Origin of the sequence: Bacillus cereus group sp. BfR-BA-01408 (assembly GCF_022663305.1) — a bacterium.
Lineage (GTDB): Bacteria > Bacillota > Bacilli > Bacillales > Bacillaceae_G > Bacillus_A > Bacillus_A pacificus.
Window position 1 is genome coordinate 115,343 of the sequence record NZ_JAKUFF010000002.1, and the last position, 57,671, is coordinate 173,013.

Sequence of the window (57,671 nt, forward strand, 5' to 3'; positions counted from 1 at the left end):
TTCGTTTTTTTACAAGTGAAGTTGTATCTATCCCCCTTTCAAATATGTATTTTATTATCGTATTCCCCGAAAGAATTCTCCTTCCTCAAGCGTGTGAAGAGCGTAGCCCAACGATAGGTGGGAGATGAATTTCGGTTTAGCATAGCCAAAAACTTTTGATGAACTAGCTATATGAAGTTCTTTGATAACTTAATATAGAAGGTTGCAGGAAGAAAATAGAGTGCGAAAACCAAGCCGTTCGATTCCTGCGTAAAATATCAACCGTACCAAAAGAGCATCCATGCGTTGGACATCTAGGGGTGGAATACCCCGAAGTAACGCTCAGGGAGACGAAAGGTTACTTTCGTCGTGGAACTGAGAAGCTCCCACTTCAAGCTTTGCTAAGTGGCGAGTAGTTCACAGTAAGTAATGTTAGGACTACGAATTCTTCTAAATTAACTGGAGGAAACATAGACTTCATTTAAAAGATAATTTTTAGCTTTAATTGAATCAAAAGTTTAATTTAGAACGATTCACATTGAATGAAACCCTTACCATACTAAATTTTCTTCAACTTAACTAAGTGAATTTATTTTTTGAATAACTACGCTTAACAGCCTTTAAACCACTCTGACCGTTTCACTTCATTCATTTATCTATTTACTACAGTCACTTTTGTTTTATCAGATATTAAACCATAAATTCTAAATAGAAGAATAAAATAAATTGGAGGATTTCATTGTAACACGTATACATAAGTTTTAAATATTAAAATTAAGAAATATTTTTTTATTATTCTCATCTTCATGAATTACTAATAATAGATTGCGGACTTTTTTGCGCTAACGTCTACATCAGATTATTACAAAGATTGGAATGGATAACAGCACCAATCCATATGTATTTTGCGGAATAAACTGTTTTGAAATACCGCACTGCTTTATATCTTTTAATTCACTCTTGGATGAACCTTTATAGATTTTACAAATCTCTTCACTCCATCATGTTTATCTAACCTTCTTACTATCTTTACTTTTTCCTCTCGTGTAAATTTAACCATAAAAAAGTACACTCCAATTGTTGTTCGTGCCTAACATTTGGGGTGTACATCAATTAAGGACGACTTAAATGTCATTTATATGGACAATTAATTAGCACCTTTTTTTATTCCTCCACCATGTTTCAAAATGCACCAATTACTCTTCAGCAAAAAGAAACGAAAATTAAGCGAATATAAAGCGATTTATATCATAAAAGAATATTTTTCACTTCTTTATCAATCTTTACAAAAGAAACCCAAGAATTAACAAAGATATTGTTTCATCTGTTTAATCTCTTACAGAAAAACGGACGAAAATCCGATAGGTATAAGAAGAAAACAGTCATTGATATCTTAGGCATCGTATATAATTTTTCTATGTCCCACAATCAGGTAGCGTAATCAAAAAAATTGAAGCCCGATAGGATTTATTTAGTATGCAAATTTTTAAAGAACTTACACTGGATCTTTAGAAAAAAGAAAAAATCTTACATGAAATTAAACTTGTATAATGTTAGCTTGATAGGCATAGAGCACCACCCACATTTTAATTATTTTATAGACCAAGCAATTCTCAAAAAATGATAGCACAATTTTAATTATGATTTTGATTTTAATAATACGTTCTGAGACACTACTCTTCTTCTAAAATGGCGTAATAATATTCATCCCACCATTCATTTCCATGGGGTATACACTTCTTGAAATAGCCTTCTCTCTTCATTCCAATTTTCTCCATCACTCGATATGATGGGGTATTTTCTGGCTGACATGTAGCTATAATTCTATGTAATTTCATTTCCTTAAACCCATATTTCAATGTAGCTTGTGCTGCTTCAGAAGCATATCCTTTATTGAAATATTTAGGATTGAATACCCACCCAATCTCATAAGTATGTTCACCAAAATATTTATGAAAAACAATATGACCAATCAGGATATTTTCACCTATTAGTATCACAGGAAAGCTCTTAGCATTTTCCCCCATATTTTTATTTACAAAATTTCTTGTATCTTCTTCAGTAAAAACCCCTTCAGGTATGTATTTCATAACATCGCTATCTGATGTATACTCATGAACAGCTTCCCAATCCTTGAATTCAAATTTTCGTATTAGTAATCTTTCTGCTTTTATAAACATTTACTTTTCTCCCCTCAAAAACTCGTTACTTTATTTCAGATTCACATTTAATCCTTAAAAAAAGAACTTGCAGGAATCTCTACAAGTTTTTTTATATCACGTGAATATATGGGACAAACAAACTATCTTACCAATTCATCATAGAAACTACAGGGGTAGTACTTTGACAACTATATTATATAACAAATCTTAACATCCGCAGATTTTATTTTTGAAAATTATGTTAATTGAGAACAAAATTATCCTTTTCCTTAACTATTCTAACTTTTATTCACTTAAATAAGCGTGTAGTTCAAAACAAATCTAATAATGAGAATATGGATACTAAATTTACTCTCAAAAACAGAAACTTAACTGCATACCTTCTGAAAGTAAACATAAGAAAAACGTTCTACTCCATATGAGTAGAACGTCTTCTCACTTTAATTCATATATTTTTTGGGACTTATATATTTTGTGTCGTATTTAAAAAATTAATAAATTCATCTTCATTTACAGGCTTACTGTAGTAATAACCTTGAATTAGATAACATGCATTTTGTTGTAACACTGTTAATTGCTCCTTCGTTTCTATCCCTTCTGCTATTACTTTCATATTTAAAGTATGGGCTAACGAAATAATTGTTTGAATAATTTCATCTCCATCATTTGAAGTTCCAATTCTATTCACAAATTCTCTTGGAATTTTCAAAGTATCAATTGGATACAAAGGTAGATACGCTAATGAAGAATATCCTGTACCAAAATCATCAATTGATAAATGTACACCATATGATTTTAAGGCTTTTAACTTCGATAAAGTTTCTTTCTCATCTACCATGGCAATTCGCTCTGTTAATTCCAAATCAATCAAGTTAGCTGGTACTCCTATTTCTTCTATAGTAGAAATAATCGTTTGAACAAAATCTTTCTGTTCAAACTCTATAGCTGATAAATTTATCCCCATCTTTAGATTTGAAAAGCCCATAGAATGCCATTCTTTCAGTTGTTGACACGCTTTCTGTAACGTCCACTTCCCAATTGAAATAATCTGCGACGTTTCTTCTGCTATAGGTATAAACTCAAAAGGAGAAATCAGCCCAAGCTCTGGATGTTGCCAACGTATTAAAGCCTCTGCACCAATAACCTTTCCTTCCTTACTATCAATTTGTGGTTGATACAATAAAAACAATTCATTATTTTCAATTGCATTTGGTAAATCCTGTTCTAATCGTAATCGACGAGTTACTTTTTGAGATAATGTCTCGTCATACATACAAACAGCATTATTACCTTTTTCCTTTGCACTATACATAGCGATATCAGCGTGTTGTAAAAGTGTATTAGTATTTATTCCTCCAAACGGATACACTGCTATTCCTATACTAAGAGATAAGTAAAAACTATGATAATTTACTACAAATGGTTCATCAGTTATACGAAATAGATTTTTACACAAATCCAATAGCTGCTGTTCCGTGTGGTTATGGACAATGATTGCAAACTCATCTCCACCTATTCTTGCTAGAGGAATAGGCGGTGACAGACATGTCCTAAAACGTTTAGCAACTTCTTTTAAAACCCTGTCACCAATCGAATGACCCAGTGTATCATTAATAGTCTTAAAACGATTTAAATCTATATACAAGAGGCCAAACTTATCCTTTGTTTTTTGTGCACGCTTAATGGATCTATCTAATTCTTGTTGAAAGAATATACGATTTCCAATCTCCGTCACCGTATCATGGAATGCAAGATAATTTATCTCTTCCTGTTGTTGTTTCATCCTCGTTATGTCTTTTACCATTACATAGCTCCCAAAGGGTTGTCCTTCTATCATAATAGGAACTATAGTGACATACCAAAAAAGTATATCCTTCTCATTGTTATTTTTCACACGTAACTGTAACGAAGATGAACTACATCGTTTCCCTTTCTTTATAGCCGATTCCAATTCAGATTTATCTTCATCAAAAAAAATAGAGAAGCACTCTTTTCCTATTAATGCAGCACTGTCTTTCCCTAATAATATACTTCCAGACTGGTTTATATTTAAAATGGTACCATTTGAATCAATCGTTAAAATAGGATCTGGGTGGTACTCATATAAGGACTTAAACCTCTCTTGATTTTTCACCAAATCATTAGATTTTTTTATTAAATCCGCTGTTCTTTGAGATACTTTTTGCTCTAATTGATTATTAAACACTTTTAATGTTTCGGTTAAATCTTTGTTTTGCATTCGTACAATTGTATGACGAATCAGTACAAATACAAAGGCAATACAATTGCCCGTAATCAGTGTAGCTGAAGAAGTTTGCTCTTTTAAAGTAAAACCAATTAAGATTGCAACTGCAAGATAAGGAAATATGACAAGAAGTTTCTTTCCAAATGTCGGATTAATAATAAAATAATTTCTTCTAGAAGATGCATTCCTTGGGATAGTAGCGGCAATGGCAATAAATAATAGAAAAACTCTATACAAACACCTTAATAATATGAGTGAACGATGTGATAAATCATCTTGTAAATAGAAATATAAATAGTCCGTAATAGACAATCCAGTTAATACTAAGATGAAAATAAATAATTTACTTTTCGCATTAAAAATTGCTGGTCGAAAGATAAGGCTAACTCCTAGTAAAAGAAGCAATAGATCTATAATCGGGAAAATAAATGAAAGAAAAACATCTCCAATTGATAAGAATAAAATATTTGCAGAAGGTTTATTAAATAGGTACCACTCTAAGGTGAAAATAGCAGTAACAACAATACATAAATCACAAATTAAATACGCTTTCTCCCATTTGTTACATTCCATCATGATTTTATAAAAGAACGCAAAGAGAAAGAAGAATAAGAAAAACAACAAAAATACATCAGAGATATTAAAATTTTGTATTGGTAATTCTACATTAAATACTTGAAAAGCAGATATAAAATTCCCTATCAAGAAACACCCTATTGCAATAGTAATACTAGCCCAAAACACTCCTAACTTAACTTTTCTGGATACTATAGAATAGAGTAATGAAATAAGTACAATAGTTTCAACAACTAAAGATGAGAATCGTATATTAAAATCTGATACAAAATACTGATTCGGAAAAACAAATAAAAATATAAAGCAAAAGCTTAAATAAGCTATTAGAGCCAATATCAATACATAAAAATGCACATGTGAATGTTTACGCAATATATTCACCTTCTTAAGTCTTTCATCATTTTTTATTAAATTTGTTTCTAATTATTATTTCTATTATGTCCATTTCAAAAGATTTCTTTCAAAATAACTTATTGTTAGTCGAACTATTCATCTTTTTTTGTCCATAACTTTTTATAGACTCATGAAGGACTCTAACTAAAACACCGACTTATTTATAATTCTTAATAAGTCGGCGCCAGTATACACTATAAAACTAAAAATCATTACAAATAACAAAACTATACTTTAGCAATTTATAAATTACTTATTACTAGAATTGCTAAATCTTCTTTTGCTTATCATAATCTATATTCAGATACATTATTTCCTTTCCATTCGTAATAATCTAAAACCCCTTCATAAATAGCTTCTGCTGCAATCTGTCTGCCGTTTGCTGTAGATAGTTTACTGTAATCGATACCATTATCTATAAAAGCCAATTCCGTTAACACAGCTGGCATATCGTTTTCTCTTATAACATGAAGATCTCCATGTTTAACGCCTCTATCACGCGTTTGAAGAGCCTCTACTAAACGTGTTTGAATTTTTTCCGCTAAAACACGGCTTTCTTCTACATGAGGATTTGTTTTTTCGGATTCAGAAGAATTATAGTAGTATGTTTCTGTCCCCTTTGCATTACCATTAAAAGCATTTGCATGAATGCTTATAAAGATATCACCCTCATTTTGCTTAGCAAATTTAACACGTTCCTGTAAAGAGCTTTTTTGGTCATGTCCAGGCCTAGTATCAGATTCACGTGTTAGTAAAACTGTAAATGGTGTATGCTTTTCAAGCAATTGTTGTAGGCGTAAAGAAGTATCTAATACGATTTTACTTTCTGACAATCCTTTTGTGGGCTTTCCAGGATCTGCACCACCATGTCCAGGATCAATAATGATTGTTTTACTTTCTAAAGGGTTTTTCGGACTGGATTGAAGGGTATCTGTTTTGGCAGTAAGTTGTGCAGCTTCTGCACGTGTTATGAATTTATTTGGTTGCCAACCATTATCAGTACCAACAGAAATCTTTAAATCAATTAAAATATTGGCGAATTTTTCACCCCAATGTCCTTTTAAATCATCAAATTTACTTTGCCCATTACTATTTGTTCTATCTTGTAGCTTATATGCATTTACTAACATTGTTGCCATTGCAGCACGAGTAACTTTTCCAGAAGGATTAAATAATCCATTCCCTTCACCTTTTATAATTCCTGCTTTTTCAGCAGCCGCAATATAAGGGCTTGCCCAATGATTTTGAGAATCTGTAAAAGAAGGTTTTGCACTTGTATCAACTTGTATACCTAGAACTTTTGTCATAATGGTTGCTGCAGAAGCTCTATCTAATGTAGCGCTAGAACCAAAAGTTCCATCTGGATAACCATTCAATACCTGTTTATCAACTAAATAATTAACGGATTTGTCAGCCCATGCAGGAACATCTGGGAATTTATGAGTATCTGCAAAAATACCAGAAGAATAGGATAGTAGACTTCCAGCAAGAATTCCTGTAGCAATTAATTTGTATTTCAAAATGTAACACTCCTAAAAATTATTACAGCTTGGTAAATCTATCATTTATAGTTAAACTCATAAGTAATATGACCTAGTTTAATAGATTGGGTTGATATTATCAATATATTACAGGTAAATAATATATTGTTGATTAAAACTATTATTTCGAAAAGAATTCACAGACATACACTTGTAGTAAGGGAATATTTAATATATTTACCAAGCTCGTGTAACCAGTATAGTTACTTATATGTACGAGTGTCAATCAAACAAATCTTACATTTTTGTAAGGTAACCATATTAATAATGTAGTGACTAATTATTACATAAGATGAATAATTAGCAACAAAAAAGTTTTTATATCTCTATAAAAAAAATTTACGAAATTAAGTGTATGTATAGACTTTCCAGTCAAAAGAATATAAACAGGAAAATCATTATATAAATATGTATCTCTGAGAAATTATATAAATGTAACATATACCCAATTGATGTAGCTATTATAGTTACTTATATGAATGGGTGTCCACGACAGAAATATAACATTTTTGCAAGCAGCTAATAAAAATGAACCAGAAGATAATGTTTTAAAGTAACTAATTCAAAAAAGCCTTGTAACATATTACAAGACTTTTTGAATTGGTATATACATTATAGATGGATAATTTTATTTTATTAAAATCAAGACCAAACCCATTGCTCTTCATTTGTATTCTGTTTAATTTTATCGTTAATTTTCTGGATATGGTCATACGTTGTTTTATCGATTCCATGGAAATTAGATCCATCATGAAAATCTACTCGAACCATATCACCTATATTAAAATGTTGACCTTGTGTTAAATCCACATAAACAACATCATTTTTCCCATTTTTAGAAGGGTACTTGACAGCTACATAATCAGTATAATCTTTGTCTAATTTTGTAATTTCTCCGATTACAAAATTAGGTTGACCATCTTCTTTTTCATACATTCCTGGTTTCAATGTTGTACCTTCTTTTTCTAAAGACTTAGTACTAGTACTATAATCATTAATTTGCGTTTTAACTTTTTCTACTTTTGCATTTACAGCTATAGGTGGTATGGATCTCGCCCAAAAATCACTTTCTACTTTCACTAAGTTATTAACTTTAAAGTTATGAGTTTTTTTTAGAGGTACACAAAGATCCTCTGAATTTCCGTTATTATCTATATATGTAACTAATAACTCATTAGAAGAAACTTCACTTACATGCCCTACTGTATATTTCTCATAGTTTCCAGGAGCTAATTCAAAATGCTCAACAGAATTAGCCGTTAAGCTTGTAGTAAATGCGTTTTGAAGTAATAGACCATTACTATTTACTTTTACATATTCACCTGGTTTTGCATTTGCTTGAAAATCAGTATAAATAGTTACATTTTCATTTAATTCTTTACTTTCAATGATAAAATAATTTGACTGTACTTCTATTACTTTCCCCTCAACTGTAGTGTTGAACTCTTGTACAGCTGCACTTGCTGTTAGTGAATCTAATCCTGGTATATTGCTTCCTGTAAATGCTGCAATTCCTAATGCACCAGCTAAAATGACTTTTTTCATATACTAAAAACATCTCCAATCACATCTATTCACCAACTGATTCTCATTATCAATTAGCGTGTAATCATTATAGTTACAGATTTTAAAGAACGTCAACAAAAAGATCATTACACTTTTGTAAGGTAATAAGGTTAATAATATAGCAAGTAACTTTTTCACGAAGTAAATTTTTTTATCTAGAGAGCCCTCTCATTACATAGGATTAAAAACAAGTTTATTATCTTCAATAATTAATTTATAACGACCAACATAGATATAATTAAACCTGTTGCACCATTTGGTAAGAGGCCACCGTGACTGTTTAAATTTAAAAACCCCGCAGTATGATGACCAAATAATACAAATAATAATAGAAGTCCAACGAAAATAAAAACCACAATAAATAACTGGTAAATAACGCTAAACATCCCTCTTTATTTAATCTATCCTTATAGTTATTATAATGAGTAATTATTCACCTTATATAATAATTACTTACTATATTATTAACATGGTTATCTTACAAAAATGTAATTCTTTTTTAATTGACACTCGTATATATAAGTAACTATACTGGTTACACAAGCTTGGTAAATATATTAAATATTCCCTTACTACAAGTGTATGTCTGTGAATTCTTTTCGAAATAATAGTTTTAATCAACAATATATTATTTACCTGTAATATATTGATAATATCAACCCAATCTATTAAACTAGGTCATATTACTTATGAGTTTAACTATAAATGATAGATTTACCAAGCTGTAATAATTTTTAGGAGTGTTACATTTTGAAATACAAATTAATTGCTACAGGAATTCTTGCTGGAAGTCTACTATCCTACTCATCTAGTGCATTTGCAAATACTCATAAATTTCCAGATGTCCCAAATTGGGCAAGCCCTTCTGTAAATTACCTAGTTGAAAAAGGCGCATTACATGGAAAACCCGATGGTACTTTTGCTCCTGCTGAAACAATTGACCGCGGTTCAGCTGCCAAAATAATGGCTATAATGCTTGGATTAGAAATTAATAAGAATGCTAAACCATCTTTCCGAGATGCTCAAAACCATTGGGCAGCACCTTACATTGCAGCTGTTGAAAAAGCAGGTGTTATTAAAGGAGATGGAAATGGTAACTTCCTTCCAACAGGTTTGATTAATCGTGCATCCATGGCTTCAATGGTGGCAAATGCTTATAAATTAGAAAATAAAGTTACTAAAAATAGTATAACTACATTTGAGGATTTAAAAGGGCATTGGGGAGAAAGATATGCCAATATTTTAATACAAACAGAAATTTCTAAGGGCACTGAAGATGGAGAAAACTGGTCCCCTAATAGACCAATTACCCGTGCAGAGGCTGCACAATTTATTGCAAAGTCTGATCAAATCGACCACCAAACAAAGAAAGAAGAAAATGCTGTAGTTGGTGTAATAAATGATGCAGATTCTTATTATGTGACTGTTGCATATAAAAATGCTAATGGAAATAATCAAGAAGTTACTATAGACTTCCCGAATGGTAGTAACTCTAATTTTAAAAACGGAGACAAAGTTAAAGTTGCTAACAAAGATCAATGGAAACATCAAAAAATCTATGGACAAACTGTATTTTACACTGATGTAAGTTCTATTTCTAAAATAAACGAAGAATCTAACAAACAACAAGAAAACCATGTAATGAGTAAAGATAAAGAACAAAAACTCTTAGCACAACTAAAAAAACGTTCTGGTACAGTGACAAAAAAATCCGAAGATAGCTTAGAAATTTCAAGTGAAAATCAAACCATTCTTGCCCATGTTAATCCAAAAGTATTACCAAACATTCAGATAGGCGATACAGTAAATGTTTATGCTCAAGCATTTGAAATGGCCCCTATTCTTCTAATGGACTTACCTTTCGATGCAAGAAACGCGATTATTCAAAAAGGAAATGAACAAAATATTTTAGAGAATCAATACAAAAAAATCAAAGGAAATGTTACAGGGAAATCTGATAATTCAATCTTAGTTTCAAGTAACAACATAACTTATGAAGTTGAAACTTCAACCGAAGTATTACAAGATATTATAATCGGTGATACGGTGAACGTTTATGCTGCATCTTTTGAGTTTAGCCCTATTTTACTTGCTGGTGTTCCTGCGAAGGCTATTTCTCCTATTGTTGAAAAAACAAACTAATGTTCAACATTCTATAAATTTGTTAACTTCATCCGAAAAGAACTCCTAAGTAACATAGGAGTTCTTTTTATGAAGTTATATATTTTCTATCGTACTCGTAATACCTAGTATATTAATCGTGATTTACTCCCTGTCCAATAGTAACATCCTAGTTTTATTTCTATAAATTTTTATCAATAGACAGAGCTTAATTTCCCCTTCTTTCTTTTAACTACCCCACTCTCACTTCTAAATAAAGTGAACGCGTGTAATTCATCTGTTTTAAAAAAATCAAATTTTATTGCTCAAGGCACCTTCGAACTTTAGACGGAACAAAAAAGAAGAGGGATTTCCTCCCTCTTCACCAATAAAATCAAACATATTTACAATTAAGGAAGGGTATACATTCATCAGGGGATGAATGTAATAATAATATTTCACCTAGTGAATTATAACACAAATTCACTTCCATAAATAGATATATTTAACATTTATGGAATATTTGTGACAGATCGGTTAAATATCTTAATATTAAAAGGCTTTATATGCATAGAACTTGAAAATGGCTAGTGTAGGATAAAATATAAGGGGGATATATATTATGTTTACAAAAAAACAAAAATTAGTAACAACCGTAACAGCTTTAACATTAGGATGTGGATTTACTTTCGGATTAACACCGGCATTTGCAGATTCTAATAAGGCGTCTGTAAGCACTGCACCTATTTATTCTATTCATAAACAAGAACAAGATCCTTTTACCGGATATGTCATTTCAGTAGAAAACAATTATTTAGTGGTTGCTTCTACATCTACAAAAGATGAAGCTCTCGCTTACCAAAGTGATTGGTGGGAGTTAGTAAATCAAAATAAGATTTTAAGGGTTCCTATTTCAGATGGTGAAAATTACACTATAGGTGAACAGTTAAATGTTTATGCTGCTGCATGGACCAAATCTTTACCACCAATTGCTGTAATGCCTAAAATTGAAAAAGTACTTCAATAGATTATACTAAAAATAATAGGGCATTATTCTAATTAGAATGATGCCCTATTATTTAGTAAAAAACTGAATACGTAATATTTATATTCTTTTTCGTTGCTCTCTGATTTCCATCATATATTAACCTAATACTTGTCGTTCTGTACCTGACGCAAGATCTTACATCTCACATTACTGTAAAGATATTACTCGCTATCTTTCATCTCTAAAATAGTAGTATCGTTTACAATTCCATGACATACCCTTTAAAAGCATTAAGAAATATCTTATTTCATACCTCTATCTTTTACAATTTTACTGCTATCGCAAACCAATTTAATTCTTCAATTCTATTTTCACAGATTCATATATTCTTCTAAAGTCAATTTTTTCTTATATATACTTTCAGAAATATCCCCTACGTAGCGAATATGCCACGGTTCATAAGCGTATCCAGTAATACTCTCTTTACCTTTTGGGTAACGGATAATAAATCCTGCACGATGTGCATTTTCTTTCAGCCATTTTCCTTCTTTCGTATTCGCAAAAGTTAGCTCTAGCTCATTATTTGCACTTTTAGAAGAAACATCCATCGTTAATCCTGTTTGATGTTCACTATGTCCGGGTTTTGCCGAGAAGCGATCAGTATGCTCTTGTCCTTTTCTTTTCACGTTGTTTGCATACAGGGTTTTTTGATAATCATAGGAGCGAAACCCTGAAACAGCATTTAACTGGATTCCTTCTTTCTTTGCTAAATCAAATAACTTTTCTAGTGCTTCTGCTGCCTCTTTACGAAGGTAACTCTTTTCTAACATCCCACTGAATGAGAATGGTACATTTGGTACAACTAAATCCTCCGGTTTATAGTCTTCAGGCAATCCATATTCCTTATTAACTACAGCCTGTATACTAGCAAAAGAACTTGCTATGTTATTTGAAGTACCATTTTTCTCTCTATTTATGGAGTTTTCACGAGTTTCATAGTTTGTCTTTTTTGGTTCTTTACCAAGAGATTGATTGGTGTAAAAGATAAAGATACCTAGTATTATAATCATACAAGTAAAAATCCCTACTAATTTAATTCTCATTATTCATTTCCTTCCTGCCACTCTTAATGTTTCTCGTTCATAATACTACAACCATATCAAATTCATATTAATTCGAAGTGAACTTTTGTTCTTAACATATTTCTTAACAGAAAGACAGTATATCCTCCTATTCGTTTGACACACTAAAGATACTAACACGTAGAAACCAATTCTATTCCTACATATGGAAATTTAATCTAAAAATTTGTATAATAAGATTAGAAGTGTAGCATTCTATTATAGAAAGGTCTTGGTATAATGCTAGGTATTGATGTAAAAAAAACAAAAGAAGAGTTAATAATTTCATGGCAATTGGCGAAGATTACGATTCCATTACGTGATGTAATTGAGGTTACTGAAGATGGTACCTATGCGGGTATTGAAGATACTAGTGCAATCCGTATTGGCACTGCATATGGAACAACGGATCGTATTGTAATCAAAACGGTAAAACAAAATTATGTATTATTTACAACAAATAAAGTTTCAATTTTAAATGCAATAAACGCTTAAAAATGAACATATTAACGGGCTTAAACAAAGTCCAAGTTAAATAAAAAGGTGCGAAGCCATAGAATTTGACTTTACACCTTTTTTTAAATACTCTAAATGAATGTAAATCCCCTTTAACACTTCAGTAAGATCTTTATCACTTCTATCACACTTCACTACTCTATATCCCATTTCTCTAAGCAAAGTAGAACGCTACCCCATTCTCGGTATTAGTTACACCATACTTCGCGCCATGTAAGTCAAATATGTTTTTACAATTGAAAAAACAAAGCCCGTACTGCAGCTTGGCAAATTATTCGAGATATACAAGGTTTTTATGCCTGAATACAGCATAAAAAAAGCCTTGGCGACCAAACCAAGACTTTTTATGACCTTACGACCTATCAATCACCAAGAATCAGAACCCCCCGACTTCTTGTTCATTATAATCTAGCATACACCTTCAATTTACTATACATTTTTTATATTTTCAAAAATTTACATTCCTTTTACACAACATTCATACTTTTCAATTCTGAAAGTCCCCTTATTCTACCTCTGCCATATAAATATCCATTCTAATACAGTTTGTACATCGTTATCATTCTACTTTCATCATAATCAAATACACTATATTAGTAATTTTTGCTGTGTCTATTGATAAATATAATAAGACTGCCAAGTACACTTAATGAAAGCACAAAATATAATAATAAATCAGGTAGAAATTCTAAAGAAATTATTTCTACTGATTGAAAAATAAAAATGGCAATGATACCTACAGATAAGATATTGTACAACACATTATTTGTTTTATATTGAATTTCTCTCCCTCTTTCGTCTTTTGCTTCATCACTGGACTGAAATTGTATTACGTACATCTGACTAATGAATATTACAACTAAAAATAAAATTTTTAACCACAACATATGACTCACTCCTCCTGATAATCAAACACGTCAGTTATCGGCTTTTCAAATACATTTGCGATTTTAAAGGCAAGAATTAGAGAAGGATTATATTTATTCTTTTCAAGAGTAGCGATAGTTTGTCGACTAACACCAACCCTTTTTGCCAATTCTTCTTGAGTCCAACCTTTTTCTGCTCGACAAACTACAATTCTATTATGTAACAATAGGAACACCTCTCAGAAAAATTGTAATTTATTTTTTACAATTCGTAAAGTATTTTTTACAAATCTTTCAACACTTAAAATAAATTTAGATCAAAAGATCATGAGTTATAACCCCAAAAATTCCCCCCTTTATAAAATAAAGCTCTTTACTTTAAAGTATATAAATTTCCCTAACCAAAACTAAGAAAGTATAAAATCATATTTGATTAAATAAAAGTTTCGTTTGATACATCTGTATACTCTCATTATGATAATTACTTAGCGGAATTATAAACCTACATTTTATGAAAAGTTACGCTTCCTATGATACTTATCAAAAACCTACGCTCCCTCTCATAAGAAGTATTTAATAGAAAACTGTAAAAAAATCAAAAAATACATTAACGAAACTTGTACTACCTTACCTATACTTTTCAAATTTAAAAGTATGGACAACTTATAAATTCAGAATATTCTGTATATTTATGAAAAAAATCGTGATTAAATTTAATTTATCGAATTCCTGTTATTATCAGAATAAGCCTTTACAGAGAAATGGGGGATATTATGACTGTTCAAGAAAAAAGTAATAAACAATTGATGGAATTATTACATGAATGGTATGAAGAAATTCGTTTATATCATGTAGTAGAAGCAAAACAAACATATCTAAAAGTAAAAGAAAGTTTAAAAGGAATAGAAACAGACCAATATGTATTATTCTATTATTCCCTACTGAATTTTAGATATAAAGTTTTGGTAGATGGAATGAGTATTACAAAAGATTCTTTTAATCAAATAGAAAAACTACCTCATATTAAAGAGGAATTTTCATTTTTAGCTTACTATTATTATTTCTTTAAGGCAATCCACTCTACGATTATAGCAAATTATACTGAGGCAAAAGCACACTATGAAAAGGCGGAAGGACTTTTAAAAGATATACCTGACGAAATAGAAAAAGCTGAGTTTGAGTATAGATTTTCAACATACTGTTATCAATCTTATCAACCATTTGAAGCGATTCAACATGCAGTAAAAGCCAAAGAAATATATTTAAATCATGTAGGCTATAAAATTAATATCGCTTTGTGCGACAATGTATATGGACTGGCTTGTATAGATCTAAGAGAATTTGAAAGAGCGGAAGAATGTCTCAATATGGTCATTGATGTTTTTAAGAAGTATGATGAAGAACAATTATTATTACGAGTACGATCCAATTTAGGCTGGTTATATAATATTCAAGATTTATATCCATTAGCGATTAGACAGAGTTCTGAAATTATAAATACCATACCGAACCATTTTAAAGCATTATTTGTCTTAGCAAGAGCATATTATAAGTTAGAAGGCGTTGAAACAGCAAGAGCATATATCGAGCAAGGAATGAAATATTCAAATGAGTCAGGAAATGAAGAATATAAACACCGTTTCGCAGTTTTAAATGAACTAATCACAGAACTGCCTAGAATTAAACTAGAAAAAGTAGTTACTGATGCCATTTCTTATTTTGAAAAAGAGGAAATGTGGGATTGTGTAAAAGAATATGCAGAGATTTTAGCACTACAATTTTACGAGGCAAATAATCATGTTAAAGCGAGCAAGTATTTCTATATTAGCAATCATGCTGATAAGAAACATTTAAGAAAAGGAGCGTTAAAGTAATGAAAAAAATAAAAAAAGTGTTATTCAGTACGATAATAGTAAGTACATTAGCTTGTAGTATGATTAGTTTAAATGTATCACAACAATCTTCATTTAATGGTGGAGATACGCCAGCACCAACAAAACTGAGTGTCTCTGGTGGAGTATCTATTAAATAAAGTAATCCAGTTTTCTTACCTATAAAAAAACAGAAAATTCTAACTATAAATATAAAAACGTTGAATAAAGTGGATAAAATATTGAACCCTCAGTCCGAAACAGATTTGTTTCGGACTATTCACGTTACTATAATTGTGTGTAGGATGACAGTCTAAAAGTAGACAAGTTTTTCTATACATAAATAGAAAACGAGCACCCTATCGCCATGTATGGGGATAGGGTGCTCGTTTATATATATTTACAATTCCAGTTAAAAATTTAAATCTACTACTTAGAAAAATCACTATTTTATATTTAAATTTTTTTGCACCAGAGTCATTTTTCTTATATTTTTTTCACACTTTTACTAAGTTTTTTGTAAAATTCACCTTTCGTTTTTATATGCTTAAACTGATTTGGATTAATATTTGCTTTTTGTGAGAGTGCTACAATCTCTTCTTTTGTAATTGAATCTTTAGTATTTATAGAGGCTATATTTGTATATTTTCCATCTTCAGTTTTTGGAATTTCTAATATCCCTTTATTCACTAGATCCACTACAGCCTTATGCTCTGAAGAATGTGTATTCACACCAGTAATTTTCCAATTATGCATAACTTTTGGTGTGTAAACACCGTTCTTTACCTCTTTTAAATATGTAATAGCAAGGTTACGAATGGTTCCACCAGTTTCCCCGAATGCATTCTCTTGTTTAGATGACCAAATTTGTTCAAACTTACGCCCCTCTAAAGCTCCACCTTTTGCCTGAAGAGCCTCCATTCTATATGCATTCATTCCCAACGTCATAACATCGTTCGTTTTGATTGGTTTATTTGTACGAATAGAACGTAAATTTGTTATTCTACTTCCATATGGTTTTGTTAAGTCAATTTCGTATTTTACGCCTCCAAAGAAATCGTTCGTACTGTATTTAGATGCACGACGGTTTTTATCAAAACTAACTGTTACATCTCCAGGACGAGATGAGTTAAAGTACCCCGCTGCCCATTCCATATAGTCTTTTAAGTCTTTCCCAGTTACCTTATATACCGTAATTTCACCCAAAGCATATTGATAATTATATGCAATATCTTTTTTCTTAATAGGACCTACATCCAAACGGGCATTATCGTTATCAATTTGATGGGCGACTACATCTGCTTTGCTGTAGTAGAGCATGACTTCATGAAAGAAATCCGATAAAGGTGTCTCTTGAATCTGCACACTTGGAATACCCTTTATTTCATTTTCAGGAACAAGGTTTCTGCCCTTTAATTGAGCGACTACAACATTTGCATCACCCCTCGCATACTCGTGAAAAGGTGTCAGTGTGTCTTCAAGTGTAGGATCAGATACTACTGTTGTTCCATCATTATTTTTTACAGGTATAGCGGTAGCAGTTTTATCTTTTAGAACCAGCTTTCCATCTTGCTTTGTAAAAGTAAGGTCAATACGTGAGATATGTGTTCCATATTTATCTGGTTCTGTAATAATGACACCATTTACAACTTCTTTTTTAACAAGCTTATGCATATGGGCTGCAAAAATAGCACTTAGTTCCGGACAAGCATTCGCAATATCTTGAACCCCAGTACCAGGGATTCCATTCTCATTTTCTAGTCCCATATGCATAACGCCTACCATTACATCTACTTTACCTTCTAACTCTTTAATGGCCTTCTTTGTCTCTTCTACTGGATTTTTCACCACTAAACCATCCAAATGATCTGTCCCTTTTTCAAAATCACTAATCATTGGTGTATTCATACCAATAATCCCGACTTTAATTCCACCTTTTTCAACAATTGTATATGCAGGAAGAAAACGCTCTCCATTTTCCTTATAAATATTTCCTGCTAGTGTCTTGCCCTTATATTGCTCACTAACTTTTTTCAATGTATCTAATCCAAAGTTAAATTCATGATTTCCAAATGCCCAAGCATCATATCCCATTGCATTCATCGCTACCATCATTGGCGATTGTGGTTGATCATTGAATAACTCTACTGAATTTCCTTGAATTGTATCCCCAGCATCTACTAATATGGTATTTGGATTTTCCTGACGTACCTTCTTTATAACCGTATAGAGTTGCGTTAAACTTCCACTCGTATTTGCACCATCAAGCGCATAATCCCAGGGCATAAATCTACCATGAATATCTGCAGTACCTAACAGTGTAATATTAACATCAGGTTCCTCAGCTTTTGAGATAGATGGTTTGACTGTTACCGCTGTTCCAAGAAGTATAAGAATAACAAAATAACATAAATAGTTCTTCCATTTCATTTTTTGCATAATAACAATATTTCTCCCCTTTTGTACTGTCATATAGTTGCTTGAACTTTAAAAATGTAACTTATTATTCGGAAAACTTCAACTACAAAAAGTAATTTTACGGGGGATTCTGCATGAAAAACAAAAAATGATATAGAAAAGCACTGCCGAATTGTTCAGCAATGCTTTTCTATTAAACGTACTATAACAATGAGTGTCTACTTTCTCTTATTCATGAGTACTATAGGTTCATATATGTTCACTTTAATTTTAAGATACGTTCTATTTCCTCTACACTCAACTTACTTGCTTTTGCAATAGTTTCAAGCGGTACACCAATTTCATGCATTCCTCGGATCATTTGCATCTTACCTTTTTCCATGCCCTCTTGTTCTGCATGTGCTAGCTTAGCTTGTTCATCTAAAAGCAATTTCTCGCGAGCTTCATATGCTGTTCGGAAAGAAGAATCATGGCTCATATTTTCCCATTTATTTATTGTCTTTTGTAAAATTGGATCTTGATTCATATCAATCCCCTCCAATACAATGTTTGAGTTAAATGTTCATCTCCATGCGCTGGTAGTAATAACATCCAACAAACAAATGAATTTTCTCAAGGGTTTACTTTTTCTTCACGCCATTGTTTTACTAATTTCGGTATCTCTACAAGATGGATTTCAATATCGTCGCTTAATAGTTGTTGCATTTTTGTATTCCATAATTGTCCGATAGTATGAAATTCATCTTCCTGAGAAATTAAACTCCCCCCACTTTCACTTCTTTTATTTTAATAATTAGAGCAATAAAAAAGTAGTGAATTTACACTACTTTTTGGTATAAAAATTATTTGAATTCTTTTTTATATAATTTAATAGCATACATTTCTCTAAAAATAGACAATGATTTTTACTTTCCAACTTCACAAAATAATTTTATCTCCTTAATTTGTTCTATATGGCGCTGTTCATGCAAATAAATCAGTTCTATCCACTGATCAAGAAGTAATTCTCCAAGAGCTGGATGCATCACTGATTTTTTCGCTAATATAGATTCATCTTCTATTGTACTTAGGAAACGCATTAATTCTTTTCTAGCGTCGTTTAACAATTCGACCATTTGCTGCACTTCAAATGGCTCTATGTTTGGTTGAATCATTTCTGGGGCTATAAATTTTATAGATCTATCTAATAATATAGATTGAATTTCTTTACGCTCATTTTGTGTACTATCCATCTTTTTTAGTTCAGATGAAATGACCTTTATAACCCTTTCATCTAATAACACTAAGTGATGACATACTTGTGCTATACTCCATTTATCCTTATCTGGTTTCTTATTAAATTGAGTATCACTTAACAAAGTAATTTCCTCAAATAAATGATTTCGCGTATCATAAAACTTATCATTAACAAGTGTATTCATGAGAATTCCCCTTTCATCTAAAAGCAAAATAGATTAATTCCTACTCTAGCATTATTCTCTATGAAAAAATATTATCCTTCACTACCTATTGGTTATCATATCTGTTGTTGTGCCAATTTAACAACAAAACTTGTAACGAAACAAAATGTAAACCAAAACAAGAAACAAATAAAAGCAATCTTTGCAATATAAGTTTGTATATAATTCCATTCAAAGGCTCAAAATATCGAAGTGTCTATTCATAATTCCATTGTTTTTAATCTCATCTCAAAAAGGAGCTGTATTATATGGATAAAGAAAAGCTAGTAAACAAACAGATGAATCGTGTCCCATCGGATGCTCTGAATACCCCTAGTAAGGAACAAGAACAAATGCTAGAAACATCATCTCAAGTGGAACATAATCCAAACATTAGCAATAAAGTTATTAACCAAGACCTATATGGCACAGACTTACCCATTTCAGATGTAGATAGAACAACAAACAAAAAGTAAATAACTAACAAGTCAGAAACACAGACCAAAATAAAAGATTTATTTTACATAATTTCTGAAAGAATTCTCCTTCTTTAAATGTTCGCAGGACAATAATCCGGCGATAACAGTAAGAAGAATTTTCCTTTCCACACACAAATAAAAAAACGAGCACCTTATCACTATGAATAGGATTGCTCGTTTTTATTTTCGTCTATTCCTTTTCTGGCCAAATTTTCGTGTTTGGTTCTAATAACCACTTGTGGTCTTCCTCCATGATACGATCATTCCATGGATTATTCTCAAGATGTCGAATCATCCAACAAAAATACATGGCATATCCAGGCGCAGTTGCTTGCGGATGGTCTAGTTCACCTGAAATTGTAATAAAGCTATTATGTACAACGCGATAAGCATCCTCACCAACCATTGCACATCCAAATCCCTGTGGCTTGTTAAAGCGATAATAATATACCTCCGGTTGATCATGGTGATGAGGTGGATAACTGGACCATCGCCCTGGATAAGAAATAACTTCTCCTACTACCATATTAGAATATGCTGCATTGTTATAGTCAAAAATCGTACGAATAACACGCTGTGCTGTTCCTTCCCATACTCCTTCTCCAGTCACAACACTTTGACACTCATTTGGGGTATATAACTTAGAAGCAAATTCTTGATCATTTTCCGTTTTTTGAACAAGCACTTCACTATCTGAAAGAGCAGTAATTGTAAGCTTCACATTTTTAGATACATGTAAACACCAAGGGTTTTCTTCAAACACAGACTGTCTTTGAATAACTTGTTCCATTCCTTCCCACTCTAAACGTATTGCCCCTTCCAGTAAAAGAACTGCTGTTTCATTCTTATTATCAAATAGCAATTCTTGTTTTCCATTAGACATCTTATATATGCCTATATCCATTAACATATCACTGCATTGACCGTTCATTTCTGTTAATACATTATATCCTTCATGTAATTCACCTAATTTTCCTAACATGGCTTTCTCCTCCTTTTAATTAATGGCTTCACTAGCATTCTCCACTTTTGTCAGCTAACTACATTCCGAATTTCTTCTAACTAGTAATGAAGAAATTTTTTCTGATTATGCTCTGTTTTCACTTCCGAATATTTGCATATGACTTTTAACGTTTTCATATGCGGCCTCAATAACATCCTGGTGATACGTAAAATAATCTGAATACGGAGTATTTAGGACGGTATTGTTAACCTCAGTAATTACATTCTGAAATGTGGCTGTCGCTACATTAATTTTACGAACACCATGTTGAATACATTGCTTGAAATCCTCTGGGCTAATGCCAGAGCCGCCATGTAAAACGAGTGGGATATGGACTACCTCATTAATCTCTTGTAGGCGGTCTAATCGTAAATTGGGATCTCCATTGTACATACCATGCGCATTTCCAATCGCAACAGCTAACGCATCTACGTCTGTTTCTTCTGCAAATTGTTTTGCTTCTTTAGTACTTGTTAGCAACATCTCAATATCTTCTGATCCATCCTCACTACCACCAACTCTGCCAATCTCAGCCTCTACTGTCGCTTCGTATTGTTTCGCAAGTGCTACAATTTCTTTTGTCTTTTTGATATTCTCTTCTAATGGATAGTGAGATCCATCAAACATAACCGAACTAAAACCAATTTCTAACGCCTCTTTAATTGTTTCAAATGTCATACCGTGATCAAAGTGAACTGCTACTGGAACAGTTGCTTTTTTTGCTGCAGCTACCATCAAAGGACCAATCATATGAATTGGCGAATGATTCAAGCGAACTTCCGCAATTTGTAGAATAAGCGGTGAACTTAACTCTTCAGCTGCTTTAATAGCTCCCATTACCATTTCCATATTAGCGACACTAAAAGCTCCAACCCCATAATTCTCTTGATTTGCTTTAATTAAAATATCTTTCATTTGAACTAATGGCATTACATACTCCCCTATTTCAATATTATTTATTACATGTAAAACCAACCTTCACGTCTTTTTATCCATTTTGTAAGAAGACATGTTGATTACCATACCATTTACTTAGGGATAATCTTAAAATGCTTAAATTACAGACCTGCTTTTTCTTGTATAAATTTTCGGGCTTTTAATGCGTATTCAAAAGGATTCGCTAAAGCTGGATCTTGCTCTGCTTCTACCACAAACCAACCCTTATAATCAGAGTTTGCAAGGATAGTAAACACTTCATCAAATCCAATTACGCCATCCCCGGGAACTGTAAATGCCCCATTCTTCACTGCCTGTAAGAAGCTCAATTCGTTTTCCTTTACAACATCTACTACTTCCTGGCGAATATCTTTTAAATGTACATGTTTAATACGAGGTAAATATTTTTTTAAAATATAAAGCGGCTCTTCTCCTGAAAAAACAAGATGACCTGTATCAAAAAGCAGAGATACAAGCGCTGGATCAGTCATGTCCATTAACTTTTCAATTTCTGCCGTTGTTTGAACACCCGTACCCATATGATGATGGTATACAATATGTAGCCCCTTTTCCTGAGCTAATTTACCGAGGTGATGTAACCCATCCGCTAGCTTTTCCCACTCTTCTTCTGTAAAAACAGGCTTATTTTTAAATAGTGGTACATCCATTAAACCTTGAATACTATGCCCTTGCTCTGAAACAACGATGACTTCTGCACCCATGTCATGTAAGAAATCCCTATGCTTAATAAATTCTTCTACCGTCTCTTCAATCGGCTTCGTTGTTAAAAACGTACTAAACCATGCACTAGCAATCTCCAGGTTTCGTAATTCCAAAGATTTTTTCAATACAACTGTATTTCTCGGATATTTATTACCTACTTCACTTCCATTAAATCCAGCAAGTGCCATCTCACTGATACATTGTTCAAACGTATTTTCTGCCCCTAGCTCCGGCATATCATCATTTGTCCAAGCGATTGGTGCAATTCCAAGCTTAATCGTGTTTTCTTTGAACATTCCCTTATCTCTCCTCTTTGCAAAATGTGATAGAATTTCGCCAACTTCTCTTATCTGTCCGTTAAAAAGGGGGCTTTCTAAAAAATATGCATGTAGATAAAAAGCCCTCTTTGTGTCCTAATCTAATACGATCTTGCCTTTTGCAAGTTACTTATTTTATCCTCGTACGCAGCTTGTACACTTTGACTATTAGATACCTCTGCAACACCTACATGCCACCATGAATCGTATCCATTTGTCATTGTTTTTGGTAATACTTTAATATCAATTAATGTAGAAACTGTTTGTTTTCTCGCATTCTTAAGCGCTTCCTGTAATTGTTCTATTGATGTAACTTGATACGTTTTTACGCCATATCCAGCCGCGCTAGCTGCAAAATCAATTTTCATAATAGCCCCATTTAATTTACGAGTTTCCTGGTTTCGGTAGCGAAACTCTGTTCCAAAGCTCCCCATTCCATTACCCATTTGTAAGTTATTAATGCAGCCAAATCCAGAGTTATCAAACAATAAAACATTAATTTTTTTGTTTTCTTGAAGACTTGTGACAAGCTCAGAATGCAGCATTTGGTAACTTCCATCCCCTACCATTGCATATACTTCCTTCGATGGTTCAGCTAGCTTTGCACCAAGCGCGCCGGCAACCTCATAGCCCATACAAGAGTATCCATACTCCATGTGATATGTATTAGGTTTTCTAGGTGCCCACATTCTTTGTAAATCACCTGGAAGACTTCCTGCCGCACCAACGATGATTGCATCTTCATCAAGTAATGTATTCATTTTTCCAATGACTGCAGTCTGTGTTAATTGTGTACCAAGTGCGTCTACATACTCATTTAAATTCTCATCGAAATGACCTTCAACTTCTGGTGTGAAACCTTGACCTGTAAAGCGAATATTATGTAGACGTGCTAATTCTGTTTCCCAAGCCTCTTTTGCATCAGTGATTTCTGCAGTGTAACTAGATTGATAATCAATTACTTGTAGTTCAGCTATTAGAGCAAGAAGTGCTTCTTTCGCATCTGCTATAACCTTCAACGCATCAAGCTTGTTCGCATGAAATTCTGAAATGTTGATGTTTAGAAACTCAACTTCCTCATTTTGAAATAATTGTTTAGATGCCGTTGTAAAATCAGTAAATCTCGTCCCAATCCCAATAACAAGATCCGCTTCCTTTGCAATTGTATTAGCTGCTAAATTTCCGGTTACCCCAATGCCGCCAAGATTATATGGATGATTACTTTCTATCGCACTTTTTCCAGCTTGTGTTTCTCCAAATGGAATGTGGAATGCCTCAGCAAACTGTTTCAGCTCCTCTGCCGCTTCGGCGTATCTTACACCACCACCGCAAATCATAATTGGCTTTTTCTTTCTCTTAATCATTTCAACCGCATCCGCTAAATTTGCTTTTGTAGGTAGGCGACGTTCAATACGGTGAACACGCTTTTCGAAGAAGTAACTTGGAAAATTCCATGCTTCCCCTTGGACATCTTGTGGTAAGCAAATTGTTACAGCTCCTGTATCTGCCGGATTCGTTAAAACACGCATGGCTTGAATCATAGCAGTCATCAATTGTTCAGGACGATTTATCCGGTCCCAGTACTTACTTACTGCACGAAAAGCATCATTCGTAGAAATAGATAAATCATGTGTTTGTTCAATTTGCTGAAGAACAGGATCAGGTTGTCTCGTTGCAAATACATCTCCTGGAAGTAATAAAACGGGAATATTATTTGCAGAAGCTGTTGCTGCAGAGGTAATCATGTTTGCTGATCCAGGACCAACAGAAGAAGTACATGCCATAATTTGTTTTCTATGTTTTTGTTTCGCAAAAGCCATCGCAGCATTTGCCATTCCTTGTTCATTTCTCCCTTGATATACCTCTAATTCCCCTGCATCTTCTTCTAAAGCTTGACCTAGGCCTACTACATTTCCATGACCAAAAATCGTAAAGATTCCCTTAATAAACTTTTGTTGTTTTCCATCAAACTCTACGTATTGCTGATTTAAAAATTTCACCAATGCTTGCGCCGTCGTCATTCTAACAGTTTGCATATGATTTGCTCCTTTCTATCTCTATCAGTCATTCTGCATATGAAAAAGGAGTATTAGGAATTTGATAGACTCCTAATACTTCCTTCTTATCTTTTACTACTTCCCTTACTTTTGCTTATAAGCAACTAGAGAGAGTCTACTTCTCTCTTAATGATTACTTTTCCCAACGTGATGTAAGCATTTTCTTTCTTGTATAAAACTCAACGCCGTCAGTACCATTCGCATGAAGATCACCGTAGAAAGAGTCTTTCCAGCCAGAGAATGGGAAGAATGCCATTGGCGCCGGAACCCCAACATTCACACCTAACATACCTGATTCAATTGTTTCACGGAATTGACGTACACTTGCCCCGCTATCTGTATAAATGCAAGCTCCATTTGCAAAACGAGACTCATTTGCAATTTCAATCGCTTCATCTAATGATTTCACACGAACAATCGATAAAACAGGAGCAAAAATCTCATCTTGCCAGATTTTCATTTCTTTTGTAACATGGTCAAAAATTGTTGGACCAACGAAGTATCCAGCTCCTTTTACAGCTGTATCTTCTCGTCCATCACGAACTAATGTAGCGCCCTGCTCTACACCTGAATCGATGTAACCAATTGTGCGCTCTTTATGGTTATCACGAATAACTGGTCCTAAAAATACATCTTCATCAAGACCATTGCCAATTACAATTTTATTCGCTTCTGCTACTAGTCTTTCAACTAATTGATCTGCAATTTCTTCTTCTACTGTTACAACAGAAGTAGCCATACAACGCTCACCAGCTGAACCGAATGCAGCGCTAATAATTTGCTTTGTAGCTAGTTCTAGATTCGCATCATTTAATACAATGGAATGGTTTTTCGCACCCGCTAGTGCTTGCACGCGTTTTAAGTTTTCTGTTCCTTTTTTGTATACATATTCTGCGACAGGCTGAGAACCTACAAATGAAATTGCCTTCACTAATTTATGTTCCAGAAGACCGTTTACTACATCGTGAGCGCCATTTACGATATTTAATACACCTTTTGGTAAGCCTGCTTCTTCAGCTAATTCTGCTAATCTTGCTGCTAGAAGTGGTGTACGCTCTGAAGGTTTTAATACAAATGTATTACCACAAGCAATTGCAAGTGGGAACATCCAGCATGGAACCATCATTGGGAAGTTAAATGGTGTAATCCCACCAATAACACCAATTGGGTAACGATACATACCAGACTCAATACCTGTTGCAATATCAGGTAGCTGTTTTCCCATCATTAATGTAGGAGCACCCGCTGCAAACTCCACGCACTCAATACCACGAAGAACTTCACCGTAAGCCTCGTTATAGCTTTTTCCGTTTTCAATCGTAATGAGTTTCGCTAACTCTTCCCAGTTATCTACTAGTAGTTGTTGATATTTAAATAGAATACGAGCGCGTTTTGGTACAGCCGTTTTAGACCAAGATTTGAATGCTTCATTTGCTACTAATACAGCTTGGTCAACGTCTACTTTTGTTGAAAGTGGTACTTGAGCGATTACTTCCCCTGTTGCAGGATTATATACAGCTTCCATCTTAGTTGAAATGGATTCTACCCATTCGCCGCCAATGTAGTTTTTTACAATTTGTGCTGTTTGTACTGTCATTTTCATTCTCTCCCTTTTATGTAATGTAGAAGCGTCCAATAGGATACGCCCTTACTTGATTATTGATTCATAACGTTTCTATACCAATTCCTCAGCCGTCTCCATGAATGCAGAAATCTCTTCACGTGTTGGCATTGCATCAGAACAGCTATGTTTAGAAATAACGATCGAAGCAGAAGCGCCACCTAATCGCATCGCTTGAGGAATCTCAAGCCCTTGCATTAGGCCATAAATAAACGCAGAAGCATACGAGTCGCCAGCGCCAAACGTCTTTAACACCTTTGTTTTAAAGATACCGCCGCGGTGAGATTGACCGTCTCTCGTATAAGCGATTGAACCATCCCCGCCGTGTTTAATTACAACGATTTTCGCATGATGAGAAAACCATCTTTCAGCCGTAACTTGGTCATTAGATTGTTCGTAGTTTAATAGTTTTTCCATCATATCGAATTCTTCGCGCGTTCCAATAATGACATCAGATTTTTCAGCCGCTAGATTGTAATACACAGCCGTTTCAGCTTCTGACTGCCATGTATAAGGGCGGTAATCTACATCAAAAAATACAACTACATCATGTTTACGCGCATATTCTAGCACTAAAAATACCGCCTCGCGAGAAGGGCTTTTTGCTAAAGCTGTTCCTGAAATTAAGAGTGCTTTTGATTGTTTAATATAGTCCTCAGATACCTCTGTTGGATCTAGGTTTAAGTCTGCGACATTGTCGCGGTACATTAAAATCCTGCAATCCTCAGGGCTTTTAATTTCTGTAAATGCTAAACCTGTCACTGCACCAGTACGATCGATACATATCTGATCTGTATTAATATTGTTGTCCTTTAGGTACCCCGTAATAAAGCGGCCCATTTGGTCATCAGATACTTTACCAATAAATCCTGTTTGTAAGCCAAGACGTGCAGCACCAATCGCAATATTCGCAGGAGAACCTCCTACATATTTAGTAAACGTTCTTGTTTCTTCCATTGGACGTTGTGTTTCATTGGCATTTAAATCAACGCATAAACGTCCAACTGCAATTAGGTCCAATGGACGATCTTCTTTAAAAATAAGTGGATTCATTATTACTACCTCCCATGCTTTATGAATGATAAGGTTCATATTTTTATAAACATACTATTCATTACTCTTTATCTATCTATAAGTAAGCGTTCTCTTTATTGATTTAATGCAGGCTGTTTATGTTCAATTTGTACAGGTTTTCCTGTTAGTAAGGATTCCTTCGCAGCTTTCGCAATTCGCTCCGCTTGTAACCCATCATTACCACTGCAAATAACAGCTTGTCCTTCTATAATTGACTTTGTAAATTGTGTTACTTCCTCAATGTAAGCCTGCGTGTAACGCTCTAAGAAGAAATAAAGCGGCTTATCTTTTACAACACCTTCTGTTTTTGACACTTGAACTGTTGTCGGGCAGCAATTATCCGCAGCAACCGCGCCTTTTTCACCAAACACTTCCACACGCTGGTCATATCCATAAACAGCTTGGCGGCTATTATCAATTACCCCTAAAGCTCCATTCGCAAATTTTAATGTGACAATTGCAGTATCAACATCATTTACTTCCTGAATGGATGGATCAATTAATGTTGTTCCATATGCAAATACTTCAACAACTTCACTATTCATCACATACCTAGCCATATCAAAATCATGAATCATCATATCCATAAACAATCCACCTGAAGAACGAACATATTCTATACTTGGCGGTTGTGGATCTCTAGACGTAATTTTTAAAATATGTGGGTGTCCCACTTCTCCTTGTTGAATAAGATCATAGACTTTTCTGAAGTTAGGATCGAAACGGCGGTTAAAACCTACTTGAAGTGATGCTCCTTGTTCTTTTACTACTTCTAATGCATCTAATGTTTCTTCTACTGAGAAACTAACAGGCTTTTCACAGAAAATATGTTTTTTCGCAAGAGCCGCTTCTTTAATAATTTGCGCATGTGTATTTGTTGGTGAACAAATAAATACAGCATCAATTTCTGGATCTGCTAATAAATCCTGATAGTTTGTAGTCAGAGTGGAAATCCCTTTATCCTCGGCCCACTTTTCTAGATGATTAATCGCTACATCTGAAACCGCTTTAATTTTTACTTGTGGCATAAGCTGCAAATTATCAACATGCAGTTTCCCAATTCGTCCAGCACCAATAATCCCAATCTTTAAAACGTTCATATGATTTCTCCCTCTATATTAAAATTTAAGAAACGAAATGAAAGTCTATAGGGTTTAGCGTATCAAATCAGTTAAGCGCTTTCCCTATTTTTCTTCATTATACACACTTGATTCTAAATTGAAAACATTTTTATTTTTTCGAATACTTTTCTTTACATCTGAATTTTACATTCCCTCAATATACGTATTACATAAAAATAAAAATTAATAATTAGAAATACACACTCTAAAAAGCTACAAATATATTCTTTTAAAATACTGATATAACAAAGAAAACAAAGCCCTTCAAAGTCTAAACTCCTATCTATAAGGTATTTCTTTGTTTTCATATTCACCATTATTTTATTGTCCGATAAGTAAATAGAATGCCCCTATAAAAGAAAGTTGTAAATTGTCAAAAAATTTAATTGACGACCTCATAATGTAAGCGTATACTTTTTTTATCAAAAAGAATTAAGCGCTTAACCAAAAAATAACTTATCGGTGGTGGGAGAATGAACGCTATTAGTTCAAACAAAACATTTATGGACAGGATTGGAATCCCTTCTAATTTAACTTGGGGATACATAGGGATTATTGTTTTTATGATTGGGGACGGTTTAGAACAGGGATGGTTATCCCCTTATCTCGTTGAAAAAGGATTAACGCTAGAACACGCTGCTTTCCTGTTTACTATTTACGGAATTACTGTATCTGCTTCTTCTTGGTTTTCGGGGGTATTTGTACAAATGTGGGGACCAAGAAAAGTCATGACGTTTGGTTTAGTATCATTCATTTTAGGTTCAATCGGGTTCATAGGTATAGGAATTCAACATATGAATTATCCCGTAATATTAATTTGCTATGCCCTACGAGGGTTCGGTTATCCTTTATTTGCTTATTCTTTTCTAGTTTGGGTATCTTACAGTACTCCTCAACAAATGCTTTCAAGAGCAGTTGGCTGGTTCTGGTTCGTATTCCAGCTGGGGCTTAGTGTTATAGGAGCCTTTTATTCTAGCTATATGGTTCCTAAAATCGGAGAAATCGCTACATTATGGAGTGCTTTAATTTTTGTTGTCGTCGGTGGATTATTCTCAATTGTTGTAAATAAGGACAGGTTTAAAGCACAAACCGTAAGCGCTAACAAATTAAGTGAATTACTAAAAGGCATTACCATCGCATTTGAAAATCCTAAAGTTGGTATAGGTGGTATTGTAAAAATTATAAACTCGGCCGCTCAGTTTGGATTTGTTGTTTTCCTACCTACCTATATGATGAAATATAATTTTACGATGACTGAATGGCTTCAAATTTGGGGTACTCTATTCTTTGTAAATATGGTGTTTAATATTATTTTTGGTATTGTTGGAGACAAGTTTGGTTGGGTAAATACAATTAAATGGTTCGGAGGAGTCGGTTGCGGAATTGTAACTCTTGCACTCTATTATGTACCAAAAATGGTAGGACATAATTATTGGGCAATATTATTTGTTGCCTGTTGCTACGGAGCAACACTCGCCGGTTATGTACCTCTTACAGCATTAGTCCCATCTTTATCTCCTGAAAATAAAGGAGCTGCAATGTCTGTTTTAAATTTAGGTTCAGGATTATCAGCATTTGTTGGACCATTAGTAGTAACTGCCTTCATCGGGCCATTAGGTGTTGGCGGCGTGATGTGGATTTTTGCTGGTTTGTACTTCTTTGGTGCATTTTTAACTCATTTCCTTACTATTCCAAAGGAAAATGAGATGGATCAGGATTTAAATACGAAAAGCGGTGAGCAATTCTCTGTCTAAATCCTATATATAAAAGAAGGTCATCCTAACTATACTTAGTTACGATGACCTTCTTTTGTTACATTCAAATAGACTTGTAAAAAAGTTATCATGTAATATCCTTTACTGAGGATCGCTCTACTAACTGAGGAATAATTGTAATTTTTTGCTTAGCATGCTCCTTCATTTCCATCGTTTTTAGCAGTTGTTCAAACGTACAGGCTGCCATTTGTTTAATTGGCTGCTCAATTGTTGTTAACCCTGGATCTGCAATCTCAGCATAGATTGTATTATCAAATCCGATTATTGATAAATCTTCCGGAATTGAAAGTCCTTGTTTTCTTGCTTCATTCATAAGGCATATAGCAATCAAATCTGTACAAGCAAAAACGGCTGTAGGTCTGTTAGGCAAATGAAGTAACTCTTTACTTGCACGTTTGCTATCTTCCACTGTCGAATAGCAACTAATGATAGCCTCATCATCTAACGAAATCCCTGAATCCGTAAGGGCTTGTTTGAAACCATTCAATCTCCCTAAGCTACTTTTTCTATCCTTCTCCATCATAATCGTTAAAGATGTATGGCCTTTCTGTGTTAGATAACTTCCAGCTAGATAGCCTCCCCTCATATCATCAGTTGTCACAACATGAGTCGTGATGGAAGGATGATCTACAGTGAATAATACAAGTGGCAAATCTCGATTCACGATTTTTTTTACAAGTTTATAATCATTTAACTCCGTTGCAATAATAATGCCATCTACTTGCTTTTTAAATAATAGATCAATGTACTCGTGTTCACGTTTTGTTTGATGGTCTGTACTACATAAAATGAGTGTATACCCTGATTCTCGTGCACTATTTTCAAACGCTCTTGCTACTTCAGCAAAAAATGGGTTTGAGATATCTGGGACAAGTACCCCAATTGTATATGTTTTTTTGCCTGTTAACGCTGCTGCTACACTACTTGGCTGGTAATCTAGTTCATCCATTACCTGATTTACTTTGTTTATTGTTTTTTCACTAATACGCCCAGTTTGATTAATTACCTTGGATACAGTCGCTATTGATACACCTGCTTTTTCCGCAACATCATAAATTGTTGGTTTCACTTTAATTATCCCTTCTTAATCATCTTTTTCTATATTTTATCATAAAAATATTTTGCTTCTTGGTACACAGGAGGAATTTTTTAATGAATTTACCGGAAGAATTCTCCTTCCTCAAGCGTGTGAAGGGCGATAGCCAAACCGTAGGGGGAGATGAATTTCGGTTTGGTATAGCAAAAAACTTTTGATATACTAGCTATCTGAAGTTCTTTGATAGCTTGATATAGGAGGTTTCAGGAAGAAAATAGAGTACGAAAACCAAGCTATTCGGTAACTGCTTAAAATATCAACCGTATACAGAGAGCGTCCCAGCGTTGAACATCTAGATGTAACGCTCAGGGAGTCGAAAGGTTTCTTTCATCGTGGAGCTGAGAAGCTCCCAATTCAAGCTTTGCTAAGTGGCAAGTAGTTCACTAATATCTCTAATAATTACATTCATAAAAATAAAGAAGAGTCCTGTATTAACAGGACTCTTCTTCTATAGTTTCAACATAATTGTTCCTCAATTTATAAGCATAAAGGAGATGGTTTTATACATGATTCCTTAGAAGAAACCGAAAAGAGTTTCTTCTTTGTTAATATAAATTGAAACTAAATTAGATTTTCAAAATATCACCAATCAATTTAATCTCTTCTCCATCAATAACTATCCCATCACCATCTTTACAAGCATAAATCTCCCTACTTTTCAACTCAGAATAATCTTTTAATAAATCTAAATATTTCTCACTTTGTTCCTCGCTCCAATGAGGCATAAAATCAAAATCTACAATACCTAGGGACTTTCTATCCTCTAGTCCTATAATATCCTCGTCTAAAAATTGGGCTGTATCAATACTTTTAGTTGTTATTATACTACCAGCACTAACACCAATCAAAACTCCACCATTTTTCAAATATGATTTTAATGAATGCAATAAATTTCTTTTTCTTAAGGAATATAAAAAGCGGAATGTATTTCCACCAGAAAGATGTATTCCATCATAATTAAATATGTCATTAACCTTTCTTTCATCGTATTCTTTGTCTAAATCAAAATATTTCACATTATTAATTCCTAAATATCTATAATATTTAACTACATAATTAAAATATTTTCCTGTTACATCTGAAGATGCTCGAAGATATGCTAATGAAGGATTTTCTTTATTTAACAACCTTAATAGTTCATAATCCAATTTTCTATCTTCTTGTACTTGATCACTGTATAATACTATTTTTCTCATTAAACTCCCCCCTATTTTCTAGTTAATAACTCATCGATTTTTTCTGAGTTTTTCGATCTTTATCACACAAAAAATAATACCAATTTCTTTATAATCTTTCATATAATGGACTGAATTCTTCCCTTTTCAATTTCTTCAAACTTGCTATAAGAAGATCCTGGTATTTTTTTGGAATTTTCATTCTTTTTGAATATACTATTTCATTGGTTAACTCTATTAATTTCCCCCTCATAACCTTTTGCCCATAGACATAAAGAATAATTCCTAAAACGAAATACATTAACAGCTTAATCTTTAACGCATTATTACTTGTTACAGCCAGATTAATAGTGAAAATTATAAGCGCATTACCAAAACCACTAATAACGCTTTATAGATAACAAAAATATTCCCTTATCGTTGTCTTTTTTGAAAAAGCTTATAAATACTAAGTATATATACACTAACCATACACTGGTAAAAACAAAATAAAGTGCAACTTCAATACTATTAGGAAGCCATACAAAAACAAATTCCCATGATACTCCTCTATACAGGACATATGGAATTAAATATATACAGTAACTTATTCCCAGCATGAACAGAAAAGAAAAAACAAGCTTTAACAAACTCTTTTTTCCATTTGTATTTAAATACCTTTGTTTATTTAATATTGCTTTTAATGCTTTTAATGTAAAAAATAATATGCTTAAAACTATTAAAATTGAAATACATATAATTACACTAGCTATTGTATCTGCGCCTTTATTTAAATCTATTATATTTTTATTGTAAGTGCCCTCTTCTAAAATCTTATTAATACCTTGACCTATAAGTTCTACATATTGTGAGTTCGTATTACTTAGTACTGCAACCCCGACTTTATCCTTAGGATTAAATACTATAAATGAAGAATAGTTAGGATTATTCCCGGCATGTGAAATTTGATTTTCACCCTTTGGATAAATGAACCAACCACTAGCATAGAATGATCCATCACTTAATGGTCTAACTGTACGATTGGCCTCTTGAGATTTTCCAACTATGTCTTTATCAAATTTCAAATCATTTAAAGTGCCCAGCTGAATCTTAAGCCACTTAGCCATATCTTGAGCACTGGAGATAATATACCCAGCCGGCTTATTCCCTCTATACACAGGCGCATCATATACATCATTTTTTAAGAATTCGAGTTTATACCCTTTAGCGATATATTCATTAACAATCTCATTTTTATAAAGATAAGTATTATGTAAACCCAATGGCTTTAAGACATTTTCTTCAATATAGCCTTCATAAGATTTCCCTGTCACTTTTTCAATAACCAACCCTAAAACATCATAATTTATAGTTGCATACTGGAAATCCTTACCTGGTTCACTATCTAATTCTATATTAATTAAGGTTTTAACTGTTTCTTCAAGTGCATTATCTTCATTAGAAACTGGTATCTTATCTATCGTTTTAAAAGGTATACCACTTGTTTGATGTAATAATTGTTCTATAGTTATTGAAGCTTCCTTACCTTTATATTTAACTTTTAACCATGGTATATATTTAGTTACTTCATCTTCAAGTTTAATTTGTCCATTTTTTTCTAAATTAAAAATTCCCAAAGCAGTAAATGCTTTACTATTAGATCCTATTTCAAACAGGGATTTAGAAGTAACTGACTTTTTAGCATCTATATCTGAATATCCAAATCCTCTTTGATAAACAGTCTTATCACCTTTAACTAAGGTAACTGCTAGTCCTGGAACCTTACCTTTATCCATATTTTCTTCTATAAACTTTTCTATCTTTAGTTTTGTATCATTTGTTAATAAACTTATCTGCTCAACCTCTTTGTCTAATGCATATCCCTTAAGTGGTAATACAACTATACTGAGAAAAACACTAAGTATAACTAACAAGTATCTTAATTTTTTCATAATAATATACCCCTTGCGTAAATTCTAATTAAACAACGCATCTAAATCTTCTTGTGAAATTTCTACAGCATCAAAATCCGATGGAGTGAACTCCTTGAAATCCTTTTCTATGCACTTATGTAAAATTAGCTTCAAAGTATTCACATAACTTTCAATAAACTTTTGGATCGTTTCATCTTTAAATCTATTTTTACTGTAGATAATATTTATCTTTAGTGCACCATTTACCACCATAGCCTCTATATCCATTAGTGCTGTCAATGAATTATTCTTGTCCCTATTTAACGCAAATTCAATGTTATTTAGATTTAATTGATTCTCATCAATTATATTGTCAAAACCTCCAAGATAATTGAATCTTATATACTTGACTTCTTGTTCTTTAAATTCTCTATTTAAAAACTTAAGAATGCTATAATTAAATCCTTTATGGAATTATTTCCAATACTACGAATAGATTGGTAACAGCCAATCTGTATCCATAATGAATCTCTAATTTTCTTGAATTCTCCCTGAGGCCAGGCGGTTATTTTTTCTAACGGCCTTTCTTGTATGGATTATAAATATTTGCACATACTATTAGCGGAATGGTTGAATCATTGTCATTGAAAATGTTCAGCGCTTCCGCTCCTTAAGAGAACAGTCTACGCAACTGTTCTCTTTCCTATTTCCTTTTTTCACACATATAATATGACAAGCATTATTAACTACGCTACAATCAATCGCATTACAACATTCTCAACGTTTCCTCAACAATTTCTCAATATTTTTCATGGACAACAGTACACTTTCTCAACAGTTTTAATATCTTAATATTAAATACTGAAAGAAGATGTTGAAAAATGACTTGGTTCATTATTTTAGGATTTATGCTGATTTTAATAATAAGCGGTTTTCATGCACATAGTATTCATATCATTTTCAAAATAGGTTCAGATACAAAAGCTGTGCCAAGTTGGTCTTTCGTTAATAAAATAAACTTCCAAACATTAAAAGAATTAATAAAAGGACTAAATAAGGATACACTTAAAATCCTTACAATAGGAGAACTTGTTATTCCTTTAAGTTTCTTTAATAGATTATTTAGTAAAACATTAATTTTTCAATTCCTATTCTTTTACTCTCAATACTTAAACTAACGTAATATGAGATGGGTTAAAAAATAACAATCACTACGCGTAGCAAGCCAACAATCGATCGCCTATGATGTGAACCTGAAGAATTAAACAAAAATTTAGCGGCTGTTTCAATGTGAGTCCGGTATTGTACTGGACTCATTCCTTTTAAGTGTACTTTGATTTTTTTTGCGATTGTAATGACCTCTATAATTATCTAATACTATCTTAATCTGTTCCATACCTTCGAATTTTGTAAGATAAATTACTTTTACTTTGTCTTGTTCTGTAATTCCATCTCTTTTTGAAGGAAGGCCTTTAACTTTTTTAAGTAATCGATTTCCATACATAAACATTCATTTTCATCTTTTAATGCCTCTATAGCCTCTTCAATAGCTGCATTATCTAACTTCGATCTTGTATTTGTAATTCCCATAGCTGGATCCCCTTTCTTCTTTTATATAGGAAATCCATGTCTTATAAATCATATATTTCCTTTCATCTACGAACTATTTCAATGAATTCCTTAAGAAAAACGATTCATTTATTTCCTTTGTTTTTAATCTATTTCTAAATATTTCAGATCTACCCATTGAAAAAGATTATATTCATTCCATATTTCTCTCTCCTAAATAAATCGTAGTACATACTATCCCCAACACACTTATAGGTTTTTATATTTTTTAACAAAATCTTCTTACATTTAAATAGGCATACTACTTTATTTTGTCAACTCCATCTATATTGATAAATATAAAAAATCAAATTTATTTGACATTTCAATGACTTATAACAGGAAAATATATACATTAAATAAAACCTGATATATCTTTAATTTGTAAGTTGTAGTTAGTTGGCCAACTTTCCATACAATTTAATAATTTAAAATATGGGGGATCTAACATGAATCAAGTATTAAGGAAAAGTAAGAAAAAAATGATGTATCTAGTTGGTTCACTTCTAATTTCTCTATCAATGTTTTCAACTACTAGTTTTGCAGCTACAGAAGGTGCTGTAAAAAGTGTTACAAATAGTACCTATACTGGGATTGCAGCTGATATAAATCTACCAAAATCAGTTGTTGTTAAAGATGGATATGTGAATTGGTATTTAGGTATTGGAGCATCTAAAGTTGAGGGTGGTATTTCCAAAACACCAAGTGGATATAAAGTATTTCTAAATTCAGGGTATAATGAATCAGGTCAAAACAGTAAGTATTGGAACACACAGTATGATACATCAATTAAAGATGGTGACCGAGTAAACCTTAAACTCGTTAATAACGGAAATGGTACGGTTACTATGTATGTAAATGGAAGCCCTAGATATGCAAATCAGCCTGTATATGGCTCATTTTCTCAATATGAACCAGTAAAAATGGTTCAGGGGGTTGAAGATACTGGACGTAATTCCTTTAGCCAAGCTAGCTTTTCAAACGTACTTCTAAGAACAGATACATCTGGGGCTGCCTACAAAAGTTGGAACAGTTCAATTTCTTCCTCATTTTCAAGGCACGGTACTTATGGTAACAATTTCACAGTTTATTCTCAAGTACCATTAAGCGCAAGTTTACGCTAGAGGTGTTATTTGAATAATAATGTTTTTGTGAAAAAAGTAGTTGCACTTGCAGCTACTTTTTTTATATAAAGTACATTGTAATAGATATTCACGCCAATATAAATGACATCTTTCAACTTTTTCAAAAAATAAGCTGTTTTTTTAATGTTATGTACAAAAAACGTAGAAATATTTAATTTCTACGTTTTTTATAGGTTAATCAATTCATTTACTATTACAATTCCTCAAATTCATCAATTTCAGCTTTACGCTTTAGAAATAGTTCCATATCCTTATTCTCTCTTTCTATTAAACCAAGAGCATGTGTATTATCCAAGGCTAACTCTTTATATCCCCATATATAATCTATAGTTGTATCTTTAACATGTCTATGTTCTGCACAATACCATTCTAAAGGTTGTAGCGCATCGGATATTTTAAATAGTTCTGCTGGATACCATGATGGCATATTTTCACGTTCTCCTAAGATTAAATATGTTAATTCACCACTTTGTAATTTGCAGATTCCATAAACAATATACTCTTTTTCAATGGTTAAATTAAATGTTTCCTCTGTTACCTTAGATAGGTCATTACCGGTATTATATAAACAAGTTACTTTCATAACATATTCCCCTTATTTATTTTTATCTTTAAACTTAAAATTCAACCATTTCCCCTGCCCCACATCTAATGCTTGATTATAACAAGCATATCGTTTAAAAAGAGATTCATAATATTGCAGAGGTATAGAAACGGATTGAAGTATGAAGGACCAATATAAAAACGAATTAAATTGATATAATATAAACCGCAGAAATCAAATATTTCTACGGTTTTTATGTTTACTTAAGGCTCTTTAAATTATTTTACAACAATATAGAACTTACCAGGCATTTCATTTTGTGCATCTTGAAATATTTTTAAAATTAAATCTGCATAAGGTCCTAACATCTTTTGAGTACTCTTGAAAAATTCCCATTCTATTGTTATAGGAAGACCTATAAACCCAGTTAAACAATCCCACAAAGCATCCGCATTTTCCCCATAAAAACTAGGGAAATCTAATTGTTTTTTTAATGTTTGATGCAATACTTCTTTACTAGTGAATTTTCTTCCATCCAATTTTACTATTTCCATAAATTTAATCCCTCTATTTCCTATTCTACTTCGGTAAACGTTTTATAATGATCCGAAGTCTTATACACTAATCCATCACTAGAATAAATAATTCTATCATTTCCTCCATACCCTGATATATAATTTATATTCGCTTCATCCCAAGTCCTATTTGGAGCACTTGGTAATAAACCTTCATTATTACGGTAAATATAACTTAATATGCAGACGTTTGGTTATGCCTCACTTTTTTATATCATGTTCAAGGTATGCAAGGTGTTCTAGGTCTTAAAAATAAAAAGGATCAAAAAAATGACCCTTTTTATTATTTTAAAACTTAGTCTGTAATGAAAAATTGGGTTTAAAAGCAACTTGTAATAGTTGTTTTTCACTTTCATCGTAAACTTTCAAAGTATTTTCCCAAGTTTTTATTTTATTTACATTAACCACTACAATATCGTAAATAACCGATTTTAAGTTCTCATGCGTCAATTCAAAGCTTACATAATTTTCATGAACAGATATAAATAATTCCAAGGTATATCCTAACGTATCTATCGATTTGTAACTAAATATACTTGCATCAGCATCTATAACCTCATGTTCATTGCAGAAAATCTCTAACAATTCCAATTCATCATAAATAATTCCCATCGCAATGGCTCCTTTTATCCTTAATAAGGGACAACAGGTTACTACATCACCTTTACCATTAGTAATGACCCTAACGTCACGGCCAGTGTACCCCACGCATAATCTTCTGGACCATATGGTCGCTAGCATAGTTAAACAATAATATAAGTATTTAAATAGGTTTACAAAAAGCATGAAACTAAGCTACGAAAATGAATTTTATTAATACGAATTTCTTGTTTTACCTATTAAAATTGAAGTATCTTTTCAATGTATAATGACCTCTTCATAAATCGTGAACGGGGTATAGAAACGATTCAGGTTATGAAAGGAAACTCTAGGAAAATATTCAAATTGATACAATAAAAACCGTAGAAAATAATTATTTCCCACGGTTTTTTATTAGAATTCTCTAATATTAATGGCAAAGTGCGGTTTGAATCTCAATTCTATCGCTTTTTTTTCTTCAGAGCACTGAATATAAAGTATATCATTACGGGTATAGACACGTTCTACGGATTCCATATTAACATCAAATACACATCCTTCATTATAAGAAAGACTTAAATTAAAAAGTCTTCTGGTTCACTCTCGAATAGCTCTAAAAGTTCGTATTCATCATATTTAATATCCACTATTTGTAACCAACCTTTTGCAACGTAAAATATTATTTATTTGTCCTTCTTTGCGGGAACAGCTGTTATTACATCCCCGTTGTCATTAAGTATAACATAACCATCTGCTCTACTATGTTTCCAAGTTCCTGGTTTATCACCCGGAGAACGAGAACCAGTTTTGATAATATCTTCAACCACATTTGGTGTCATACCACGAGGATCAATTTTAGAAAATAGTTCGTTATATTCTTTAGATCCTGGTTTATATCCCTTTTTAGCAGCCATTTCCCGAGCTCTTGAATTAAGTTCTTACTTATCTATTCCTGTTCTTAAGGGCGATTACCTTTATGTTAAAGTTAGTGAAGTAGGTACACCGGATTCATATTCAGAAGCTTTAACTATTAATGGTATTAGATATGCAGGAAGTTCTTTAGACGAAGTCAGTTCTTATACTGGTCCATTCGGATCTGAAAAAACATTTAGATTACGTATCAAAGATTCGTACATCTTCTCAAATACACCAAATTCAACAAACACTATAGCTTTTGAAGCTAGAGTTCCTTTCTCAATGCAAGTATTATCTAAAAGCATATCGGTTCATGTAGAATAATTTATAACATTATCATTAAATAAAAAATACATCCTTATAAGGATGTATTTTTTATTTAATAGAAACATAATTTGAACTTACCATTATAGAAAAAGCGGCATCATAAAAATGGTGAACTTAATATTGTTCAAAGTTACTTATACTTATCCCCCAATTAATTGTACAATCTACCCTTTTCATCTACTAAGTTCTTTTACTAAAGAATAGAAACTAAAAAGAAATAGAAATGAATCTTTTTTATTATTTTGTTCATCTTTTTTCGTTTTAGGAGGGCTTTTATCTTATGGCTTGGTAACAATATGAAGGGAGCCTAAGTTTATAAACCCCTGTAGTTACTACATACTAGCAACAACTTTTTGAATTTTAGGTTACTGTGATGTATAATTACCAAAGAAATCTAAGGAGTTATATATATGGGTAATATAAAAATAATAGCTGAGGTTCTGAGTATTGGGTTACAAATTGGTTTATTTTCAAAAACTGAAATAATTGATTGGGCTGATCAGACAATTGAAGCATTAGATAGCCCTTCTATTGAAATTATAGAAGTTTCTCTATCTAGTAATGATAAGTTGGTTGACATCGTACCTAAATTAAAAAACGTAAAAGGAACGTATGATAAAAAATTACCCGTAAAAATAATACTGGGACTGTTATGGGATAAATTTATTCTAAATGAAGAAAATGTATTGAAAATAAAACCATTTATATTTAATTTGATACATAATAATTGCTGTGAGGAATTCAGTTATGTAGATGAACAGCTATATAACTTTAATGAGGAAATTAATTTAGCCGCAGATAATATATATGGGAATCTAGAAGATATTAGTCAAGAATTAAAAAGCTTTTTATCTCCTTATAAAGACTTTAGTAAATACTTTAGTTTTTGGGGATAAAGGGCCAGGAAAGCTGCAAAGCTAGCGTAAAGCGCTAAATTCCCTCAAGGCATCTCAAAAGCTGAACAATTATTTAATATTCCTATACTATTCAACTTACAACAAAATACATCGTAAAATATATTTTACGATGTATTATAAAAGCGAAATCGTCATCAGTTTTCTAATCTATATATTTATGAGGAGCTTTACCATTCACGATAAACTCTTCAATTTTAGTACCGTTCTTTTAATCGAATACTATACGTCTTAAACATACAGTATACAAATCATTACACTTACTTTTCTTCACCGCTTGCTTGCATGGAATTAAACGTCCAATTTAATTTCAATGCATCTCCCTGAAATACATTTTGGTCTTCACCACTATCTACAAATGTGAACATTACATAAAAGGTATCATCATCACCAGGAGCAAGTCCATTTCCTTCTCGATCTACAATACCTTTCTTTACAAGGTCAGGAATACTTCCATTTTCCGTAGCTACCTTTAATTCAGATAATGTAGTAGACCAAATTGGAACCTCATTTTTATCCAAATTCCACAAGAAGTCCACACGGATATGATCACCAAAATCAGCATTTCCATTATCCCCCTTCGCATCGATTACACTGTAATCTGTCAGGAGTTTCACATCTCCTATTGCTAAGGTTCCTTTGTTAACTAATTGAAAACCACGCTCCATTTCATCACCCGGTTTCAGATTGTCGACATTGATAACCACTTCAGGATTTACACTCAAATCTAAAGTACCCGCTGCAAACGTGTTTTGTGATACTTCCTTATCACTAAAATACGCATATGTTCCCCCACCAATTAAAGATAAGCCCAGTGCTGCAGTTATAACACCCATACCAAGTTTTTTCTTTATGCTCATTTCACAAGTCCCCCTATTTTTAAAGTTCAAACTACAATCCTTATTTTCATCCCACAAACAATAATCATTAAGCAAATACCTTGTTCCATAACGAAAGTAAATACTCTTTAAACTAGTCACTTCACGTACCCCAACGACTATTACTTTTAAAATAACCGGTAATGTTACCGTATATCATTACCGGTTATTTGTTAGCCAATCTCATTTCATTTACTATTCATTGTCTGATTGCATTATTTACTCTAGAAGTTTGTCCACTTATTTTTTTGGTTCTAAGCCAATAGAACGTAAGATTTTATCTAATGTCACTGGCCCTACATTTTCTTTCGGTTTCTGATTTTCTTTAGCATCTGGACCCTTTTTCAAGAAGTTTTTCTCGATAAAACGAATATCTGTTTCATCTACAACACCATCTTGATTTATATCTCCATCTTTTACAGATACTGTTCCTTTTCCATACGATAAAGCTGCTATTCTAGCATCTTGAATATCAACCATTTTATCGCCATTTACATCACCTGCAGGGTTATCATCTATGTCAGCTCTAAAGTTTTGTCCTACTAATTCTCCATCCTGCATTTTCCCTATTTTTGTTGTTAATTTACTATTTAAATGACCTGGCATTTCTACGAAAATATCATATTCTTTATCGCTTACTGGAACACTATGAATCTCAAAATGCCCGTTATCATCAATCGTTCCTGTATATTTCTTTCCATCCTTGCCAACTGCGTACACTTTTGCTCCTAGTTTTGTATAGTCTTTCTTACCTAAATAGCCCTCTTCATTCAAGAAAGCTTCCGGACCAATATATCCTGTAACCGTTGAATGTTTCGAAACAATCGCAAAAGATTTATCTTTAAACACAGGAATCTCATTGCTTTCTGTTGCACCAACTTTTGTATAAGAGAACTTATCTACTCCAAATGCAGTTAAATCATTAAAGTATTCATCACTCGTCATCTCGAATGTAACATCTAAAAATGGTGTATCTCCATCTAATCCTTTAAATTCTTTTCCTTCCAATGACGCGCCAACTTTTACCTTGTTTTCCCAAGCTCCTTCTTCACTTACCTTCGGATCTTCTAATTTAAGGTTCAGTCCATGTTGTTTTACATATTCCGTAAGTGCTGGATTTGGTTTCACATCTGTAAATTTAAAGAGCTGCTTGTAATAAGGAATTTCAAATGTACCTGACATAAGCTGTTTTACATTATTGAGATTCAAAGTTAACGTAATTTTTTCACCTAATTTTATTTTATCTTTGTCATAACTTGGAACAGCGTATTCTGTCCCTTCTTTTACAAAGACATAATCTTTATATCCAGTTGCCATATTCCCCGCAGTGGCAAGGTCATATCCAAATAATCTTAAATTTAACGGCTCATTTATTTCCTCTGGAAGTACTCCAAATTTAAAATCACCATTTGCTTGAATTGTATTCAACCAACCTGATGGGAAGGCTGAGTTTTGATAATATACAATTTGATTCGCTTTTTGATCATACTGCAAGCCTTTTGCTTTTAATGCATCTACTGTAGAATCATAAATATTACCATGCACCCATAATGCATGTTGGCCGTCTTCTTCTTTAAACATAGAATCATTTACTTCGTGTATACCAGGTTGTACATCCTTAAATTTCATTTCCGGTATAACATTATCAATGATAATGCTATCGCCTTTTGTATACGATTTTCCTTCCTTATCATATCCAACGAAGTTTAATTCGTAATCTCCATCAGGCAACATAACAGGTTTATCCCCAATTGGATGAGCTGGATCCCCTGTAAATGGAAGTACATACCCTCCCATACCAGAAAACATCATATATTCAACATTCGGTGTTAGACTACTTGCATCAAGTGTACCAACGACTCCTAATGCCTTCCCTGTCTTACGGTCCTTCACAACTGCATCAATAGTTTCAAGAGGACTATTTACTTTAAATGTCAAAGGCGAACTTGGTCTCTCCATAAATGGATGGAATTTCGATGCATCTGTTGCCATTGCATCTCTCAGTAAATCTACAGACGCAATCCCTTTTTCTGTGAATTTAACTGCAAATGGTACTTGATATACTTCTTTTTCATTGCTTTTATTTGAAATATGAATATATCCCTCATATCTACCAAATTCAGCGTTATCTGGAATGATAATTTCAGGGCTAATTTCTTCTGATGTACCAGGAGCTACTTTAATAGAATCTTTTACGTTTAGCTTCACACCATTCTTCGCTGCATCTTGCACACCTACACTTGTAGGTGAAAACTCCACTTCTAATTTAAACTCTTTCCCCTCTGTTTTACTGCTGTTCTTTATTAAGACTTTTCGACTATCTTTAATAGGTCCATTTTCGAGTTGGTTTTTATACCCAAATGCAATAGAACCTGTTTTTTCTTCAATTTCTACTTCTTCATCATCTACAACGTTGGATGTTTTATCGACAACCTCGATAGATGTATCCGCATGAACTGCACGATATGCATCAATTCGTCCTGAGCCCACTTCAAATACAGAACGCTCTTCTTTTAGGTCAACCGCGGTATTCATAAGTGCTTCTTTTACTTCAAATGGACTATAGTTTGGATGTTCTTGTAAAATGAGTGCTGCAACTCCTGCAGTATGAGGAGTTGCCATAGATGTACCTGACATACGTCCATACGCTACCGGATAATTTTCTCCATCCTTTGGATCATTAATATATTCAGGGACAGTTGAGAAAATAGACACACCTGGTGCTACAATATCTGGCTTAATATCATCTGTTTTAGTTGCAGGACCACGGGAGCTAAAATCAGCTAAGTGATCTCCCTCTGTTTTTATATTACTAAGTTCCCCAAACGCTAACGACACATCTCCTTGTACAGCTTTTGCTTGTAATTTCTCACCATCTACTTTTGTTAAGCGGAACGAAGGAATAGATGAAGTACTTTCCCCAAGATAACTTGTAATTTCCCCATCTACATTGTTATATACAATTACTGCCTTTGCACCTGCTTCCTTAGCATTTTTAATTTTTTCATCAAATGTAATCTCACCGCGTTGGATAAGAGCTAACTTCCCTTTCACATCTTTCCCTGTAAAATCACCTGATTTCCCAAGCCCTGTATATACAACCGATAAGGATTGTCCTTTCAAATCTTCAATCTTATCAGTAAAGCTTTTTCCAAGTAGCATCATCTTATCTACATGTACATCACCTGCATCGGCGGAAAACGTTGGGATATTCATTGCAGCGTCACTGGCTCCAACTGTAATTGGAAGTGCCGCTGCACTAGGTGATCCAATGGTACCTTCTCCCGGACCACTATTACCGGCTGCTACTACTGTAACAACACCAGCTAACATCGCATTGTTCACTGCGACAGAGGTAGGATATAACGGATCATTAATAGATGCTCCTAGTGATAAATTAATAACATCCATATCGTCTTTCACTGCTTTATCAATCGCAGCAAGAATACCGCTTGTTTGTCCACTTCCATATGGACCTAATACGCGATATGAATATAAATCTACATCTGGAGCAATGCCCTTCACTGCATAATCCACACTATTCTGTTTGTCTGCAGCAATTGTCCCAGCTACATGCGTACCATGGGATGTATAATATGCACTTCCCTCATAAATCTCAGGATATCCTCCAGAATTTTGCCAATCCTTATACGTTGTCTCCATTGGATCAGCATCATTATTAACAAAGTCCCATCCTTTTATTGAGTTCGGATCTATTTTACTCGGATCTTCACCTTGTTTTGCACGATACCCTTTATATGCATCTTTCAAATCCGGGTGGTTGTAATCAATTCCTGTGTCCAGTACACCTACCTTAATTCCTTTACCTGTTATTTTTTCATCATGCAGCTTGTCCACACCAATTTGCGGTACACTATCTGCCATTTTCGGTTCAACAGCAGTCTTAGCTGTGTCTTTCGGCAAATCAATTTTAACCTCATGATCTTCCCATACGCGCTTAACAATACCGGTACGAACTAAGTCTTCGATCATATTTGCTGGTAAAGAAATCGCTACACCATTAAAAGCATTTTTATATTCTCTTGTTATCTTTGCAGAATTTACAGTTGTCCCTTTCTCTTTATTCTTTTGAAGCTGTTCAAGCTCTGCTTTAAATCCTTTATGTGATGCTTCTACCTTTTGTTCCGCATTTGAAAGAGCTACCTTTTTCCCTTTAGCCGCTTGTTTTAGTACTTCAATTTTGCTAGGTGCTTGCTTAAATTCTATAATCACATTCACATTATCAGGACTTGCTGTATTGATACCTGGCGAAATAACAAAACCTGGTTTTGTATCTAACGTTTTTAAGGCATTACGTTGTTCCTTTGTAAGGCCTTTTAAGATAGCATTTGCATCATCAATTCCAGTTAAAGTAGATGTATTTACCTCTTCCGCTAATACGTTATATGGAATTCCTTGAGACAATAACATTCCAACTGTTAACGTTCCAATAAGAATCTTTCCAAATTTCCCTCGTTTCATATTGTATCTCCCCCTTAGACATATTATTTTTGAAACAAATTGATTCTTACATTCCTACTTAGCATTGGAAAATCTATTAATCTTAATCTTTTGTATCATGAAAGATTTCCAACACTACTACCATCCCCATACCTCATATAGCTAACCACTCACTTTACTCTTTCTATAAGAGACCCCCATCATTTATTTCTAATAAAAGATTTTCACAAAATGAAATATTAACAAAGTTAAAATATAATTCTATTTTCATTATTTCACATTTTGATTATTCTGAAAATTGAACAAAAGGAGTATCTTTTCTCTAAGGATTCTATGCCTACATAGTACAAAAGAACTACCTTGTCCTTTATTCTTTGTGATACAGAATAAAGCGACACGATAGTTCTTTGATATATTTCTTATTTAATCTAGCGGAACCAATTGATTTCGTACTGCATAAATCACTGCTTGCGATCGACTTTTCACATTTAGTTTTTTAAAAATTTTATTGATGTGTATTTTAACTGTTTTATCACTAATATATAAAACTTCAGCAATTTCTTTATTACTAAGTCCTTTTACTAGTTCAAAGAGAATTTCCTTTTCACGCTCCGTCAGTTCATTTTCATTTGATTCTACTTTCATTTTTTGCTGATGATATGTAATTAATTTTTTAGTCATACGCGGATGAATAACTGAATCACCTCGGTATAACATTCGAATTGCTGCTACTACCTGATCTGATGATGAATCCTTCAATAAATAACCATCAGCACCGGCCTGGAGTGCATCCATTAAATACTCGTCATGTTCATACATTGTAAACACAAGTACACGGCAACTCGGATATTTTTTTTTCACTAACTCTGTAGCTTCAATCCCATTTTTCCCTGGAAGATTAATATCCATCAAAATACAATCTGGTCGGCACTCTTCTACCTTTCCCAATACTTCATCCCCAGAGCTAGCTTCTCCAACCACTTTCATATCAGATTCATCCTCTAGTATGCTCCTAATTGCATCCCGTAAAAAAGCATGATCATCTACTACTAATATTTTAATCATTTTACGCACCCCTTGTTTGTGAATCTGGAATTAACAGTGTAATTTCTGTACCTTTTCCTACAGAACTATCAATCTGTAAAGTAGCCCCTAATTGGTCAGCTTGTTCATTCATATGTAATATACCATAATGTGGCTCATTCTTCGTTTTAACCATAGACTCAAATAGTGAAAAGCCAACTCCATTATCCTTAACCCTTAAAAGCACGTGTTCACTTTGATAGCTGAGTAAAACATCAGCCTTTTTTGCCTGTGCATGTTTTACAATGTTTTGCAAACTCTCTTGTAATGTATCAAATATAACTCTTTCTTTTGAAAAACTAAGTGCACGTGCATAACCTCTTTCATGATAGGTAATGTCTAGTTCATATTCTTGTTTTAAAGATTTTATTTTACTTGCTATTGCCTGCTTAAGACCTAATTGTTCTGTCGGATATGGTTTTAAAGCATAAATTGAATAGCGAACTTCTCCTAGGCTTCCTCTTAAATCTTTTATGCTTTTCTCTACTACTTGCTGCATATCTTTTGATTTATCACGGTATTTTTTCTGCGCGGATTCTAGTTGGAATATCACCCCGGCTAATGTTTGCGCAATACCATCGTGAATTTCACGGGCGATTCTATTTCTTTCTTCTAAGATCATTCTTTTTTCCTGTTCAGAAATCAATATCCTTGTTTTAACAACGTTAGCTAATTGGTTAGAAAATGTAGCTAACGACTGTACATCCTCCGGAAAGAAACCTGCATTTCTACTTTTCCCTGCAACAAACATTCCGACTAATTCATCATTTACTATAAGAGGAAAATATACAAGTGAGCGTATAACACTATCAAATATTTCATCTCCAGGAGCCGTACCAATTTTCCAATCATTCAATACAAGATTTTTAGAAAGTTCCTCAAACCCCCTTAACTTTTCTGAATCATCAGGTATATCAGCGCAGACTTTCCCATCTTTTAACAGAATATTCCAGTTCTCATCATCTTTTGTCCAAATTACATATGCTTGTATGCCAAAAAAACCTTTAAGTGCTTGTTTAATATGTTTCAAGTTTCCTCCGGTTAATCCTCGACTAATTTCGGTCGTAATAAGAAATAACTCATATAATCGTTCCTTCTCCATCCTTATCCGTACAGAAAAAGAACTAATAACAGAAGTTGCTACAAGTGGAAAAAAGAAAAACAGTACTGTAATCTCGTTTACCTCCACACTATATGTACTAATTAATACGTGCATCAGTGCCGAATAAGAGAAACCAAAAGTTTCGCAAAGAAATACCGTTACAGTTTTTTTATACCACTGATGGATTGAATATGGCTGCGGAAGGAGTATCATTAACAAATCGTAAAAACGATTGTTGAAAAAACAAAAAAACACGCAAAATAATAACAAAAATATTAAATTTTCATACAGAACTGATATATCTATCGTAGTAATGAATAAGGACATACATTTGTTTGAAAACCATTCGGCCAAAATCAAACTTAGTGCATGCTGAGTACTATTAAATAACATTCTTTGTATCGGTGAACGACGATGCAGGTGAATAATTAGCGTTACGAGTACAATAGCAATAATAGTTATATGGATTCCAAACTGCCAATTCATAGCGTAAATGATCGGAAAGGTAAGCGAACTAGTTCCTCTCCAAAATCTTACAGGAAAATACTCTGCGATCCCCATAAATAGTAACAACAATATGAGTATTGTTGGATGAGAAGGGATTTTAATTTCAAGTAAAGATATAGTTATAGTAACCAAACCAAGAAAAGAAATAAAATAAAGATAAGTACTAGCAATCTTTTCTCTCATAAAGATAGAATTTACATCTTTCAAAACAACCCCTTCTTTCTTTATAAAAACTTCATTTCCTCTATTATCCAACAAAAAACCGGCACTGGCAAAATGGAAGAACATCCACTAGCCAATCACCGGCTGTGTACTGCACCTAAAAAGGCAAGACACAATACTAGTATATATTAGTTTGTAAAGTTTACCCATTAGTCAAATGGTGTAATTTTACATACTTTTAGACTTAAGTCTACTAGTACAAAAGATGTATACGAAATTCAAATTTTGATTCACTAAAAGAATTCTAAGAAAAATAGGAAGGCAATCGTAAATACTTATCTATATTAATTTCATCTAAATCCTTAGGTTATGCAGGTGTCAAATACTCCCCATCTAATATTTGCAAATAACCCATGAGATAATCTCCTTATATAATAAATATGAAGTTTAACACTTTATATTTATTGAAGAAAAGACGATGCATACAGTAATCAAATCTAATTAACATATCATTTGATTATCGGTAGCGAGTTCAAATAGACTTCCTACTCTCAGAAAGGAACCACCAATTCATATTATTTCCTCTATTTCTATGTTTCTTATTTGATCCTAATTGACTAAATGATTAGGGTTATTGCAAATCAAAATAATAAAACCGCATCTCCAATTGTTAGATAACTATCTAATACATTGAAGGTGCGGTTCACTTAGGTCATTGATGTTTCAGCTATTCTCTTTATTTGAAAATTACATCTACCATACTAATTTAATATTATATTCCTGAAGCCAACCATTAACTTGAAGTAAATAATCTATTATACCTCGTGCATCATTACCTGAAATTACTTCGTCTTTTCCTTCTGCAATAGCACGGACTCTTTCTACATTAATTAATGGCAAAATAGGTGATTCAGGATCGTTCAACACATGTAACATCCTTTCACTAATACCTTGTAGATAAGAGGCATCCTTTGTGCTTGGATATGCACTTTTTTTGCGATAACGTACATCCTCTGGAAGTACATTTTCAAAAGCTCGACGTAAAATACCTTTTTCAATATTGTCTATACTTTTCATTTCGAATGGGACATTCCATAAGTATTCTACAAGCCGGTAATCGCAAAATGGAACTCGTACTTCAAAGCCATTCATCATACTTGTGCGATCTTTTCGTTCTAGCATAAATGGCAAGAAACGTGTAATAAACATGTAAGACATTTGACGTTGCTTCCTTTGCAGATCACTTTCACCTTCTAAAAAGGGAACCTCAGCAACCGCATCTTCAAATTTTTGTTTTTGGTATTTTTCAGGGCTAATCTTCGCTTTAAAATCCTCTGATAAAATTTCTGTACTATACCATAAATTAACACTCCAAGGGAATATCTCTGCATCTAAAAACTTTGCTTGATGGAACCATGGATATCCTGAGAATACTTCATCTGCAGATTCGCCTGAAAGTGCAACTGTTGCGTCTTTTTTCATTTCCTTAAATAGCAAATAAAGAGACGTTTCTAGTTCTCCAACTCCTGGTAGATCACGCGCTCGCATTGGAGTTAATAAATACTCTATTAAACTATCTGATCCTAACTCTATAGAGTGATGCTTTGTTCCTACATATTCAGCCACACGTTTCACCCAAGGTTCATCACGATCGAAACGAAGGAAGTCTTGCTCAAAGTCTTTTTCATCATTGATGAAATTCAGGGAATATGTATGAAGGCGTTCCCCTTTATTCCCAAATTCATTTCCTGCTAAACCTGTTAAACCACTGGAATCTAAACCTCCGGAAAGCATAGATACCACTGGTTTATCAGCAATTAACTGACGTTTAACCGTATCTTGTAAAATGGAGCGGATTGTCTCGACTGTTGTATCAATATCATCTACATGTTTTTTACTTTCAAGTTTCCAATACTGTGTCGTAGTCGAGCCATTAGAGGTAAACGTCATATAATGGCCAGCACGCACTTCATGTATATCCTTGAAAATAGCATGACCAGGAGTACGTGTTGGTCCAAGACAGAATATTTCAGAAAGTCCTTCTTTATCTACTTCTGCATCTACAAGCGGGTGCGAAAGTAAAACTTTTAACTCTGAACCAAAGAGAATTGCACTCCCTCTTTGAGCGAAGAATAAAGGCTTCACCCCTAGATGATCACGACCAAGTATCAATTTCCCAAATCTTTCATCCCAAATACCAAAAGCAAAAATCCCATTTAAGTGTTGAACACAATCTTCTTGCCATTCTAAATAAGCATGTAGTAATACCTCTGTATCAGACTGTGTCTGAAATTCATGACCTTTCTCCTCAAGTTCTTTACGTAATTCTTGATAGTTATAAATTTCTCCATTGAACGTAAGGCCAATCGTATCATTTCCATCTTTATACAGCATAGGTTGAAGGCCACCTTCAGGATCAATGACGATGAGACGTCGATGACCTAATGCCGCTCGTTTTGAAAACCAATGCCCCTCTGCGTCAGGTCCTCGGTGAATGATAGCATCTGTCATTTTTTTTAACGTTTCTTGTTCATTAGACAAGTCTTTAGACCAGTCTATCCACCCTGCAATTCCACACATAGTGTCTACCTTCTCTCAAATAGTATAGAAATCGACTAAAATCAGATATTAGTCGGTTTTTCGTAAAAAAATCCGACTAAAAACATCTTTTAGTCATGTTTATATAATAAAATGAATCGAATGAAAAATCAAATAATTCAATCGATAAAGAAATCACTTTCCCATTTCACTTGAGTTCTCATCGTCCGATTAAAAAATTATTAACTTAAACTTTCACCTTTATCCTAAGCTATAAAGTTGTATTCTATTATAGTTATATACTAGAAATATGAATGATGTGTGTTATTCTATAAGGAGCAACTAGGGGACTTTCTATTAGGCGTTAAAAAATGATAAATCGACTGATAGAGAATGTAATGAAAGAAAACTTCGCTAAATATTTCAAGGATAGGGTGTAGACAATGATCAAATTAGAAAAAGAAAATAAAAAAAAGAAAATCATTCAATCTGCCACAATACTGTTCTCTACGCGTGGTGTCCGTAACACAACGGTTGATGAAATTGCAAAAAAAGCTAAAGTTGGTAAAGGAACTATTTATTATTACTATACAGATAAAACTGAAATATTATGTGACTGCTATATGCGTCATATTCAGCTTAAACGCTCACAATTATTTGATTTATATAAAGAGGAAAAAGATGTTTTACTTCGAATACAAAAAATCCTTCATTATATCAGCCTAGAATATCATCAAGATCCCTTTGTTTCTACACTCTTTCAAGAATATAAAGAGTACCATTCACCTGAAATTACAGCTTGTTTTAAAAAATCTGAAGAAGAAGCAATTAAAATGATAAGTAATTTGCTCGAAAAAGGTTATCAGCAAGGAACTTTGCATAAGGTACCTTTACCGCTAACAGCATTTATGTTAGTACGAATGATTTTTAACTATGAACAGGATTATATAAAAGATGATAAAAGTGATAAAGAATTTCTGCAGTTGCTAAAGCATATGCTTCTTAAAAACTAGTTTTAACCACATACAAAAAAATAATTGTGATACAAATATCTGAAAAAGAAAACCGCCTAAAAGGGTGGTCTTTTTTTGGCTTTAAATCAATTACTTCTTAATTTCTAATTTAAGGGCAAAAGCGAAATTAGAAATTGCTCTCAACTTCCAACGATGATAAATACGTTCAGCCATTCCAATTTCGCTATAGACCATATAATCACATACAGATTCTCCTTCATTAATAATCTCCCTCTACATCCTACCAGTACAGCCATGATCTAATCGGCTTAAAAACTAATCAATACGGAATGACATTGACTCCAACCACTCTTCATGCCCGCTTTATTGCAAATTTGCAATCGCTATATCCTCCAAAGCCTTTCCAACAGTATGTATAGGGCCACGTTCTCTCCTTTCATAAGGAGTAGTGACTTTCATTTCCTTACGAATCATTCCTAACTATTTATATAAGAACACCCTCTAACTACCCTTGCATTGCTAATCTATCGGTTTTTGGTAAGAAAGATAATTGTTTAATCATGTAAAACCACTGCTTTTTATTTTAAAATCACTTTTGTCTTAACGCTTCGCGTCTACGTTCATAATAAGGACTATGCATCCCCATTCCCCCAATTTCACGAGTACTTAATTTCTCTTTTTGTTTTTTCTTCTTTCTTTTCTTGGATTGCTTTTTTACTCACGTAACTGATCTCTTAATACCTTCAATTTCTCATCTCTTTTTTCATAATAAAAAGAACACCTATTCCTAAAACAGCTTTCATTGCTACTTTAATGAATTGATGTCCTCTAGTTTTCTAGTCGGACTATATAATATTTAAAATCCCTCTTCTAAAAGTTATTAATTTCTTTTGATTAACTTTATAACTCATGCATGACAACTATGATTTTCTTTTATCAACATAATATTCAGTTTTATCTATTGTTTGATTTAACTAATTCTCATTTTGGCTATTTTAATTTATTTTTTTAAAATTCCCCATTTGATAATTTCAAACTACAAGCGTATGAATATCATTAGTATTTTTAAAATAATAAAAATTTCACAAAACATTTTCATTATTTTAAAATTTATCTACATCATGTAAATTCTCAAAAAATCCTCCCGTAAATCTATGTTTTCCACCCCGGCGTAATATTTTTTCTAGACCATCCATATCTTCCGAAGGAAATACAGGAATAGGCACAGTATTTATATTCTCCATGTACTCAGGTAATAACGATCTTAACGCGATATCCATTCTTATTTGGCCCGCACGCATTAAAGTATTAATCTCACTATCATGAAAGCTGTCTAAATCAGTGCGAAGACCAGCTAACAGACTTTCAACATCCTTAGAACGATTTGGTAATTTATAATCGGGTAAAGAAGTTTTATCATTATAAAAAGGATTATTATTTTTTTCGAATAAAGATTGAATAGGTTTACTAAGAATAAGTTGCAATCCTGGGTATATTTGGGGATCTAAGGTTTTTAATAGTCTTCTCCTTAAAACTACAATTTGACTATTAGATGTATCTAAAATCCGTTTCGTTAATTCAAAATGCGAAGGTACTTCATCTTCTTTCCAAAATTTTTCAGATGCAGAAGCGTCTAAAACAAGGTAAATTTCATCAATACTTGCGTCTGGATCGGGAATAAATTTCATAGGCTCTTTTCTATGTTTTGTATTTGAAGGAGAACTACTGTTTTTGTTATCACCATCTGATATTAATATCGGCTCAGTCCCGATATTATCAAATACCCCTCCATCAGAAAACCAAAGTGTGTCAAATTTCAACAAAGGATTCCCCTGCATCCTATTTTCTAGATCACTAAAATTTCTTCCCTCTAATGATAGTGATATAGGTGCGAATAAAATTGGAAAAGCAGCTGAGGTCGCAACAGCATAAGAAACTGTAATATCATCAAAATCATTTGATTTTCCAATAAGTGTTCCATATATTTCTTGGTTGGAAAAATAAAACATTCTCATCGTATCTAAACAAGTTGTATTACAGTACCATTTGATAGGGGAATTTTCTAATTCCTTCATTCTTACCCCTTGACATAAATATTTATCTAACATTGTCGGAAAGGCTTTGCTGCATTTTTCACGAATAGACTTGAAAGACAATGCTTGTTTTGTAAACGAATTTGTAAGTAACTTTGTACGAAGGTCTATTTGTCCTAATTTTACCAACGGATTCACTACACGTTCTTCAAAATCATTTACATTACGGAATGATCCACCTTTATGTAATGCAAGCATAATAGCGGCGGCAGTAATGCTGCCACCTGAAACAGAACTAATGCTATTTACACAATGATCTAGCTTACATTCAACTAAACGTTTATATCCCCCTAATGCATAAAAAGTCGCTCTAAACCCACCTCCAGAAAATGCTAATTTCAACTCCTTCTTCATCTATGATTCCTCCTTAACTCTTCCACCCATAAAGTTCGAGTAAAGATATGCGAAACGTTAAAATATAAAATACTTCTTAGTAATAAAGTAATTCATGGAATGTATCACTTACATGTGATACATTCCATTCAACAAATTGGAAATTAGTTTTGTTTTTTTCTGTTATTCAAATCTCTATCTGTACTCTTTCCCATGATACTTAATAAATCCTACAGGACGATGAGTAAAGTGTATTACCGCATACCCTGGGTTACCTTCGCTTGGAGTCGCAGTAGTTTTATCTAAATACTCACCTTGTAATTCAATTTCTTCTCCCTCTTCTAAATCTGGGATACGATTTGGTATTCCTAAAGTATCCCCATAACGAATTGCACAAAATACTATCGTATCGATAGTTAATGATTCTGGTAATCCATGAGCATCAATAAGTTCTACTTGATCAACTATAATATGTTGATGAGTACCCCCTTGAGGGTTTGTATCATCTTCTTCCACTTGTTTTATGATTCCTTTAACATGAACAATAGGACCGTGATGTGATAATGGATGACGATGATGCTCCATAGGATGGTCAGCTAAAGTGTGACCATAATGAGGGTGTCTTTTTAAATTTTCAATCATAATGCTACCTCCAAATGTTATTATAGATATTGCGCTTTCTTGAACAATCTTTTGTATGTTATATCAAGATTATTCATTTTTTATTTATATTAGTATAAATAGAAATTCAAAGAATACCTTTTAAAATAACGTTTTTATTCGGTTTTTTAGAATAGTGAAAACCACTCTTGCCATAAATATTACAGTTAATTAAGTATGTAGTAATTATCTTGTGACATTTTTTAAAGGGCACTTATACAAGGTGTTCTCTTTCTCTTGTTATAAAATAAAGACTTCATATACATTAAAAATGTACATACACTAATCATGATTATCTCATTATTAATTATTGAGTATCACTTTCGATACACTCCTTACTCATAGAGTGCCTTCCCCCCATTGACTGCACTCTTTCAAAACGGGCTCTTCCCTCCGTATCTGCTAGGAACAGGCAGGTAGCTTAATTATTTGCACTTTTATCTTAAAATCTCTTGTTCATACTATTTAGAGAAGACATCTCATGCCATTGAGATCAAACTCCAGCACATGTTAATTGGACAGCCGTCCCCATATAAGGAACGTTTTATTATCTTCCCTCTCTCTTTTTGTATTAAAATATACAATTATATATTTTAATACATCAACATTAAAAATTCTTCATTTAGGGGCTACTTTAAAACCTTAAGTTGATGGGCATGTGGCGGACCCTACTAATATTCTTGCTTTTAAATCATTTTCAATATATTATATTTATATAGTAATATAAGAATTACGGTATACAGAAAGGGATCAAATCTATTAGTAAGATTTAAATTCTTTTCAAAGATAAAAAGATTTTATCAAAACGTAATATAACTTATGCTTGTCTTTTTAAGATGTATCTAGTAAAAACACATTTTTTATCAATACAATTGTGTTTTCAATATAAATGGAAACTTTTAAATAGAAGTTTATTTACTTTCAATGATAGGGGTTAGCCGTTCTAAAACATAGAGAAATAAGGCACCATACATAGTATCTGACAAACTTGAGAGGTTTTGTATGTAGTTTGCTCATCACAGATAAAAACAAAAGAGCCTTACCTATCTAGGCAAGGCAAGACTATACTAGTTTAGTTATATAATATTTACATAACAACTAAGAAACTAAAAACATATAACACCAAGTAGCAGAAACCTAATATTCCTCCTACAGCTAATACCTGTTTAGCCCAAATTTTAATTTTCAGATTACTGTAAATTACTTGTACTCTTTCCATATTT

At 33.0% G+C, this 57,671-nt stretch carries 44 protein-coding genes and 5 pseudogenes; 13 read left to right on the forward strand and 36 right to left on the reverse strand.

Annotated elements, in window-relative coordinates; genetic code table 11:
• Positions 1–1,099: 1,099 nt before the first annotated feature.
• A pseudogene (locus MR083_RS01925) lies at positions 1,100–1,420 on the forward strand (IS4 family transposase); the annotation flags it as partial.
• Positions 1,421–1,652: 232 nt separating this feature from the next.
• On the opposite strand, the gene MR083_RS01930 reads toward MR083_RS01925, so the two are convergent.
• The 4 genes from MR083_RS01930 to MR083_RS01945 form a co-directional block, all read right to left on the reverse strand.
• Positions 1,653–2,159 (reverse strand): GNAT family N-acetyltransferase, encoded by a 507-nt coding sequence (locus MR083_RS01930; protein WP_070806058.1) that lies wholly within the window; start codon positions 2,157–2,159, stop codon positions 1,653–1,655.
• Positions 2,160–2,604: 445 nt separating this feature from the next.
• Complete coding sequence (locus tag MR083_RS01935; protein ID WP_242268362.1) at positions 2,605–5,334, reverse strand: sensor domain-containing protein; 2,730 nt, start codon at positions 5,332–5,334, stop codon at positions 2,605–2,607.
• 308 nt (positions 5,335–5,642) lie between these two features.
• Positions 5,643–6,875, reverse strand: a complete 1,233-nt coding sequence (locus MR083_RS01940; RefSeq protein WP_242268364.1) for an N-acetylmuramoyl-L-alanine amidase — start codon at positions 6,873–6,875, stop codon at positions 5,643–5,645.
• A gap of 663 nt (positions 6,876–7,538) precedes the next feature.
• A complete protein-coding gene (locus MR083_RS01945; RefSeq protein WP_087952292.1) occupies positions 7,539–8,441 on the reverse strand; it encodes a hypothetical protein in 903 nt (300 codons plus the stop codon).
• Between the two features lie 771 nt (positions 8,442–9,212).
• On the opposite strand from MR083_RS01945, the gene MR083_RS01955 reads away from it, so the two are divergent.
• Together MR083_RS01955 and MR083_RS01960 are read left to right on the forward strand one after the other, a co-directional pair.
• On the forward strand, positions 9,213–10,604 hold the full coding sequence (locus MR083_RS01955; protein WP_242268366.1) for an S-layer homology domain-containing protein: 1,392 nt from the start codon (positions 9,213–9,215) through the stop codon (positions 10,602–10,604).
• Positions 10,605–11,184: 580 nt separating this feature from the next.
• Positions 11,185–11,589 (forward strand): DUF3221 domain-containing protein, encoded by a 405-nt coding sequence (locus tag MR083_RS01960; RefSeq protein WP_242268368.1) that lies wholly within the window; start codon positions 11,185–11,187, stop codon positions 11,587–11,589.
• Positions 11,590–11,921: 332 nt separating this feature from the next.
• On the opposite strand, the gene MR083_RS01965 is transcribed toward MR083_RS01960, so the two are convergent.
• A complete protein-coding gene (locus MR083_RS01965; RefSeq protein WP_242268370.1) occupies positions 11,922–12,653 on the reverse strand; it encodes a M15 family metallopeptidase in 732 nt (243 codons plus the stop codon).
• A 258-nt stretch (positions 12,654–12,911) separates the two neighbouring features.
• On the opposite strand from MR083_RS01965, the gene MR083_RS01970 reads away from it, so the two are divergent.
• Positions 12,912–13,166, forward strand: coding sequence for a SunI/YnzG family protein (locus MR083_RS01970; RefSeq protein WP_139869114.1), 255 nt, complete (start codon positions 12,912–12,914; stop codon positions 13,164–13,166).
• Between the two features lie 614 nt (positions 13,167–13,780).
• Here MR083_RS01970 and MR083_RS01975 read toward each other — a convergent pair.
• Both MR083_RS01975 and MR083_RS01980 read right to left on the reverse strand, forming a co-directional pair.
• The gene (locus MR083_RS01975) at positions 13,781–14,074 is read right to left on the reverse strand and encodes a hypothetical protein (protein WP_000964481.1); all 294 of its coding nucleotides are present in this window, start codon (positions 14,072–14,074) and stop codon (positions 13,781–13,783) included.
• A 5-nt stretch (positions 14,075–14,079) separates the two neighbouring features.
• Positions 14,080–14,280: a helix-turn-helix transcriptional regulator gene (locus MR083_RS01980; protein ID WP_000903071.1), complete on the reverse strand. Its 201-nt coding sequence runs from the start codon at positions 14,278–14,280 to the stop codon at positions 14,080–14,082.
• A 546-nt stretch (positions 14,281–14,826) separates the two neighbouring features.
• Here MR083_RS01980 and MR083_RS01985 point away from each other — a divergent pair.
• Positions 14,827–15,927: a response regulator aspartate phosphatase gene (locus MR083_RS01985; RefSeq protein ID WP_000217985.1), complete on the forward strand. Its 1,101-nt coding sequence runs from the start codon at positions 14,827–14,829 to the stop codon at positions 15,925–15,927.
• Complete coding sequence (locus MR083_RS01990; protein ID WP_000721405.1) at positions 15,927–16,085, forward strand: Phr family secreted Rap phosphatase inhibitor; 159 nt, start codon at positions 15,927–15,929, stop codon at positions 16,083–16,085. Before MR083_RS01985 ends, MR083_RS01990 begins: the two co-directional genes overlap by 1 nt.
• A 325-nt stretch (positions 16,086–16,410) precedes the next feature.
• Here the strand turns inward: MR083_RS01990 and MR083_RS01995 are convergent, their stop codons facing one another.
• The 3 genes and pseudogenes from MR083_RS01995 to MR083_RS02005 form a co-directional block, all read right to left on the reverse strand.
• Positions 16,411–18,363 carry a bifunctional metallophosphatase/5'-nucleotidase gene (locus MR083_RS01995; RefSeq protein ID WP_242268372.1) on the reverse strand — a complete coding sequence of 651 codons (1,953 nt, stop codon included), beginning with the start codon at positions 18,361–18,363 and terminating at the stop codon, positions 16,411–16,413.
• Between the two features lie 238 nt (positions 18,364–18,601).
• Positions 18,602–19,101, reverse strand: a pseudogene (locus MR083_RS02000) (Rpn family recombination-promoting nuclease/putative transposase); the annotation flags it as partial.
• A 146-nt stretch (positions 19,102–19,247) separates the two neighbouring features.
• On the reverse strand, positions 19,248–19,763 hold the full coding sequence (locus MR083_RS02005; protein ID WP_242268374.1) for a DinB family protein: 516 nt from the start codon (positions 19,761–19,763) through the stop codon (positions 19,248–19,250).
• A gap of 287 nt (positions 19,764–20,050) precedes the next feature.
• Here MR083_RS02005 and MR083_RS02010 point away from each other — a divergent pair, with 287 nt between their 5' ends.
• Positions 20,051–20,257 (forward strand): hypothetical protein, encoded by a 207-nt coding sequence (locus tag MR083_RS02010; protein ID WP_087996928.1) that lies wholly within the window; start codon positions 20,051–20,053, stop codon positions 20,255–20,257.
• Between the two features lie 193 nt (positions 20,258–20,450).
• On the opposite strand, the gene MR083_RS02015 is transcribed toward MR083_RS02010, so the two are convergent.
• From MR083_RS02015 to iolG, 7 genes are all read right to left on the reverse strand, one after another.
• On the reverse strand, positions 20,451–21,242 hold the full coding sequence (locus tag MR083_RS02015; protein WP_242268376.1) for a 5-deoxy-glucuronate isomerase: 792 nt from the start codon (positions 21,240–21,242) through the stop codon (positions 20,451–20,453).
• Positions 21,243–21,347: 105 nt separating this feature from the next.
• The gene (locus tag MR083_RS02020) at positions 21,348–22,193 is read right to left on the reverse strand and encodes a class II fructose-bisphosphate aldolase (protein ID WP_242268378.1); all 846 of its coding nucleotides are present in this window, start codon (positions 22,191–22,193) and stop codon (positions 21,348–21,350) included.
• Between the two features lie 128 nt (positions 22,194–22,321).
• Positions 22,322–23,218: a myo-inosose-2 dehydratase gene (iolE, locus tag MR083_RS02025; RefSeq protein ID WP_087952284.1), complete on the reverse strand. Its 897-nt coding sequence runs from the start codon at positions 23,216–23,218 to the stop codon at positions 22,322–22,324.
• A gap of 122 nt (positions 23,219–23,340) precedes the next feature.
• Entirely contained in the window at positions 23,341–25,275 is a 1,935-nt protein-coding gene (gene iolD / locus MR083_RS02030) for a 3D-(3,5/4)-trihydroxycyclohexane-1,2-dione acylhydrolase (decyclizing) (protein WP_242268380.1), read from the reverse strand.
• Positions 25,276–25,429: 154 nt separating this feature from the next.
• Entirely contained in the window at positions 25,430–26,893 is a 1,464-nt protein-coding gene (locus MR083_RS02035; RefSeq protein WP_242268382.1) for a CoA-acylating methylmalonate-semialdehyde dehydrogenase, read from the reverse strand.
• A gap of 78 nt (positions 26,894–26,971) precedes the next feature.
• Complete coding sequence (gene iolC, locus MR083_RS02040) at positions 26,972–27,970, reverse strand: 5-dehydro-2-deoxygluconokinase (RefSeq protein ID WP_242268384.1); 999 nt, start codon at positions 27,968–27,970, stop codon at positions 26,972–26,974.
• 95 nt (positions 27,971–28,065) lie between these two features.
• Positions 28,066–29,091 (reverse strand): inositol 2-dehydrogenase, encoded by a 1,026-nt coding sequence (iolG, locus tag MR083_RS02045; RefSeq protein ID WP_088328123.1) that lies wholly within the window; start codon positions 29,089–29,091, stop codon positions 28,066–28,068.
• 494 nt (positions 29,092–29,585) lie between these two features.
• Between iolG and MR083_RS02050 the strand changes: the two genes are divergently transcribed.
• Positions 29,586–30,866 carry an MFS transporter gene (locus MR083_RS02050; protein WP_242268386.1) on the forward strand — a complete coding sequence of 427 codons (1,281 nt, stop codon included), beginning with the start codon at positions 29,586–29,588 and terminating at the stop codon, positions 30,864–30,866.
• 88 nt (positions 30,867–30,954) lie between these two features.
• On the opposite strand, the gene MR083_RS02055 is transcribed toward MR083_RS02050, so the two are convergent.
• From MR083_RS02055 to MR083_RS02070, 4 genes and pseudogenes are all read right to left on the reverse strand, one after another.
• Complete coding sequence (locus MR083_RS02055; RefSeq protein ID WP_000805151.1) at positions 30,955–31,956, reverse strand: LacI family DNA-binding transcriptional regulator; 1,002 nt, start codon at positions 31,954–31,956, stop codon at positions 30,955–30,957.
• Between the two features lie 593 nt (positions 31,957–32,549).
• Entirely contained in the window at positions 32,550–33,179 is a 630-nt protein-coding gene (locus MR083_RS02060) for a Type 1 glutamine amidotransferase-like domain-containing protein (RefSeq protein ID WP_087996919.1), read from the reverse strand.
• A gap of 359 nt (positions 33,180–33,538) precedes the next feature.
• Complete coding sequence (locus MR083_RS02065) at positions 33,539–35,089, reverse strand: serine hydrolase domain-containing protein (protein WP_242268388.1); 1,551 nt, start codon at positions 35,087–35,089, stop codon at positions 33,539–33,541.
• A 24-nt stretch (positions 35,090–35,113) separates the two neighbouring features.
• A pseudogene (locus tag MR083_RS02070) lies at positions 35,114–35,509 on the reverse strand (condensation domain-containing protein); the annotation flags it as partial.
• A gap of 422 nt (positions 35,510–35,931) precedes the next feature.
• On the opposite strand from MR083_RS02070, the gene MR083_RS02075 reads away from it, so the two are divergent.
• Positions 35,932–36,228 carry a hypothetical protein gene (locus MR083_RS02075; protein WP_000219734.1) on the forward strand — a complete coding sequence of 99 codons (297 nt, stop codon included), beginning with the start codon at positions 35,932–35,934 and terminating at the stop codon, positions 36,226–36,228.
• A 247-nt stretch (positions 36,229–36,475) separates the two neighbouring features.
• Here MR083_RS02075 and MR083_RS02080 read toward each other — a convergent pair whose 3' ends face one another.
• Positions 36,476–36,640, reverse strand: a complete 165-nt coding sequence (locus tag MR083_RS02080) for a hypothetical protein (RefSeq protein ID WP_176364554.1) — start codon at positions 36,638–36,640, stop codon at positions 36,476–36,478.
• 467 nt (positions 36,641–37,107) lie between these two features.
• Between MR083_RS02080 and MR083_RS02085 the strand changes: the two genes are divergently transcribed.
• A complete protein-coding gene (locus tag MR083_RS02085) occupies positions 37,108–37,782 on the forward strand; it encodes a hypothetical protein (RefSeq protein ID WP_087952260.1) in 675 nt (224 codons plus the stop codon).
• Positions 37,783–37,996: 214 nt separating this feature from the next.
• Here MR083_RS02085 and MR083_RS02090 read toward each other — a convergent pair whose 3' ends face one another.
• The 6 genes and pseudogenes from MR083_RS02090 to MR083_RS02115 form a co-directional block, all read right to left on the reverse strand.
• Positions 37,997–38,386, reverse strand: coding sequence for a hypothetical protein (locus MR083_RS02090; protein WP_014893722.1), 390 nt, complete (start codon positions 38,384–38,386; stop codon positions 37,997–37,999).
• A 239-nt stretch (positions 38,387–38,625) separates the two neighbouring features.
• Entirely contained in the window at positions 38,626–38,901 is a 276-nt protein-coding gene (locus MR083_RS02095; RefSeq protein ID WP_087952261.1) for a barstar family protein, read from the reverse strand.
• 20 nt (positions 38,902–38,921) lie between these two features.
• Positions 38,922–39,104, reverse strand: coding sequence for a ribonuclease domain-containing protein (locus tag MR083_RS02100; protein ID WP_306299052.1), 183 nt, complete (start codon positions 39,102–39,104; stop codon positions 38,922–38,924).
• Between the two features lie 106 nt (positions 39,105–39,210).
• Positions 39,211–39,534 carry a hypothetical protein gene (locus MR083_RS02105; RefSeq protein WP_087952271.1) on the reverse strand — a complete coding sequence of 108 codons (324 nt, stop codon included), beginning with the start codon at positions 39,532–39,534 and terminating at the stop codon, positions 39,211–39,213.
• Positions 39,535–39,915: 381 nt separating this feature from the next.
• Positions 39,916–40,148 (reverse strand): annotated as a pseudogene (locus MR083_RS02110) (hypothetical protein).
• Between the two features lie 36 nt (positions 40,149–40,184).
• On the reverse strand, positions 40,185–40,415 hold the full coding sequence (locus tag MR083_RS02115) for a hypothetical protein (protein WP_087952262.1): 231 nt from the start codon (positions 40,413–40,415) through the stop codon (positions 40,185–40,187).
• Between MR083_RS02115 and MR083_RS02120 the strand changes: the two genes are divergently transcribed.
• Together MR083_RS02120 and MR083_RS02125 are read left to right on the forward strand one after the other, a co-directional pair.
• Complete coding sequence (locus MR083_RS02120; protein ID WP_041184608.1) at positions 40,309–40,740, forward strand: hypothetical protein; 432 nt, start codon at positions 40,309–40,311, stop codon at positions 40,738–40,740. The genes MR083_RS02115 and MR083_RS02120 overlap by 107 nt on opposite strands.
• Positions 40,741–41,153: 413 nt before the next feature.
• On the forward strand, positions 41,154–41,639 hold the full coding sequence (locus MR083_RS02125; protein ID WP_087952263.1) for a hypothetical protein: 486 nt from the start codon (positions 41,154–41,156) through the stop codon (positions 41,637–41,639).
• A 278-nt stretch (positions 41,640–41,917) separates the two neighbouring features.
• Here MR083_RS02125 and MR083_RS02130 read toward each other — a convergent pair whose 3' ends face one another.
• The 5 genes from MR083_RS02130 to asnB form a co-directional block, all read right to left on the reverse strand.
• On the reverse strand, positions 41,918–42,517 hold the full coding sequence (locus MR083_RS02130; protein ID WP_000023360.1) for a CalY family protein: 600 nt from the start codon (positions 42,515–42,517) through the stop codon (positions 41,918–41,920).
• Positions 42,518–42,775: 258 nt separating this feature from the next.
• On the reverse strand, positions 42,776–47,017 hold the full coding sequence (locus MR083_RS02135) for a S8 family serine peptidase (protein WP_242268390.1): 4,242 nt from the start codon (positions 47,015–47,017) through the stop codon (positions 42,776–42,778).
• A 402-nt stretch (positions 47,018–47,419) separates the two neighbouring features.
• The gene (locus MR083_RS02140) at positions 47,420–48,061 is read right to left on the reverse strand and encodes a response regulator (protein WP_242268392.1); all 642 of its coding nucleotides are present in this window, start codon (positions 48,059–48,061) and stop codon (positions 47,420–47,422) included.
• A 1-nt stretch (position 48,062) separates the two neighbouring features.
• Positions 48,063–49,895, reverse strand: a complete 1,833-nt coding sequence (locus tag MR083_RS02145; protein WP_242268394.1) for a GAF domain-containing sensor histidine kinase — start codon at positions 49,893–49,895, stop codon at positions 48,063–48,065.
• A 708-nt stretch (positions 49,896–50,603) separates the two neighbouring features.
• Positions 50,604–52,430: an asparagine synthase (glutamine-hydrolyzing) gene (gene asnB, locus MR083_RS02150; RefSeq protein ID WP_087996904.1), complete on the reverse strand. Its 1,827-nt coding sequence runs from the start codon at positions 52,428–52,430 to the stop codon at positions 50,604–50,606.
• Between the two features lie 401 nt (positions 52,431–52,831).
• On the opposite strand from asnB, the gene MR083_RS02155 reads away from it, so the two are divergent.
• Positions 52,832–53,401, forward strand: a complete 570-nt coding sequence (locus MR083_RS02155; protein ID WP_242268396.1) for a TetR/AcrR family transcriptional regulator — start codon at positions 52,832–52,834, stop codon at positions 53,399–53,401.
• Positions 53,402–53,491: 90 nt separating this feature from the next.
• On the opposite strand, the pseudogene MR083_RS02160 reads toward MR083_RS02155, so the two are convergent.
• The 3 genes and pseudogenes from MR083_RS02160 to MR083_RS02170 form a co-directional block, all read right to left on the reverse strand.
• Positions 53,492–53,924 (reverse strand): annotated as a pseudogene (locus tag MR083_RS02160) (ArpU family phage packaging/lysis transcriptional regulator).
• A 541-nt stretch (positions 53,925–54,465) separates the two neighbouring features.
• Positions 54,466–55,809, reverse strand: a complete 1,344-nt coding sequence (locus MR083_RS02165; protein ID WP_242268398.1) for a patatin-like phospholipase family protein — start codon at positions 55,807–55,809, stop codon at positions 54,466–54,468.
• Positions 55,810–55,983: 174 nt separating this feature from the next.
• Positions 55,984–56,430: a hypothetical protein gene (locus tag MR083_RS02170; RefSeq protein ID WP_014893727.1), complete on the reverse strand. Its 447-nt coding sequence runs from the start codon at positions 56,428–56,430 to the stop codon at positions 55,984–55,986.
• Between the last annotated feature and the right edge of the window lie 1,241 nt (positions 56,431–57,671).

Excerpts from the sequence above, each read along its gene's own strand:
- asnB (WP_087996904.1), bottom strand. The coding sequence starts at position 52,430 with ATGTGTGGAATTGCAGGGTGGATAGACTGGTCTAAAGACTTGTCTAAT.
- MR083_RS01945 (WP_087952292.1), bottom strand. The coding sequence starts at position 8,441 with ATGAAAAAAGTCATTTTAGCTGGTGCATTAGGAATTGCAGCATTTACA.
- MR083_RS02095 (WP_087952261.1), bottom strand. The coding sequence starts at position 38,901 with ATGGAAATAGTAAAATTGGATGGAAGAAAATTCACTAGTAAAGAAGTA.
- MR083_RS02005 (WP_242268374.1), bottom strand. The coding sequence starts at position 19,763 with ATGAATACACTTGTTAATGATAAGTTTTATGATACGCGAAATCATTTA.
- MR083_RS02155 (WP_242268396.1), top strand. The coding sequence starts at position 52,832 with ATGATCAAATTAGAAAAAGAAAATAAAAAAAAGAAAATCATTCAATCT.
- MR083_RS02165 (WP_242268398.1), bottom strand. The coding sequence starts at position 55,809 with ATGAAGAAGGAGTTGAAATTAGCATTTTCTGGAGGTGGGTTTAGAGCG.
- iolE (WP_087952284.1), bottom strand. The coding sequence starts at position 23,218 with ATGTTCAAAGAAAACACGATTAAGCTTGGAATTGCACCAATCGCTTGG.
- MR083_RS02090 (WP_014893722.1), bottom strand. The coding sequence starts at position 38,386 with ATGAAAGTAACTTGTTTATATAATACCGGTAATGACCTATCTAAGGTA.
- MR083_RS02170 (WP_014893727.1), bottom strand. The coding sequence starts at position 56,430 with ATGATTGAAAATTTAAAAAGACACCCTCATTATGGTCACACTTTAGCT.
- MR083_RS01985 (WP_000217985.1), top strand. The coding sequence starts at position 14,827 with ATGACTGTTCAAGAAAAAAGTAATAAACAATTGATGGAATTATTACAT.
- MR083_RS02050 (WP_242268386.1), top strand. The coding sequence starts at position 29,586 with ATGAACGCTATTAGTTCAAACAAAACATTTATGGACAGGATTGGAATC.
- MR083_RS01975 (WP_000964481.1), bottom strand. The coding sequence starts at position 14,074 with ATGTTGTGGTTAAAAATTTTATTTTTAGTTGTAATATTCATTAGTCAG.
- MR083_RS01995 (WP_242268372.1), bottom strand. The coding sequence starts at position 18,363 with ATGCAAAAAATGAAATGGAAGAACTATTTATGTTATTTTGTTATTCTT.
- MR083_RS01960 (WP_242268368.1), top strand. The coding sequence starts at position 11,185 with ATGTTTACAAAAAAACAAAAATTAGTAACAACCGTAACAGCTTTAACA.
- MR083_RS01990 (WP_000721405.1), top strand. The coding sequence starts at position 15,927 with ATGAAAAAAATAAAAAAAGTGTTATTCAGTACGATAATAGTAAGTACA.
- MR083_RS02125 (WP_087952263.1), top strand. The coding sequence starts at position 41,154 with ATGGGTAATATAAAAATAATAGCTGAGGTTCTGAGTATTGGGTTACAA.
- MR083_RS01965 (WP_242268370.1), bottom strand. The coding sequence starts at position 12,653 with ATGAGAATTAAATTAGTAGGGATTTTTACTTGTATGATTATAATACTA.
- MR083_RS02060 (WP_087996919.1), bottom strand. The coding sequence starts at position 33,179 with ATGAGAAAAATAGTATTATACAGTGATCAAGTACAAGAAGATAGAAAA.
- MR083_RS02135 (WP_242268390.1), bottom strand. The coding sequence starts at position 47,017 with ATGAAACGAGGGAAATTTGGAAAGATTCTTATTGGAACGTTAACAGTT.
- MR083_RS01930 (WP_070806058.1), bottom strand. The coding sequence starts at position 2,159 with ATGTTTATAAAAGCAGAAAGATTACTAATACGAAAATTTGAATTCAAG.
- MR083_RS02010 (WP_087996928.1), top strand. The coding sequence starts at position 20,051 with ATGGATAAAGAAAAGCTAGTAAACAAACAGATGAATCGTGTCCCATCG.
- MR083_RS02085 (WP_087952260.1), top strand. The coding sequence starts at position 37,108 with ATGAATCAAGTATTAAGGAAAAGTAAGAAAAAAATGATGTATCTAGTT.
- MR083_RS02015 (WP_242268376.1), bottom strand. The coding sequence starts at position 21,242 with ATGTTAGGAAAATTAGGTGAATTACATGAAGGATATAATGTATTAACA.
- iolC (WP_242268384.1), bottom strand. The coding sequence starts at position 27,970 with ATGAATCCACTTATTTTTAAAGAAGATCGTCCATTGGACCTAATTGCA.
- MR083_RS02075 (WP_000219734.1), top strand. The coding sequence starts at position 35,932 with ATGACTTGGTTCATTATTTTAGGATTTATGCTGATTTTAATAATAAGC.
- iolD (WP_242268380.1), bottom strand. The coding sequence starts at position 25,275 with ATGCAAACTGTTAGAATGACGACGGCGCAAGCATTGGTGAAATTTTTA.
- MR083_RS02130 (WP_000023360.1), bottom strand. The coding sequence starts at position 42,517 with ATGAGCATAAAGAAAAAACTTGGTATGGGTGTTATAACTGCAGCACTG.
- MR083_RS02035 (WP_242268382.1), bottom strand. The coding sequence starts at position 26,893 with ATGACAGTACAAACAGCACAAATTGTAAAAAACTACATTGGCGGCGAA.
- MR083_RS01970 (WP_139869114.1), top strand. The coding sequence starts at position 12,912 with ATGCTAGGTATTGATGTAAAAAAAACAAAAGAAGAGTTAATAATTTCA.
- MR083_RS02140 (WP_242268392.1), bottom strand. The coding sequence starts at position 48,061 with ATGATTAAAATATTAGTAGTAGATGATCATGCTTTTTTACGGGATGCA.
- MR083_RS02065 (WP_242268388.1), bottom strand. The coding sequence starts at position 35,089 with ATGAAAAAATTAAGATACTTGTTAGTTATACTTAGTGTTTTTCTCAGT.
- MR083_RS02080 (WP_176364554.1), bottom strand. The coding sequence starts at position 36,640 with ATGGGAATTACAAATACAAGATCGAAGTTAGATAATGCAGCTATTGAA.
- MR083_RS02105 (WP_087952271.1), bottom strand. The coding sequence starts at position 39,534 with ATGGGAATTATTTATGATGAATTGGAATTGTTAGAGATTTTCTGCAAT.
- MR083_RS02115 (WP_087952262.1), bottom strand. The coding sequence starts at position 40,415 with ATGGCTGCTAAAAAGGGATATAAACCAGGATCTAAAGAATATAACGAA.
- iolG (WP_088328123.1), bottom strand. The coding sequence starts at position 29,091 with ATGAACGTTTTAAAGATTGGGATTATTGGTGCTGGACGAATTGGGAAA.
- MR083_RS02020 (WP_242268378.1), bottom strand. The coding sequence starts at position 22,193 with ATGCCATTAGTTCAAATGAAAGATATTTTAATTAAAGCAAATCAAGAG.